Source organism: Clostridium sp. MF28 (assembly GCF_002969175.1).
GTDB lineage: Bacteria > Bacillota > Clostridia > Clostridiales > Clostridiaceae > Clostridium > Clostridium beijerinckii.
In genome coordinates this window covers 3,545,724-3,603,394 of record NZ_CP014331.1, presented here as the reverse complement: position 1 = coordinate 3,603,394, position 57,671 = coordinate 3,545,724, and the positions used below count along the sequence as shown (strand labels likewise).

The window sequence follows — 57,671 nt, the reverse complement described above, 5'->3', positions numbered from 1 at the left end:
CTTTCCCTGCAAGATAGTCCTTTGTAAATTGAGCTGGATTATCTTGAGTTGCAAGTGGTATATTAAATGTGTGATTACCAGTAACCCAGAATTCTTTTGTTGTATAAGAAACAACATTATCAAGTCCTAATTCCGCTTTTTTACTATCTAATGTCTCAAACGCTGCTTTTAATTTATCAAAGGAATCTAGAGATTTGGGATCGATACCAGCCTTGTCCAAAATATCTTTATTATATAACAAGCCATACCCTTCTGTTGCTGCTGGCATTCCATATACTTTTCCGTCGATAGTTACTGTATCTAGTGTTCCTTTAACAGCATTTTTAACCCAGCCTTGATCGCTTAAATCATCAATTTTATGTTTCCAAGTTTCATAATCCCCAGCTCCTTGAATCATAAATATATCTGGTTCCGTACCCTTTTGAAATTCTGCCTTTAACGATGCGCCATAATCAGCTCCACCGCCCACTGAAGTAACTTCGACTTTTACGCCTTTTTCCTTTTCATATTTTTTAGCAAGTTCTTGAAGTGCATCATTAATTTCAACCTTTAATTGATATACTTTAATTGTTTTTCCACTTCCACCATCGCTTGAACTTTGCGAACTTGCTCCTGATGAGCTTCCGCATCCAACCATAGTACCAGCCAATAATGTAGAAGCTAAAATTGTTGATAATATTTGTTTTGTTTTCATTTAAATACCCCTCCATTAAAATTTTGTTTAACATTCTAAATGATTTTCAAGAATACCAAACATATATTTATATAACACATACCAAAAAATTTATTTAAGCATGTATGTTAATCACTTCACTTCGCAAACGATTGCGAAAGTTTTAAAAAAATGCAGTCTTTTTAGCATATCAAGCTATCCAGACCCTATTTGTTAACCTTTTCTCAAGTAAATCTACTTCCTAATGATATAAGTATATCAATCAAAGAAAACTTTTACAAATTATATTATCCTTTGTTTTTGATTAAATTTGATGGCTTTTCTATGTTTTATTACCATTTACTCAATTATAGGCCGCTTTATAAAAACGGTTGCATAGATTCTTCTCATTTATTCATACCTATTTTCGGCTTTATACGTACTTATTAATATTAACTTATCTTTTCTTGTTAACTTTTTTATTTCATATTCTCTTTTCATTGCATCTTTTCTATTTTCAAACACTTCATGATATACTAATTTAACTGGCCCTCTTCCCCTTGTATACTTTGCTCCACATCCATCCGAATGCATTTGGATTCTTTTTCTTAAGTTATTTGTCCATCCTGTATAAAGTGTTCTATCTGAACATTCTACAATATACACATAATTCATTTCGCTCTCCAATTCCAAAAAACTTATATTAATCTATATATATTTTATACTGCAAATAATCATAAGACAATTTATATTTTCATTGTCCTATGATTATTAACAATTTAATAGTTTCACACAATATAGTATTATTTAAAATCGGTTTATACTTAAAACATATGTTAAATTTCTTTTATCTCATTTATCTTAGATTTATAATCTTCTATTTTTTTAACTGTCTCCAAAAAATACATTGCTAAAGTTATCTAAGTTCAAATCTTCATATTTTCTTAAAAATGGCATTAATCTTTCTAATATTTTATTAATGGAGTTTTCAGAATCTGATTCTATATTTAATGGCAGCACAGGCTCATGCAGCGATAATCTTAACAATAACCAGCCATCTCCATTTTCTCTATCGCAATTTATCTTTATTCCTTCATAATTTTTAGGTTCAATAGTCCATACATTCACATGATCTACATATTTCTTCAAGCCTTCTATTATCATTTCTCCATATGATTTAAAATCTTCCCTCTTTATGTTTATTCTCATATCCATACTTTCCTTAGGATATTTCAAATTTTCTATAAGGCTTGATATTTCTTTTCCTTCATCTTTTAACTTAGCCATCTTAATTAGTATTTTGGCTATTAAATATGCCCCATCATCTAAAAAGTAATTTTCTTTTAAAGCTGCGTGTCCTGATGTTTCTATTGCTAAGCAGCTTAACTTTCCTTCTTTATTTAACCTTTTAGATTCATTTATTACATTCTTATATCCTCTTTTAAATCTATGATGGATACCACCTAAACTAGTTATAAAATCTGAAAGTCCAGTAGAGGTTACTGAATCTGTAACGATAATTGAATTTGGATTTTCCTCTAGCACTATTGAAGATATCAATGCTATAAGTGCATTTTTATTTATTTCTTTTCCATCACTACTAACTATAGCCGCTCTGTCTACATCTGTATCAAAAATTATTCCTAAATCAGCTTTATTATTAAGTACTGCTTCTTTTATAGAATTCATAGCTTCTTCATTTTCTGGATTAGGAATATGGTTAGGAAAATTTCCATCCGGTTCTGTAAATTGACTTCCCTCAACACTCGCACCTAATTTCTCTAGAACTTTATATGCAAAAAAACCACCTGCTCCGTTTCCTGCATCTACAATTATTTTGGTTCCCTCTAAAGGTCTCTCATAATTTGTTTTTGAATTTACATTCTTTCGTATCTTATCAACTAATATATTTGAATAAACATCTATGAAATAGATTGTTTCAACTAGCCCTTTAGTAGTACATTTCTTTTCTACTAAGTTAGAACATTCAATTATGTTTTCAATATCTTCTTTTTCGCATCCACCTTCTTTAGTAAAAAACTTCAATCCATTATAGTAATACGGAAGATGACTTGCTGTTATCATTACAGCTCCATCGCATGAATAATTCTCTAATATAGTTGTCATAAACATTGCAGGAGTCGTACATATTCCACAATCATAAACATTGCAACCAGAATCAACTAAAGCTTCTATTAATGATTTTTTCAATTCTGGTCCAGATAACCTTGAATCCATGCCAACTGCTATTTTTATATTTTTATTACTGAGTCCTTTAGTTTTTTTAAGCCACTCTACAAAACCAAATCCCACATTATTCACTAAATTAGGTGTAAGATTTTTAGCTCCTTCATATTCTATAGCTATTCCCCTTATGTCAGTTCCACTTTGCAGTTTTTTAAGTTCTTGTAGCATAATAATAACTCCCCTCTAAAACAAAAATTCATGATAAGACACCTACTGCAATAAATTTAATATATTTAATAAACACTAATAAATACTTTTTCACTATTGAATGTTACTTACTTATTTTCAATTTCTTCCACTAAAGCAAGCCTTTCTGAATGACGTCCACCTTGAAACTTTGAATTTATCCAAGTGTCTACAATTGTAAGTGCTAATCCTTCTCCTGTTACTCTTTCACCTAAACATAAAACATTTGTATTATTATGCTCTCTTGTCATTTTAGCTGAGAAGCAATCTCCAACGACAGCGGCTCTTATTCCTTTATGTTTATTAGCTGCAATTGACATTCCAATTCCTGTCCCACAACATAATATTCCCAAATCGCATTCTTTAGATATCACTGCTTTAGAAACCTTAATTGCATATTCAGGATAATTTACACTTTCACTGCTATTAGTTCCAAAATCCTCAACCTCTATATTTTTAGATATAAGATGCTTTTTTATAGCTCCTTTTAAATTAATGCCACCATGATCGCAACCTAATGCAATTTTCATTCGCTTCATCTTCTTTCTATATTTATTAATTGAAACTTATGCTGACTAGTAGTATAATTGATGTTAAATTAACAGGAGAATACTCGCAATATTCTCCTGATATTTTAATTATTCTTAATGAGTTAAGGGGTATTGTTGATGCCTATTATTTTTTGATTAAATGAATCAATATTGTCTGATAAGTTTTCTCTAAATAATGATGAACCTATAACAATATCTCTAGCTCCTGACTTAATCACATCTTCTATATTATCTAAATTTATTCCTCCATCTACCTGAATAGTAAATCCATAATTGTTCTCGCTTTTAATATCATTAAGTTTCCTTATCTTCTCCAAACTAAACGGAATGAACGTTTGTCCCCCAAATCCTGGTTCTACAGACATTACTAAAACTCTATCTAGAAGAGAATAAACGTGTTCTAAACAACTTATTGGTGTTGCTGGATTTAAAGCTACTCCCGCTTTTATCCCAAAACTTTTTAGATAATGTATACTTTTATACAAGTGAGTTGCAACTTCTGAATGTATAGTAATACTATTCGCGCCTGCTTCCACTAAAGCTTCAACAAATTCATCTGGATTTGTGACCATTAAATGAACATCAAACTCAGCATCGGTTAACTTTCTTAAAGAAGCCACTTGATCTAATCCTATGGATATATTAGGAACATAATGCCCATCCATAATGTCAATATGGATGACTTGAATATTTTTTTCGTTGAATACTTTAAAATCATCTGAATAATTACATACATTTGCTGATAATAGTGATGGTGAAATTATTGTTTCCATCTACAATCCCCCATTCTTACTTCATTTATTACTTTATTTTGACTTATAATAATGACTTAACTGTTTCAACTATATGTGCTGCTGTTAAATTATATTTTTCTAATAAAACTTCAGCATTTCCTGATCTTCCAAATTCGTCATTTATTCCAATTCTTTTAATCTTTACTGGATGTTCTTCAATCAATAACTCTGCGACTGTTGAACCCAATCCACCTATTATGCTATGTTCTTCTACAGTTACAATCTTTCCTATTCTTTTTGCAATATCAACAATTAATTCATTATCAAAAGGTTTTATAGTTGATATATTTACAACTGTTGCGTTTATTCCTTGCTCACTCAACTTTTTAGCTGCTTCTAATGCCTTTGCTACCATCAATCCTGTTGCAACTACAGCTATATCTTCACCGTTTAATAAGACTTCTCCTTTTCCAATTTTGAACTCATAGTCTTCACTGTGTATATCTGGAGTTGCTGATCTTCCTAATCTTATATATACTGGTCCATAGTATTCCTTCGCAGCAAATATTGCTTTTTCTGCCTCAATAGCATCTGCTGGATTCAATACAACCATATTAGGTATACTTCTCATTAAAGAAATATCTTCAATAGCTTGATGACTTCCTCCATCTTCACCAACTGTTATTCCTGCATGAGTTGCTACTATCTTAACATTTAAATTTGGATATGCCACTGAGTTTCTTATTTGCTCAAATGCCCTTCCTGCTGCAAACATAGCAAATGTACTTGCAAATGGTATTTTTCCACATGTAGCAAGGCCTGCTGCAGTTCCAATCATATCCCCTTCAGCTATTCCCATATCGAAATATCTTTCTGGTGCATGTTTTTTAAATTCTATACTTTTAGTTGCCTTTCCTAAATCAGCTTCTAATACTACAACATTTCTGTCTTCTGATAATTTCTTTAGAGCCTTTCCATAAGCTTCTCTTGTTGCCATTCCCATTATCTTATGCCTCCTTCTAATTCAGCTAACGCTTTCATAGTTTGTTCTTCGTTTGGCGCTGATCCGTGCCATGCAACGTTATTTTCCATAAATGAAACGCCTTTTCCTTTTACCGTATTACAAACTATCATTGTTGGCTTACCTTTTGTAGCTGCTGCTTCATCTATTGCCTTAACTATTTCTTCAAAACAATGCCCATTTATAGTTAAAACATTCCACCCAAATGATTTGAACTTTTCGTCAACAAGACCTATACTCATTACTTCATCATTAGAACCATCTATCTGCAATCCATTAAGATCAAGAAAAGCAGTTAAATTATCAAGCTTATAGTGAGCTGAACTCATTGCCGCTTCCCATATTTGTCCTTCTTGTACTTCCCCATCTCCAAGTATTGCATAAACTCTGTAAGAACTTTTATCTAACTTTCCTGCTAAAGCCATTCCATTTGCTGCTGAAAGCCCTTGTCCTAGTGAACCTGTAGACATATCAACACCTATTATTTTTTTCATGTCTGGATGTCCTTGTAATTTAGATTCGTACTTTCTTAATCCTAAAAGTTCTTCCTTAGAAAAATATCCTCTTTCTGCTAAAGTAGCATATAGCGCTGGTGCTGAATGTCCCTTTGATAATACAAATCTATCTCTATTTGGATTCTTAGGATTTTGAGGATCTATATTCATCTTTTCAAAATATAATACAGTAAGAATATCTGTAATTGATAAGGAACCGCCTGGATGCCCCGATTTTGCTGCTGATACACTTTTAATAATGCTTATTCTTATATTGTTCGCTATCTTTTTTAAATTTTCGTTCACAAATAACACTTCCTTCTAAGTAATTAAGATCTTATTACTACTTTTAATTCTGTACCTTCCATAGCTGCCTCTATTCCAGATCTCCAATCCTTAAGATCTACAATTTTTGTTATTAATGCTTCTGGGTCAACTTTTTTTGCTTCCATTAACTCTAGTGATTTTATCCAAGAACTTGGTTTTTGTGATCTAGATCCAACGTATTTAATCTCTCTTTGAATAATAGCTTCTTGGTCTAATGGATTTTTAATATTTGCAAATAATCCTACTTGAACAAATTCACCTTTTTTCTTTATAAGTCTTAATCCCTGATTTACAGCTGGAACTGCTCCAGAGCAATCAAACGCTCTATTAACACCATATCCATTAGTCTTTTCCATTACTATTTTTTCTAAATCTTCTTGTAATGAATCAACAATCACATCAACACCTAATTTTTTACCAAACTCTAATCTTTCTTTGTCCTTTGTAACTCCACTTAAAATTACTTTAGCACCTTGTGACTTAACTACTTGAGCTAGAAGTAATCCTATTGGTCCTGGTCCTAATATTAAAACTACATCATCTTTATCTATAGTCGTTTTCTCTAAAGCAGCATGTACACAACATGCAAGTGGTTCAGTTAATGAGGCTGCCAAAAAACTAACATTATCAGGTAATACATGTACACTTTCTTCTCGTGATAGCACATATTCTGCAAAACTACCATTTACTTGAGTTCCAATACCCTTTCTTGAAGGACATAAATTATAATCTTTACTCTTACAGTAATCACATGTTCCACAAGTTTCAAATGTAGTCTCACTTGTTACTCTATCTCCTATTTTAATTTCCTTAACTTCTTCCCCTACTTCAACTACTGTTCCCGAAAACTCATGTCCCAAAACTACAGGTGTCTTTATATTTCCATATTCACCTTTAAATGAATGTAAATCTGATCCACATATTCCACTATACTCTACTTTTATTTTCACAAAGTTTTTAGTAGCTTTTGGCTCCTGCATATCTAATAGTTCCATTTGATCATATCCTGGATTTGTTTTTGTTAATGCTTTCATTATTGCTAACCTCCTGCTTTAAATAAATCTACAATTATTTATTCTATTAAATTTTTTATTACTTCGTTGTTATCCAAATAAAGGTTGAACTAATTGTGATAATTTTAGTACTAACCAGTTAAGCAAATTACCACCTGTATCTATGTTAGATACTAATGCCACACCTTCTGGCATCTTAAATTGAGCTGAAGCCAACATTTGTGTAAATACTGGTGCAAAATCTGTAGCCATATATAATGAAATGGCCATTACTATTGTTCCTGTTATAACTGAGTGCACGATATTTCCTTTTCTTGATCCTACTATAAATGCTACACAGAAAGGAATTGTTGCTAAATCAGCAAATGGTAATACTTTATTTCCTGGCAATATTACAGCTAAAAAGATTGTAATTGGTACTAAAATTAGTGCTGTTGATATAACTGCTGGATGCCCAACTGCAACTGCAGCATCTAATCCAATATAAAGTTCTCTATCTCCGTATTTCTTTTGTAAAAACTCTCTTGCTGCTTCCGAAACTGGTATTAGACCTTCCATTATTATCTTAACCATTCTTGGCATTAGAAGCATAACTGCTCCCATTGTTATTCCCATATTAAATGTCTTACCAATGTCATATCCTGCTAAAATTCCTAGTACCCAACCTATAACTATTCCCATCATCATAGGTTCACCAAATATACCAAATTTCTTTTGAATAGTGTCAGGATCAGCTTTTATTTTGTTTAATCCCGGAATTTTTTCAACTAAGTAACCCACTAAAAATCCTAAAGGTGCGAAAGATGCTGTTGAGGCTGTAGGTAGTGATACACCTTCTAAGTCATAAAAATTTCCTATCATTGGGGCAGTTTTATCTGCTATAAATAAAGTTACTACTTCTAAGAGAACTGCACAGAAGATTGCGAAAAACCAATTGTTAGTTAATATATACCCTGTTGCTCCAGCTGCTATAAAGTGCCAATAATTCCAAATGTCTATATTCAAAGTCTTTGTTGTTTTAGTTAATATCATTAATATATTAACGCCCATGATTATAGGTATTAAAATTGCTGCTACTGGAGAAGCCCAAGCCCCTGCAGCTGCAGACGGCCATCCCGTATCTAGTACTGTTAATTTTAATCCAAATCTTTCAACCATTTGTTGTGCTGCTGGCCCTAGACTTCCAGTAAGTAAATTAATTACTAAATTTATGCCAACAAACCCAATTCCAATTGTAAAACCAGCTTTTAATGCTTTCTTCAATCCTATACCAAAAACTAATCCTATTATCAGAATAGCAATTGGTAAAATTACAGTTGGTCCAAGACCTAGGACATATTGTATAACTCCCATTAAATTATTCATGACATTTTTCCTCCCTTTATTTTATTTATTTAAATTACCTTCTTAACATCATTAAAAAGGTAATTTATAGCTTTGTTATCTTAAATAGCTCAATATTTTTTCATCTAACTTATCAGTACCTATTCCACTAATATAAGCTGTAGCCTTTATAGCTGGAATTTTAAATTCTCTTGGCAAAATAGTTGTTGAAATTATTAAATCCGCATGATCTTCTAATGACCCAACTTCTGCTATTTTGCATTGAGTTACAGTTGCATCAATATTATTTTCCTTTACTAATCTTTCCACTCTGTCACAAACCACTGTTGATGTTGCTATTCCAGCCCCACATGCCACTAAAATACGTTTTTTCATAATTAATTCCTCCCTTTATACACTTTGTAATTTATTCAAAATATTTTCAATGTCTTCTTGACTAGTTGCTCTTATAATTTGTTTTACTAGATCCTCTCTTTGTATAAGATCCATTAGCTCTCTTAACACTTCTAATTGACTATGAGGTTTGTTCAGTCCTAACATAAATACTAAATTTACTTTTTCCTCCTGTTTCTCATCTTCCATTAGTTTAAATTGTATTGGATTTTCTGGTACAACTATTGCAATAAATTCCTTTTTGACATGAACTGCATCAGTATGAGGTATTGCAACACTATAATTATTTAGTTTTATTCCTGTTGGAAAAATGCTTTCCCTTGATATTAAGCCATCTAAAAAACTTGATTCTACATATCCATATTTAAAGGCTTCATCATGCATCATCTTGAACAATTCATTTCTGTCTTTGCATGGTAAATTTACTTTTATTAATTTTTCATTAATAAACTTAACTAGTTCCATTATTACTTCTCCTTTCACTACACTATTTTTTACTTAACCTTTATGGCTATTTATATCGCAAGACTCATGCCAAACTTTTGGAATATTTTGATTTTATGAAAACAATTTCTTTACCTCTTTTTCAGATTGAGCTATACGCACGTTGTTTACTAAGTTTTTTTCTCTAACCATATAAAACAATTTTTTTATCTCTTCTCTATTGTCTTCTTTAAGTGCCAACATAAAAACTATATCTACCGCTGTTTCGTTATCCCATTGGATTGGTTTATTTAGTTTTGCTATAACTATAGCTGGTCTAATTATATTTTCAGGAAGTCCATGGGGAATAGCTACCTCTTTATTAAACACACTATTTCCCATTGCTTCTCTTTTATATAGATTTAACATAAACTTATTATTTACAAATCCCTTTTCTTCAAGTAACTCTGCCATTTTATCTATGACTTCTTCTTTAAATACACAGTCTAAGTTTAATAAAATAAATTCTTCATATATTAGCTTGTTTAGCCTCTCATAAACTAACATTTCCTTATTATCAAACTGTATCTCCATAAGCTTGATTAATCTATTAATTCCACTTCCATTTAATATACTGTCATAATCTATAAATGGTATGTTTGCAATATTTACTTTTATTGTTCCGCATACTGCCACAATATCGTATTCACTTGACATCTTAGTAATTTCAGCCTCCACATCTTTTTCACGAATAAGCCCCATTGCAAAAATTTCTATACTATGGTTAGCTGTTTTCAGATGACTTTCAAGGTATTTCTTTATACTTAGCGAGTTTCCTTCCCCAGTCAAACAAACAGTTATTATTGCTTTTTTCTTATTCTTTTTACCTGCTATTTCTGACTTAAACGTACCATTATATTCTTTAACTTCCTTTAGCATTTCAACTATATCTTCCAAGCTTGCTCCCTCTATAGAGGCTTTTCTAACGGCTTCTAATGCCAATAACGTGTCAACTCTAGCTAGACTCATAGTTTTGATTCCAGTCCTCTCTTCCACTATTGTTGAGAACATTCCCAATGACCCCATATCTACAAGTAGTAAACATCCCCGTCCTTCGTCTATTTCCTGAACTAACTCAATAGTTCTTTCTATACCGCTTTCTGGAGATTCATCTAAAGCTATTTCTATACCAACTGTATCTTCCACCCCCAACAATTGATTAACAATGTCTGCAATTCCACAGGCTACATGTCCATGAGTTATTATGATTACTCTAACCTTTGGTTTTACATTAAACACATCTGAACAGAATTTCTTTATATAAATTGCTATATACGTTGTTTCTTCCTTTGGAATTTTTAACTTTGTGGATTTTTCTATCATTATTCTGATTTTCTCTGCAATTTTCATTTCTTGTACCATGGTTGCCTTTTCCATATGAATATTTGATTTTGTTATAACTTTTCCATTCATTACTCTTTCAATTGTAAAATTAATATGGATTGCTAAGGCAATAAAAAAACTATTATTTATAAATTTGTATTTTTCCCTCACTAATTCAAGAATTCCTTCTGTTATGTTTATAACTTCTGGTCTTACTATTGTTTTTAGCTCATTAATATTTAAAAGTTTAGTTATCTTTTTATTATCAATAATTTTACCTAACTTATTCTCAACTTTTTCTAAAAGAATTTCATCCATCTCTTCATTTTTTATTCCTTCTAATTCAAGCTTCTTAAATTGTTCCTCTATATAGTGATATATCTCGTTTTCGTTTACATATTTGTATATTTCATCTTTATTTTTTTGTTCATTCTTTATATCTATATATAAGTCATCTATTCCAAGATTTTTAACTTGCTTCTTCTCTTTCTGGCCTTCTGAAAGTGCACTCTTGATTGAAAGACTCAAATCTTCTATATCTATAACAACTTCATCTGTATTCTTAAACATATATTTTACATAACTCTTCGCACATATAACTTGAATATCGCTCTTTAATTGACCTATATTAGCTTTACAGTTATACATCATCAAGCACGTTAATACATCCTTTTTAACCAAGAGATTTCTATTAATTCTTCTGGCCTCTCTTGTTAAAAACATTACTATGACCTCTAATCTTTCAGATAACGGTCTTTCCGTTAATTTAGGTAATTCAATAAGTACAGGTATCCTTCTTCTAAAAGTCAATAGTAGATTAGATTCTGGGTTTTCTGTAGTCGCCGCCAGTATAAGAACGTTTACTTTTCGTTCAACATTAGTTTCACCTAACCTTCTATACTTTCCTTTATCTATAAGATAAAACAATATCTCTTGCCCTTCCGATGGAAGTCTATGAATTTCATCTAAAAATAAAATTCCCCCATTTGCTTTTTCAACTAATCCTTCTTTATCTGAATTAGCCCCAGTATATGCGCCTTTAATTACTCCAAACAACTGGGCTATGAGCAAATTTGGATTTTCTGCATAGTCTGCGCAATTAAATACTATGAAAGGGGCATCTTTAGACTTTACTCCACTTAATACAGAAAACTCATACATACATTCCGCCAACTCACTTTTCCCAACTCCAGAGCCCCCATAAATTAAGGTGTGAAGTCCATTCGGTGGATATAATATAGCCGCTTTTGCTAGGTCTATCTTATTTCTAAGACTCCCTCTATATCCTATAAGTTTTTGAAAGCTTTCCTCATTTTTATTATTATCTTTTTCTTTAATCACTAGAGTTTCATTTGGAAGTGTAGACTCATTTCCCCCTTTGATCTCTTGAATAACGTCTTTAATATTTTTACTTATAATACTACGTGAAATATTATAGCCTCTCTCCATCATTAGTTCTGTTACTTTTCGTTCCGATAAATTTATATTTTTTTTCAATATTTCTCTTAGATCTGCTAATAGCAGTTCTTTTCTTCTATCCCTAGAATCTGGAATATTTAGTTCATTTCTTTTTTGTATTACTTTTAGCCTTGGTATAGATAAGAATTCTGCAAGTTCTTGATCGGTATAAGGATTCTTTTTATCCTCACTATTAATAAGTTCTATTAATCTTTGCATGTAATCCCTCCACGATATACTATAATTATTTTGCACCTTAGTAATTATGATGTGTTTATTTTCATACTTTTTATTCCATAATATCTTATAGTAGCAATATCTATGCCACGGTACAATTTGTGCCAAATAGAAATGTCATTTTTTCTATTCTCCCCCTTTATAATTCAATTTCCTAAAAATACAAAAAATCGCGTAACCGAAAACATTGTAGACTACGCGATTTTTTATACTGATATGGTACACTATTTTACTTTTCTTGTATATCATTTTTACTTCATTTTTGGATGTAATATATTCTCATTTTTATTAATTCTATAGCATATAAGTTTATTGTATATACTTTTTAAACATTTAGTTGATCATAATACCACTTAAATTACTTTTCTCATATAAAATATTTCTGAATTAATAACATGTTCTAATTCGTGGCCCCTGCATTTCTATTACTTTCAATAGTTATGCACAGATTCTGCTAAACTATAAATTCATAAAAAAAGAAAGTAGCAGATTCAAAATCTGCTACCCTAATACATATAATTAAATATTAGTCTACTTTAGCTGTATCAATCCAGCTCATCATTCCTCTTAATTCCTTACCAACTTTTTCAATTGGATGTTCTGCTTCCATTCTTCTTCTTGCATTAAATCCTGGTCTATTAGTTTGGTTTTCTAACAACCAATTCTTAGCAAATGTACCATCTTGAATTTCAGTAAGAACTTTCTTCATTTCTTTCTTAGTTTCATCTGTGATGATTCTTCTACCAATTTGGTAATCTCCATATTCAGCAGTATCTGAAATTGAATATCTCATCATGCTTAATCCACCTTGATATAATAAATCAACAATTAATTTCATTTCATGCATACATTCAAAGTAAGCATTTTCTGGAGCATAGCCTGCTTCTACTAAAGTTTCAAAGCCAGCTTTGATAAGTTCTGAAACTCCGCCACAAAGAACTGCTTGTTCTCCGAATAAATCTGTTTCTGTTTCATCTTTAAATGTAGTTTCAAGAACTCCTGCTCTTGCTCCTCCAATTCCATTAGCATATGCTAATGCATATTGTTTAGCTTTTCCTGTTGCATCCTGATGTACAGCTATTAAACAAGGTACTCCAGCACCTTCAGTATATGTTCTTCTTACTAAATGCCCTGGACCTTTAGGCGCAACCATAAATACATCAACGTATGAAGGTGGAACCACTTGACCGAAGTGTATATTAAATCCATGTGCAAAGACTAATGCATTTCCTTCTTCTAAGTTTGGAGCAATTTCTTCATTATATATTTTTGCTTGCTTTTCATCTGGTAATAAAATCATGATTAAATCTGCTGCTTTTGCCGCATCTGCAACAGTTGCAACTTGCAACCCTGCTGCTTCTGCTTTAGCCCAAGATTTACTTCCGTTATACAATCCAACAACAACATCTACTCCACTTTCATGAAGATTTAATGCATGTGCATGCCCTTGGCTACCATATCCTATTATAGCAACTTTCTTTCCTCTTAATAAATTTAAATCTGTGTCTTTTTCGTAATACATTTTTGGCATTTTAATGACCTCCTAGTTAATATTAATATCTTCTTCACTTATTATTTGGTTAATTGGCGCACCAGGTGCAACCATAGGAAAAACTTTTTTATCACTGTTTATTAGATAATCTATAAGAACTGGACCTTCTGAATCCAGAGCTTTTCTAAGTATATCGTCTATTTCATCTACTTGAGTTATTCTAAATGCTTTAGCTCCAAAAGCTTCAGCAAGCTTAACATAATCTGTAGGTCTATCTAAAGTTGTCTCAGAATATCTTCCTTCGTAGAAGAAATCTTGCCATTGCCTTACCATTCCTAAACAATTGTTATTCATAATAACTTGAATTAATGGAAGATTGTTTTTAACAGCAGTAACTAATTCATTGCAGTTCATTCCAAAACTTCCATCTCCTGCAATATTAAATACTCTTTTATCAAATCTGCCTATCTGAGCTCCAATTGCTGCTCCAAGACCATATCCCATAGTTCCAAGTCCACCTGATGTTATAAATGTTCTTTCACTTTTAAAATTGAAATATTGAGCAGTCCACATTTGATGTTGCCCAACTTCAGTAGAAATTATAAAACTTCCGTCATTTAATTTATTCAACCTATCAAAGAACAATTCCGGAGTCAAGTCACAGTATGGCACTAATTTATTATTCTCTTTTAAATTATTTATATTATCCAACCATTCGTCATTTTTCTTTTCATCAATTATTGGTATTAATTGATTCAGTGCCACCTTTAAATCTCCTACTATACATGTATCGACTTTTATATTTTTATTTATTTCTGCTGGATCAACATCTATTTGTAATATCTTTGCATTTTTTATATGATTTTGATTACTTATAACTCTATCACTAAATCTAGCTCCCAGAGTTATTAATAAATCACATTTAGTTGCAGCAATATTTGATGCTTTTGTTCCATGCATTCCTATCATACCAGTATATAATTCATGATCATTTGGAAACTCAGACATACACATAAGCGATGTTGATACAGGACAATTTATCTTTTCCGCAAATTTTATTAATTCAGATGTTGCTCCAGATATACCTATACCTCCGCCTGCATATATAAGAGGTCTCTTGCTTTGATTTATTAACTCAACAGCTTCCTGTAATGATTTTTCTGTAATATGCTCTGATTTTCTAATTACCTCTTTAGGAATTATTTTATTATATTGAGTTTTTTCAGCAGTAATATCTTTTGGAATATCTATTAATACCGGACCCGGTCTACCTTCCTGAGCTATATAAAAGGCTTCCCTTATTACGTCCTGAAGTTCATTAATATCCCTTACAATATAATTATGTTTTGTTATAGGCATTGTGATTCCAGTTATATCAACCTCTTGAAAACTATCCTTTCCAAGTAATGGCTTTGCCACATTTCCCGTAATAGCAACCATTGGAATTGAATCCATATATGCAGTAGCAATACCTGTTACTAAGTTGGTAGCTCCAGGTCCTGAAGTTGCAAGACAAACTCCAACTTTTCCAGTGGCCCTTGCATATCCATCAGCCGCATGTGATGCTCCCTGCTCATGACAAGTAAGAACATGACGAATTTTATCCTTATATTTGTATAACTCATCATATATATTTAATACCGCCCCACCTGGATATCCAAATATAGTCTCTACCCCTTCATCAAGCAATGACTTTATTAATATTTCAGCCCCCGTCAATAACATTTTATTCACTCCTTTGCTTATAAAATGATCTCTGTTTGATAACTAGCAATGTATAAATTGATTTAGATTCTATTTTGTTGCCTCTAATTTCTCGCGAACTAGATTTCCCATTTCAATTGTTCCAACTTTCTTCTTACCTTCAGTCATTATATCTCCAGTTCTATATCCATCTTCAAGAACTGCTAAAACTGCATTTTCAATAGATTTTGCTTCTTCCTCTAATGAAAAACTATACCTAAGCATCATTGCTGCCGAAAGAATAGTTGCTAACGGATTAGCAATTCCTTGTCCTGCGATATCAGGAGCACTTCCATGAATTGGTTCATACATTCCAAGAGTTCCTTCCCCAAGCGATGCTGAAGGTAACATACCTATTGAACCTGTAACCATACTTGCTTCATCTGATAATATATCTCCAAATATATTTGAAGTTACAATTACATCAAATTGATTTGGATCTTTTACTAACTGCATAGCAGTATTATCAACATACAAATGATTTACTTCAACTTCTGGGTAATCCTTAGCCATCTCGTTAACTACACTTCTCCAAAGTCTAGAACTTTCTAATATGTTAGCTTTATCTACACTTGTAAGTTTCTTATTTCTTTTCATTGCTGTTTCAAATCCTATTTTAGCAATTCTAGTTATTTCATTTACATTATATCTTTCAGTGTCATAAGCACTCTTTACTCCATCTACTTCTTCCAATCCTCTTTCTCCAAAGTAAATTCCACCTGTTAATTCTCTAACTATGCAGATATCTATCCCATCTTTAACAATGCTATCTTTAAGTGGTGATTCATTTTTTAGTGGAGCATATAGTACTGCTGGTCTTAAATTACAATAAAGATTTAATGCACCCCTTAATCCTAGTAGTGCTTGCTCTGGTCTTATTTTAGCAGTAGGATCATCCCACTTAGGGCCTCCAACAGCTCCGAGTAGAACTGCATCACTTTTTTTACATGCTTCTAAAGTTGCTTCTGGAAGCGGAGTTCCTTCTTTATCAATAGCGCATCCACCTGCTAATACATATTCATATTCAAATCTATGCCCAAATTTATCTCCAATAACTTTTAAAACCTTTATTGTTTCATCTATCACTTCTGGGCCAATTCCATCCCCTGGTATTACAGCTATATTACATTTCATTATGATAATCCCCCTCTTAATAATTACCTATTTCTTATTGCTTTTTAATCAAAATTTAATTTTTAATTCTAGTTATTAGTATCTTTATCTTAAGAAAATATATTAGTTTAATTTAATTCTTCTTTTAATAATCAATTTTTCTATCTATTTCTTATATATCCAATCAATCCATCATTATCGATGATCTTTTGCATAAATTCAGGGAATGCTTCCCCTTGATACTCTTGGCTCTTAGTTAAATTTTTAATAAGACCTGTTGAGAAATCAACTTCTAATTCATCTCCTGCATCAATATTTTTTACAGCTTCATCACATTCTAAAATTGGTAACCCAATATTGATTGCATTTCTATAAAATATTCTTGCGAAAGTTGATGCAATAACGCAGCTAACCCCTGCTGTTTTAATTGCTAAAGGTGCATGTTCTCTTGAAGAACCACATCCAAAATTCTTATTTGCAACAATTATATCTCCACTCTTTACATTTTTAACGAAATCCACATCTATATCTTCCATACAATGTGCAGCAAGTTCTTTAGCATCCGAAGTGTTTAAATATCTTGCTGGAATTATTACGTCTGTATCTACATTATCACCATATTTGAATACTTTACCTTTTACGCTCATTACTAAATACCTCCTACACTAATTCAGGATCAGTTATTTTTCCGGTTAAAGCAGACGCTGCTGCCACTGCTGGACTTGCTAGATATACTTCTGACTCAACATGCCCCATTCTTCCTACAAAATTTCTATTTGTTGTCGATACACATCTTTCACCTTTAGCTAAGATTCCCATATGTCCACCTAAACATGGTCCACAAGTCGGTGTTGAAAATGCAGCTCCAGCCTCTACCAAGTCAGTAACTATTCCTTCTTTTATTGCTTGTAAATAAATTTTTTGAGTTCCAGGGATAACTATACATCTGATACCCTTTTTAACTTTCTTTCCTTTTAAGATATCTCTAGCTATTCTTAAATCTGAAATCCTACCATTTGTGCATGATCCAATTACAACCTGATCAATAACTACATCTCCAGTATTATCAATTGTTCTTGTATTGTCTGGTAAATGAGGAAATGAAACTGTTGGTCTTAATTCACTTAAATCAATTTCAAATACTTTATCATATTCTGCATCTTCGTCAGCTTCATAAACCTTCCATTCTCTAGAAGCATGATCTTTTAAATATTCTTCTGTTTTATCATCAACTGGGAAAATTCCATTCTTTCCACCAGCCTCTATTGCCATATTTGCCATTGTAAATCTATCATCCATTGAAAGATATTGTAAGCCATCACCTACAAATTCCATTGATTTATATAGAGCACCGTCAACACCAATCATTCCGATTATGTGTAAGATTATATCCTTACCACTTATCCATTTTGCTGGTTTATTCTTAAGTACGAATTTTAAAGCAGATGGAACCTTAAACCAACACTTTCCTGTAGCCATACCAGCTGCCATATCAGTTGATCCTATTCCTGTTGAAAAAGCCCCAAGTGCTCCATAAGTACATGTATGTGAATCAGCTCCTATAACAACATCTCCAGCAACTACTAGACCTTTTTCAGGAAGTAAGCAATGTTCAATTCCCATTTCTCCTACTTCAAAGAAATTTTCTATCTCCATATTTTGAGCAAATTCTCTAATATATTTAACTTGTTCTGCTGCCTTTATGTCTTTGTTAGGAGTAAAGTGATCTGGTACTATAGCAATTTGGCTTTTACTAAATACTTTATCTGTTCCAAACTTCTTAAATTCATTTACAGCAACTGGCGTTGTAATATCATTTCCTAATACTAAATCAAGATTTGCTTCAATTAATTGTCCAGCTTTTACAGCTTCCAATCCCGCATGAGCTGCTAAGATTTTTTGAGTCATTGTCATTCCCATGTTTTAATCCCCCTTAAAAATATGCTTTTACTTTTCTTTCAATATCTTTTATTAATTTATATTCTATTGAATCTACTAGAGCTATCCAACTAGCTTGAATTACATCCCGAGATACCCCAACAGTACTCCAACTTTCAATCCCATCTGTTGATTCAATTAATACTCTTACCTTTGCCTCAGTTGCACTTTCTGAATCCAAAACTCTAACTTTATAATCCACTAATCTTGCCTGTTTTAATTCTGGATAAAAAACTTCTAGTGCTTTCCTAATAGCCTTATCTAAAGCATTCACTGGTCCTTCGCCTTCTGCTGCTGTCATCTCATTTTGTCCATCAACTGTAATGTTTATTACTGCTGTTGATGAGAACTCCTCTGATCCATAGGGTTGTTCACCAATGATCTTAAAATGATTCAATTTAAAGAACGGTTTGTACTTTCCAATAATTTTTCTTATAACTAATTCAACTGTTCCTTCTGCTCCTTCAAACTGATACCCATCATATTCTAGTTCTTTCAATCTATCTGTAATCTTTTGAACTGATTTATCATCCTTAGATATATTAGGAAATATCTTTTGTATTTCCTGTAAAATTGTACTTTTGCCACTTACCTCAGATACTAAAAAGCGCCTCTTATTCCCTACCAATTCTGGCTCTATATGTTCATATGACTTTGGTGATTTAGTTACTGCATCTATATGCATTCCGCCTTTATGAGCAAACGCTGAATTTCCTACAAATGGATCTTCATCTGATAAAGTGATATTACAAATTTCAGCAATATACCTAGATGTTTTTGTTAGATTTACTAGCTCGTTATCATTTAAAACTTTATATCCAAGCTTTAGTTTTAATGTAGGTATTATTGTGCTTAAATTAGCATTCCCGCATCTTTCTCCTATTCCAATAAAAGTTCCTTGAATCTGACTCGCTCCTGCCTCCACTGCCATGATCGAATTTGCAACTGCCATCCCCATATCGTCATGACTATGAATTCCAAGCTCAACCTTCACTGTTTCTTTTATGGTTTTAGTTATACTATATATCTCTTGAGGTAAAGCCCCTCCGTTAGTGTCACATAGTACAACTACTTTTGCCCCTGCTTCTTCTGCTGCCTTTAAAGTTGCCATCGCATACTCTTTGTTGGCTTTATATCCATCATAAAAATGTTCTGCATCAAATATTACTTCTTTCCCCTTAAAACACAAATACTCAATTGTGTCTTTTATCATATTTACATTCTCACTTAAAGAAGTTTTTATAATATCTGTTACTTGAAAGTCCCATGACTTCCCAAATACGACAATTGTGTCTGCCCCTGATGACAGTAAGTCTTTTAGATTTTTGTCATCTTCTACGTTAATTTTAGGTCTTCGTGTAGATCCAAATGCTACGACCTTTGCATTCTTAAGTTCCACATCCTTAAGCCTTTTAAAGAATTCCATATCTTTTGGATTTGATCCTGGATTACCAGCTTCAATGTAATCAACTTTCATCTCATCCAAAACTTTTACTATTTTAATTTTATCTTCTAATGAAAATGAAATTCCTTGACCTTGGGCTCCATCTCTTAGAGTCGAATCAAATATTTTCACCTGATTCTGAGCCATATATGATTATCCCCCTTTTCATTTTATTGCCTTATTGCTTTTAGATTATCTTTATTTAATGTACATTAATAAGATTCAATGGAATTTCTTATAGTTTTTTCCCCTCTTTGTAGTGCTGTCACACCTGTTCTAACCAATTCTTCTATTCCATACTCCTCCATCAGGTTTATTAATGCTGATATTTTATTTTCATCCCCAGTTAATTCTATCGTTAAAGTGTCTGTAGACAGGTCAATTATCTTGCTTCTAAAAATATTTACAGTTTCATTTATTGCGGCTCTGTTTTCTGCACTTGCCTTTACCTTAATTAGCACCAATTCCCTATAAACAGAGTCATCAGCTTTAAAGTTTATAACCCTTATAACATCTTCTAATTTATTTAGCTGCTTCTTAACCTGTTCTAATACATTCTCGTCTCCCATAAGTGTAATTGTCATTCTCGAAATTGAAGGATCTTCAGTTCTACCAACAGTTAAACTATCGATATTGTATCCTCTTCTTGAAAACAATCCACTGACTCTACTCAAAACACCAGATGAATTCTTTACTAAGACAGATAATACATGCTTCTCCATTGCCTTCCCCCCTTAAAAATGGTTAAAAAAATCCACCCTTAATGATATAAATCATAAGAAGTGGGATAATATTCCGCCTTACATAATATCACTAGGTTCTAACAAACCCTTGCATATAACGGATGCACACCGGATATCTTTTACTCAAGGAACGTTATTCCTCTTTCTGGATTCTGCTCAGGAGTGATAATTATAGAGCTAAAGTATCGATTCTCACCAGCCATCGACTCTCTGCAACTTATCTACTAAATAATTTTCTCCATCTTAGCATTTTATAGCTTAAGGACCTATTTGATTTTCCTGTTAGACTAAATTGTACTCTCGGTTTTTATTGTTGTCAACATTTTAATTATATATTTTTCATTATCATTTTTTTATATATTTACAATATATGAAAATTAACTATTTATCATTTTTTTATATGTTTTTTTAACTATTTGCCAATACACAAAGGCTTAATTTAATTGTATTAATTTTTATAGTAGCTTAAATTAACAATTTAAATAAGGTCACTTTTATTGTTTTTTTAATTTAGAGTACTACATCCTGCTAATCTTTGTTCCATAATCATCCATATATTCAACTTCTTGAATGTTTGCTAAAACTGCATCTAAACTATAATCATATATGTTAAAATTTATTTTTGCTTCACATAACTTTGAAATTATCTCTTCCTTCTCATCTTCAAAAACTAACTCTTTATTAATTTCTTCAATGAATGACACTGTTTTATATATTTCGCATTTTGCTCCCTCTTCGGCACCTAACTGCGTAAATACGTTGTACCTATATTCATCTCCACCTATTTCAGTAGCATCATTATAACCATCCTTATGAAAAACATCATCAAGACGCAATTCATAATACATATTAATATATGCTTTTACTCCTTCTATATCATTAAATCCCTTGCAATTACCGGTTGGCATCACTACTAGATATTCATTATAAGGTTCTTTGTCCATATAAATGCCTCCTTTATCAACGTATTATTATTTTATGTATTAATCTATTTATCCCCTTATTGTTCATTTGTTATTCATAAAAAATTATATGTAAAAAGACAAATTTTCAAGCAACTTTATAAACTTATAGTAATTTAAAATTAGTTTTATTTATTTTGGGTAAATAAATAAAAAGGAACTCATTTAATAGAGTTCCTCTTAACAAAATTATATATACTTTATTTAATTAATTATATTTCTTCTCGATTAAGTTTGCTAAATTATGAGCCATTTCATCTATCTCAGCTTGATTTTCTCCTTCAAGCATTACTCTTACTAGCGGTTCAGTTCCAGAGGGTCTTATAAGTACTCTTCCAACACCATTTAAAGCTGCTTCTATTTTTCTTATTTCGTTTTGTATTTCATCATCTGTCAAATATAAATCTTTTTTATCGTTTGGTATTGTTGCATTAGCTAAAACTTGTGGTAATTCCTTCATTATTGAACATAATTCAGATAATGCTTTTTCCTTTTTCTTAACTATCCCTGCAATTTGAAGCGCTGTTACTAATCCATCTCCAGTCGAATTATAATCTAAGAATATAACATGACCTGATTGTTCTCCACCTAAGACATATTTGTTTTTAACCATTTCTTCTAAAACATATCTATCTCCAACAGCAGTCTTAACAATGTTTATTTTTTCATTTTTGCATGCAATATCTAATCCAAGATTACTCATTACAGTTACAACTAATGTATCATCTTTTAACTTACCAAGTTCTTTTAAATATTTTGCACATAACATTAATATAAAATCACCATTTATTAAATTACCTTTTTCATCAACAGCTAAACATCTATCTGCATCTCCATCAAAAGCAAAACCTAAATCGCATTTCTTTTTAATTACATATTCCATTAATTCTTCTGGATGTGTAGATCCACAATTTTCATTTATGTTTGTTCCGTCTGGATTGTCATTAATTACAAATACATCAGCGCCTAGTTCTCTAAACGCTTTTACTGATGATTTATATGCAGCTCCATTGGCACAATCTAATGCTATCTTTAATCCCTTCAAGCTATAAGGTATAGTGTTTTTAGCAAATTCTATATAATCATCTAATGCTGACACTTCAATTGTCTCTCTACCCAAATCTGTGCCTATTGGACTTGGAACTCCTTCAAAATCACTTTCAATGACTCTTTGAATCTCATCTTCCAATTCATCCGAAAGCTTGTATCCTTTATCGTTAAAGAACTTAATCCCATTATATTCTACTGGATTATGTGATGCAGAAATCATAACACCCGCATCTGCTCCATATTTCCTTGTTAAGTATGCAACAGCTGGTGTAGGTACTACTCCAAGCACTATTGCTTCAGCTCCAACTGATAATATTCCTGCTATTAATGCTGATTCTAACATATCTCCTGATATTCTTGTATCTTTTGCCACTAATATTTTAGGCTTATGAGCTCCTTCTGTTAATACATATGCTCCTGCTCTTCCAAGATCATACGCAATTCTTGCTGTTAATTCTGTATTTGCAACTCCTCTAACTCCATCAGTTCCAAACATTCTACCCATAATTTTACCTCACTTTTTTATTCTGTTATAGTCACTCAATTACTATAATATACTTAATCACTTACAATGGATAATATTATTTGTAATTTCTTCAGTGCCTACCTTAAATAGTATAATATTTTTAACACGTATTTACAATCTTCTCTTTCTGTTATAATATTACTATTTTACAATCAATTACACATAAGAATAATATTTTTAGAATCAGCGTCTATTTAGTCTATATTTTCATCTTTTAATCTTTCTAAAACTAAATTATATCCATCACTGCCATAGTTCAAACATCTATTAACTCTACTAATCGTTGCAGTGCTCGCTCCAGTTATTTCAGCTATTTCTGAGTAAGTCTTTTTACATTTAAGCAGCTTTGCTACATGTAATCTTTGTGCTAATGATTTAACTTCATTTATTGTCGCTACATCTTCAAAGAATTTATAGCATTCATCTATATTTTTAAGTTCTAAAATTGATTTAAAAAATAAATCTAATTCTTTACTTTTTAGCTTTGACTCTAAAGAACTCACTTTATCACCTCTTGTAATACTTATTTTCTCTTTAATTATAACCATCTAAAGCTTACTTTACAACTTTAATATATCAAAGCATATATTAATATGGATTATATAAAATCCGTAAAACAAAAAAAGAAGCTTATTACAAAATAAAATTTATAATACACTTCTTCTTTAATTAAATTTATAATAATATATTGATATATTCTAATTATAGATCTTCAACATTACTTTCTGCGTTTATACCACTTATCGCGTCCAATCCTTTAATATTTAAATCCTTGTATATGCTTTTTGTAGGTACTAGCCAAACTTCTCCGGTGCCTCTATATACATTAACCATACCTTCTCCACTAACTGCAGTTCCTATAATTGATTTAGATGATTTCTCCACTGAGAATTCAATGTTTCCCGTCCTTAATATAGCAAAGTTTCCATCCACCTTTAAAGTATCGTTAATTAATATACATTTAAATATTTCACTTTCTGGAACTGGGACCTTAAGAACAACTATTCCGCTACCTTCTATCCTAGTTTGATACAGCCCCTCATTCCCTAGAAAAGCTGATGATACATTTTTTTGTATTGTTGCATCAATTTCTATACCTTCTTCACATGCATAAAACATATTATCTCCCACAACTATTTCATCATCCTCTAATTCTATTAATGCAAAATGACCAAAAGAAGGCTCTAAAAATATTTCCCCAGTCCCACTATAAGTAGGCCTAAATATACTTTCCCCTATTAGTTTACTTGATATTATCTTTTTGCCAAGTCCCAACAACCCACCTGATTTATTTGTTATTTGAATCTTCCCTTTCATATAGCTCAAAGAACCTGGCTCAAGTGTTACCGAACTATCTTCTAGCAATATTCTCACTTGTTTTAATTTTATCCCACTCTTTTTCATTATGTTAAGTCCCAAAGCAGTTTGAACATCAGTCGCTCCATCTAAATTCTCGTATTCTAGGATTTGGAACCTTGATTCACATTCCATTTCAGATAACATATTTAATTTGTTAGTAAACTTTAGTGAACTTCTCATAAAATTACCCCTACCTTATAATAAGCTGTTTAATGTTTTTAATTTCCCCTTTTCTCTAACTCCTCTAAAAGAGTGAATACTCTCTTATTGAGCACAGGATGCATAAGATATGGTGCTATTTCACTTAATGGTTTTAATACAAACTCTCTCTCATGCATTCTTGGGTGTGGGAGAATCACCTTTTCATTTGAAGAAACCACTGAATCATATATAATAATATCCAGATCAATAGTTCTAGGTCCCCATTTTATAGTCCTCTTTCTATCTAGATCTGTTTCAATGCAAAGTAATACATCCATAAGTTCCTCTGCTTCTAATATAGTTTCTATTTCAACAACACCATTTAAAAAATCTTCCTGTTCTAAGTATCCCCATGGTTTTGTTTTAATAAACGATGACTTTCTTATTATTTCAATATTTTTTTCTGCAGATATTTTATTTATTGCGTCCTCTAAATACTGTTCTTTATTCCCAATATTAGATCCTAAACTTATATATGCTTTGTGCCTTCTTCTTTCAATCATTATTTCTACAGTATCTAAATGTTTTTTTATAGGTGCCCAAGGCTTTTTTAAAAACACCTTAACACCTTCTATTATCTTATATTCGTTAAGAATAAAGTCAGCTAAATTTAAAGTTGCTGTTTCTATAAGCTCATAGTTCTTTCTTTTAAATTCATCTTCAATTTTTTCACACAATTCACCATAATGAACTGTTTTAGTTAAATCTCCAGTTTTTCCTGCTAATTTCAAATCTATGTCTAGCTCAAAAGATAAAATGAACTTTTGACCTAATCTTTTTTCCTCTTCGAAAACTCCATGAAATCCAAATAACTCTAGCTCTCTTATATACATCTTATCCAAAACTCATCCATCCTATCTTCTTACGATTGCATCAGTCATCTTTGCTGCTCTTGAATTTTCAAGCACATCATGAACTCTTACAAAATCGCAAGCATCTTTCATTATTCCAATAACTGTTGTTGCAACTGTCCCCTCTATTCTTTCCTCTACAGGTAAATTAAGAGCTAACCCTATCATAGACTTTCTGGAAGTGCCAAGTAATATCGGATATCCCAAGTCCTTGATTCTTTCTAAGTTATTCATAGTTTCTAAATTTTGTTCATAGGTCTTTCCGAAACCTATACCTGGATCTAATATTATATTTTCATCTTTTACTCCAGCATCCTTAGCAATATTAATACATTCTTTCAGATCATTTAATATATCTTCCACTAAATTTTTATAATCTGTATTATCTCTATTATGCATTAGACAACAAGGTACATTATATTTTGCCGCAACTTTTGCCATATCTTTATCTTTTTTAAATCCCCATATATCATTAATAAGGTCAGCACCAGCTTGTATTGCCTGCTCTGCAACTTTAGCTTTATATGTATCTATTGATACTGATATATCAAAATTTTCTTTTATAGCTTTTATTATAGGTACAACTCTTGAAATTTCTTCTTCTTCACTTACTATCTTATATCCCGGCCTTGTAGATTCCCCTCCTACATCTATTATGTCAGCTCCATCATCTATCATTTCTTTCACATGTTTTACAGCAACATCGATGTCATTAAATTTTCCTCCATCTGAGAAAGAATCTGGAGTAAAATTTAATATTCCCATAATATATGTTTTTTCCCCTATATTAAATTCCTTACTTCCTATTTTCATTAACTTATAGCTCCTTCTAATAATATATTTTAAAATTTTTCTTTTCATCTCCCCAATTACATTCATCAATAGACTTACAGCTAATACATAGCCGTGAGAGTTTATCTGCTCTATACATGAGCTGTGCAAAGTTTTCACTTTTTTTATCTCTATGGCCTAGTATTCCTTGTCTTATAATTTCAATTTCTTCCTCATTATATCTGTAATTATGTAAAATTTCTTTTGAAATCTCCCATGATGCTATTTCATGAGGTGTTCCATTTTCATACTGAAGCGACTTTCCTATATCATGGAGAATTGCAGTCGTATATATGATTTCTTTGTTAAATCCTAAACTTTCTTCAATATTTATTAATTGTGCTATTCGTGCTACATCTAAAAAGTGCTTTAAATTATGCTTGCAGAACTTTCTATCTTTTTCAAACTTTTTATTTCTTTTTAGATAATATATATATTCTGTGTCATTCAAAATACAATTAAATCTATCCATATCATACCCCAATTAAACTTATTCTTTACTAAATATCATTACGATTATTTTATTATATCATTTGGTCACAGTTTAGCGATATACATATGCGAATTTTATGTAAAAAAATACACCTAGAAAATATCTCTAGGTGCATCTTTACGTCTAGTAAACCTTAGCTTGTTCTTCTCCATCAAGTACTCTTATAGCACCTTGAGCTAGAGCAAGTAATTCATCTTCTCCAGGATAAACTGTAACTGGGGCTATCCATTCAACTTTTGCTTTAAGGTCTGGAACAAGTGTTGGTGAGTATGCAATTCCTCCGGTAAAAATAATTTGATCAACTTTACCTTCTAATACAACTGACATTTCTCCGATTGCTTTTGAAATTTGATAAACAAATGCTTTGTATATTGATTCACATTCTTTATCTCCTTCTTCCATCTTATCAATAACACCTTTTACATCATTTGTGTTTAGATAACCAACAAATCCACCTTTTCCTACAACCTTGCCATATACTTCTGCTTCACTATATTTTCCACTAAAACACATTTTAACTAAATCACCAATTGGAACTGATCCAGCTCTTTCTGGTGAGAATGGGCCATCTCCATCTAATGCATTATTTACATCGACAACTTTCCCATGATTGTGAGCACCAACCGAAACGCCTCCACCCATATGTACAACTACAAGATTTAGGTTTTCATATCCTTGTCCACTTTCTTTTCCATATCTTTTAGCTACTGCTTTTTGATTTAAAGCATGGAATTTACTTTTTCTTGGTAATTCTGGTACTCCAGATAGTCTTGCTACATCCGCTAACTCATCTGTAACAACTGGATCTACTATAAATGATGGAATATTTAATTCATCTCCAATTGACTTAGCAATTATTCCGCCAAGGTTAGAAGCGTGAGGTCCTTGAACTCCAACTTTTAAATCTTCAACCATTGCATCATTTACTGCATATGTTCCCCCTTCAACTGGTCTAAGCATTCCACCTCTACCAACAATAGCACTTAAAGTCTTTATATCAAAATTCTTTTCTTTAAGAACATTTAATATAACTTCTTTTCTAAATTCGAATTGATCATATATTGTATCATATCTCTTTATTTCTTCATTTGTGTGTCTTAAAGTTTCTTCAAATAGTTCCTTTTCTCCTTCGTAAACACCAATCTTTGTTGATGTTGAACCTGGATTGATTATTAATAGCTTATATGACATTCTGAATCCCCCTTAAATTTAATGCATTCTATACAGTCATAATGCATAATTTTCGGAAGAAATTATTATAGAATCTAAAAGTGCATTGCAAATTCCATATAAATCTCTCCATTAATTATGCATTAATTATTATGGATTGATTTATTACTTATTTCTTGCTGCAACTAATGCTGCAAGAGCAATTGAATTAACTTTAGTTTCGAACGAATCTGCTCTTGAAGTTAAAATTACTGGTGCTGATGTACCTACTAAAAGTCCACCATTTCTTGATTTCGAGAAATATGTTAATGTCTTATACATTACATTTGCTGCTTCTATATTTGGTAATAATAATATATCAGCTTTACCTGCTACTGATCCTGTAACACCTTTATGATGAGCTGCTTCTTCTGATATTGCATTATCTAAGGCAAAAGGTCCATCAATTACGCATCCTTTAATTTGCCCCCTGTCACTCATTTTAGCTAACAATGCTGCATCAACTGTTGATTGCATACTTGTATTTACAACTTCAACTGGGCATATAGGTGCTACTCTTGGAACATCTATTCCACATGCATGAGCAACTACAACTGCATTATTTATCATTCCAACTTTATCCTTAAATTCTGGATATGTATTAAATGCTGCATCAGTTAAAAATAATAGTCTATCCCAACCTTCCACATCAAACACAGCTACATGGGACATTAATTTTCCTGTTCTAAGACCAACCTCTTTGTTTAATACGCTTCTTAGGAATGTTGCAGTATCAACTAGACCTTTCATTAACATATCTGCATGACCACTAGAAACTAATTTTACTGCTTCTAACGTTGCTTTCTTTGGATCTTTAATATCCATTATTTCATAATCAGATAAGTCCAAGTTTATTTTCTTTGCGATTTCATGGATTTGTTGTTTATCACCAACCAATATTGCTTGTGCGATGTTATTTTCTGTAGCTTCTTTTATAGCCTCTAATACTGGTTCATCTTGTGCTACGGCTACAGCCACTTTTTTTGTTGGAACTTCCTTTAATCTTGATAATAACTCATCAAAGTTTTTACTCATTTTTTGCACCTCTACTTTAATAATTTTTAACTTTTATATATAATTAATTTAGTTGTTTGTTAAATTTATATCAATCAATGCCATGAATATTTCTTTATACCTTATTGTAACAAAAAAATATTGGAAATGTTGAATTTTCAGAATATTATTTTTATTATATTATTAATTTTATATATTCATTTTTATAAGATTTCACAACATGAACGTAATATAATATATCTTCCTCATCTTCTGAAAAGATTATACTAATTCCATTCATGTTACTTATAATCTTATTTTGGTAAATCGAATTTTTCAATTATATGTTCGGCAACCCTTATCCCATCGACAGCCGCTGATATTATACCACCTGCAAATCCTGCTCCTTCTCCAGTTGGATAAAGTCCGCATACATTTATACTTTCAAGTGAAGCATTTCTATTCAATCTAACTGGTGCTGATGTTCTTGTCTCTATTCCAGTTAAAATTGCATCTTCTCTTGCATACCCTTTTATCTTTTTATCAAAATTTATGATTCCTTCTTTAAGAGCCTCTACAACATAATCAGGTAGACATTCTTTTAATTTCCTAAATTCATACCCTGCAGTATAACTCGGGATGACCGCACCCAACTTAGTTGACACTCTATCTTTCATGAAATCTCCTACTAATTGAACAGGTGCTTTATACTTTCCACCACCTAGCTTAAATGCTAAACTTTCATAATGCCTTTGGAATTCCATTCCTTTAAGAGGTGAACTTCCTTCAAAGTCTTCTGGAGAGACAGTCACCACTAGTGCTGAATTCGCATTATCTAAATCCCTTGCGTGATAACTCATACCATTAGACACAAGTCTTCCTTCTTCTGATGCTGCCGCAACCACTACTCCACCAGGGCACATGCAAAATGAATATACACCTCTTTTTAGCTTTTCACTTTGATATGTAAGTCTATAATCTGCCGCATGTAATTTAGGATGATTATGATTGTTGCCATATTGGTTAACATTTATTAATTCTTGTGGATGTTCAATCCTTACCCCTATTGCAAATGCCTTTGCATCCATTGATACATTTTCTCTATATAACATTTCATATGTATCTCTTGAACTATGTCCTATAGCTAGCACTAAAGCCTCACATGTAATATTCTTTCCATTGACAACTATGTTCTCTAACTTTCCATCTTTATATGTTATTTTCTCTAACTTAGAATTAAAGTTAACCTCTCCTCCAAGTCTCTTTATTTCTTCTCTGATATTCTTAACCACACCTTTTAAAAGATCTGTTCCAACATGAGCTTTGCTCTCATATTTAATTTCTGTCGGTGCTCCTGCCTTTATTAGTTCATCAAGAACGAATGAGCATCTGTGATCTTTAATTCTTGTAGTTAATTTTCCATCAGAAAATGCACCTGCTCCTCCTTCTCCAAATTGAACATTTGATTCTAAATTAAGACGTCCATCCTTCCAAAACTTTTCCACAGTTTCAGTTCTTTTATCTACATCTTCCCCACGTTCATACACAATTGGTTTATATCCATACCTTGCTAATGTTAATGCTGCAAAAATTCCTGCTGGCCCAAATCCTACAACTACTGGTCTCGCTTTAATTTCTTCGGTACCACTTTTTATTGACTCAATTTCTCTAATTTCTTCAAAACTTATATCCTTATCATGTATTCTTGATAGTAACATTTTCTCTTTTTTACAAAATAAATTAACGCTAAAGCTTACCTTTATATCATTCTTTTTTCTTGCATCTATACTTCTCTTGATTATATCTAACCTACTAATATCTTCTTTTGATATATTAAGCTTTTTACATATTTTTTTCTCTAAAACATTTAAATCATCGTCTAAACTCAGATTTATATTATTTATTCTTATAGCCACAGACTTATCACCATATCCTTTCAACAAGCAATCTATAATTATATATCTATTCAATCAAACTTCATATTTTATTTATTATTTCCCATCCTACCTTACTCCAAACTAATTCAAAGAAATTATATCATAAAAAATCACAGTATTAACAAATTAATTAATACTGTGATTTTATTATTATCCCTTTTTCTTTATTGTTACACTAACATTTCCAACATCTGATACTGTTACATTATTAGCATTAACAAGTGTTGCCTGAGGTGTGTAATCAAAAGTCCCTTCTTCTTTTACATTAGCTAAATCTAGTATGACACTTAGATTTTGTGAACTTATCTTATCTAATGCTTCTTGTGTACCTGATAATTTTACATTTGATACTAAACTTTGATTTGTAACCAAAAATGTATCACTTAAATTCTTGTACTGAACATTACATTCTATATTTTTAGTTGTATTCTCTTCCTTCTTTAATTTAAATTTAGCCTTAATTGATCCATCTCCATCACCTATCGAAATACCTTCTGGTAAGTTAAGTTTGACATCGACTTCACTATCAGGCTGCAATGACGACATGTCCACGGCCTCTGTATCTATTGATTCCAACTTATTTAAAACCTGACTATCACCTAATACAGTTACATTATTTTTACTTAATTCATACCCATCTAAAACAAATCCTTGAGGTACATTTCCTTTAGTCTTTAAATTAACTGGTACGGTCTTTCCATTCGTAACCGTAATTGATAGCTTTGCGGTTTTTATATTAGATTCAATATTGCTAACTGCATTTCCAAATGAGTCTATAAATTGTATATTATAATCACCTTGCTTATTTTTATCTACATCCTTTTCTTCGCCAGTCAAAATAGCTTCAGTAACCTTATCTACGGAACTTTTACCCCCTGTTATTGTTACGGTCTTTGGATTTATATTTTGCTCTTTTTCATAAATGTTTTCTTTATAAGTTACTTTTACTTTTGAACTTATAGTAAGTTCCTTTTGGGTCAATTCCTCTAAGTTAACTTTTATACCTAACATCCCATTATTCTTTATAGTTATATTTTCAGGATAACTCATTATTTGAACTGGTATAGTATTTTCCCCTACTTTAAGTGCATAAGCCGACATATCAGCTACAATCTTAAAATCTTCTTTCTTCACCTTTAATATTTCACTTGATGGCCCCTCTAATTTTAGATCCACCGTAAATGGCTGTTTATTTACAATTGCGAATTTTGAATCTACTAGGGAGTCCTCATTAGTTAATTCTACTGGTATTCCTTTTAATTCATATGTTCTGAGCGGGTTCTCAACATTCGAGATATATAGCCACAGAACCACTATAACAGTAAACAAATAATTTTAACAATTAACGTTCCGTTTTCACTTTTATCCATGACCTCACCTTCTCTCCCGCCGTTTTAACTCTTTTCTGGTTTCTATTTTCTACTACTTTAGTAAGTATAAGTTTTAATCTATCTTTATCATAACCTCGTGTAATTTTTCCATTGATCGCTAGCGATACTACACCAGTTTCTTCAGATACGATTATAACTAGCGCATCAGATACTTCTGATAAACCTATCGCTGCCCTATGCCTTGTTCCTAATTTCTTATTTATAGAATTATTACTAGTAAGCGGTAAAACGCATCCAGATGCTAAAATTCTATTATTTCTTATTATTGTTGCTCCATCATGTAGAGGAGTATTAACAACAAATATATTTTCCAAAAGATTCGAGGTGATTTTGGCATCTAATACTGTTCCTGCACCAATTAATTCATTCAACCCGGTACTTTGCTCCATTACGATTAAAGCTCCTGTTTTGCTCTCTGCTAAGTTTTGTACAGCAATTGTAATTTCATTAATCATAGTATTAAAATCTTCTCTATTATTAAGATAATGATCATCGAAAGCACTTCTTCCCAAATGTTCTAAAGCCCTTCTAATCTCTGGTTGAAAAATTATAACTACAGATAATACCCCGATGGTTAATGTCTTATTTAATATAAAATATAACATATCTAGCTTTAATAAATAACTGATTGGAATAAGTGCTATAATTAATACTATTCCCTTTAATAGCTGTTCTGCCCTGGTTTCCTTTATTAGCATATATCCTTTATAAAATATATAGGACACTACTAGTATATCTAATATGGACCATATCGATATATTAGAAAAGCTTTTTATTAACATTGTTAAAAGTTCTTGCAAATTTCTCACCTCTTTTTCTCTCACAATAAAATTATACAACAAATACTATGATATTAGATATAAAGAGAATTATTATTTTCTTACTTTTTAATTATTTTTATAGTAATTTTTTATTACTATTAATTAATTATAGTTTATATCGTTATAAAATCCTATAAATGATTATACGAATAAATAGTGTATATAATTACTTTCTTTGGCAATAATATTATTTGTTGCATTATACCGAAGGAGGTTTTTTATGAAAAAGACATATAGTATTTTTGTAACTGCGTTAATACTATATCTTTCCGTTATTAATATGAATCCAGCATTCGCGTCTAATTTGGCTGGATCTCATGGTGAAATTAAGACTACTTATGAAAATCCAAAAATGAAAGTAAACTACTTAAGTGCTAATATAAACAATTCTCAGTCTGATGAGAAAAACAACGAAGTTTTAGAAGTTTTCAAACATGATACTCAACAATTATATATAACGGGTGAAGATATAGATCTAATGGCAAAACTTGTATCTGCTGAAAGTGGTGGTGAACCATATGCTGGAAAGGTTGCTGTAGCTTCTGTAGTATTAAATCGTACTATTGATCCTCATTTTCCAAATACTATTAGAGAAGTTATATTCCAAAAAAATGCCTTTTCATGCGTTAAGAATGGTAAAATAACTGCTAATCCAGATCAAGATTGCTATAATGCAGTATACGATGCGATTAGGGGCGCTGATCCAACAAATGATGCCTTATTTTTCTATAATCCGGCTACCGCAACATGTCATTGGATGAAAGAAACACAAAAAGTGAACGAAAAAATTATAGGGCATCACACTTTTTTCAAAGTAAAAGTGTAGCCTCTATATATTGATTTAAAAATAATGGGTTATATCAAATAAAAATGATATAACCCATCTCTTATTACAATTACTTTTCAAAAAATCCTTTTACAATCACTTCTCCATTCTCCATCATTTTCTTTCCATTTGCAAAAACCATTTCTATATCTAAAGATTTTTCATCCACTATCACTAAATCTGCATCTTTTCCTAACCCAATTGCTCCTTTATTAGCTAATTTCATGATTGAAGCAACGTTCGATGTTACTACTTTAATAGCGTCTTCAATTGGCACATTTTGTTCAGTAATTGCATATTTAATTTCCCTGTATAATGTTGAAACTGAGCAAATTTCATATCCTTCTAACTTTCCGTCCTTATCAAATTTCTCCATGCTTCCATTTCCATCTGAAGTGAAAGTTATATGATCTATAGGTAATTTTTCATCTAAGTATTTTTTTAATCCTTCACCAGCTCTAAGTTCACCTTCTCCTAAATTCTCTAGGTCACAGCTGGTTGTTAAATCAATGAAACCACCTCTTTTAACATACTCTAAACCTTCCTTAAATAGCTTACCGTTTCTATTGATATGAGTCGGCAATAACTGAGTCTCAGGAATTTCTGTCTTATCTAGTAATTCAAATAAATAATTTAATTTCCTGTTTCCTTCACCTAAATGTATGTTAACAATTCCACACTTATTTGATAGAAGACCTCCAACTCTACTTTCTGCTACTGCATTTGCAAATACTTCAAAGGTTTGCTGAGAACTTCTATGATCTGAAATAGCTATTTCCCCTATTCCGATTATTTCTTCAATCAACATTAAATCGCTTTTAATTGAGTCTGTTACAGTCTTAACAGGCAACTCATATGAACCAGTAAAACAGTATGCAGACATGCCATCTTGTTTTAGTGCTTTCGCCTTTGCTATCAATGATTTCATACTTCTGCATGTTCCATCTGTTCCTATACATCCTACAACCGTGGTTATTCCTGCCTTAACCAAGCTAGATAATGGCATTTCAGGAGTTCTTGTGTTATATCCACCTTCGCCTCCAGCACCTATAATGTGAACATGACCGTCTATAAACCCTGGGAAAAGTAATTTATTTCTTCCATCAATAACCTCAACATCTATCGGAGCAATTTTAATATTAAGATTTTCATATATACCTTCTATTTTGCCCCCGGCTATCACAACATCTTTTATTCCAAGGTGTTTAGGTGCATACACGTTACATCCTTTAATTATTGAAATCATATTCTCACCTATCCTTTATTTAAATAAATACTCTAAATCATCACATCTAATAATAAAATGCCGATTATGTGATTATCTTTTCCTAATAGATATATTAATATGACAGTAATTTACTTTTAAATTAAGAAGAATAAGTAATTTCTAATTTGAAACTTATTTCTTATTCCTTAAGTATATTTTTTATATTATTATTAGCATACATTGAATCTGGATAATTATTTATTAGTATACTTGCATATTGCTTACTCTTATCCATATTTATAGAACTGTTTAGTAATGCAAGATCATAGAGTGATTCCTCTACATATACACCATTAGGATACTGACTATAATATTCCTCATATTGTTTTATAGCTGCAGAGTTGTCAGATAACTTTGAAGAGCTGCTTGCTCTATAAAATAATATATGTTCTTTTAAACTATTCCCTTCACAGTATGTATATGCTTTATCTAAAAAAGCTTTAGCATCTGAATATTTATTTTCATTAAAACTCTTTAATCCATTTTCATAAAATCTTGAAACCCCTTGATTTTTTATTAAATCAACAGCTTGCTTATATACTTCTTGATCATCACTAGTTATAGACTCCTGTTTAATATCCTTTATTTGTTCATATATACCATCTAAATCATTGGTATTTATTAATGCTATCATCTTATCTTTATTAAAGTTAATATTATTATTATTATGTTCATCTTTTACTTCTTCTTTTAATATCTCCGGAGCGGATTCTGTATTATCCTTTACCTCATATGTATCAGCTTCTTTATTAATATCACTTTCATCTTTCGTTGTTTCTTCAACGGTATTATTTAAACTCTTATATTTTGATACAGCTGCATATCCACCCACTACAATAGCGACCACTATAACCATAATTATTATTCCAAATAACCCCTTTGAGGAGTTTCTTTCCTCTATAAATGTTCCACTGTCTTTCAATTCTTTCTCGATTTTTTTTGCTGTAATTGCATTCTTATCGATATTTAGTACTTTCTCTGCATATTCTCTTGCTCTGTAGAAATCACCTTTCCTTTGATAGCACATAGCAATTCCAGTATTCACCTTAATAGCATTAAAGTCACTTTCTGCACATCTCATAAATATATTTAATGCTTTATCAACCTTTAACTGCTTTAATGCTTGTTCTCCCTGCCTAAATAACTCTAATCTCTTTCTATCTAAAATAGAATCATTTATGTAACTTTTTGCAATATCATCATTATTTAAATCACTATTCATCTTCCATACTGTAACTGCTTGGTCTAAATTACCCTTTTGATATAATAAGAGCCCTTTAAAGTTCAATACATTTGGGTTATCTAAACCTTCTAGTAATATATCTTCACATATTTCTAAAGCTTTATCTATTTGTCCCATCTCATAGTGACTCATAGCTTTATCATGAGCCCTTTTAACCTTTTTATTCATAAAATTCCCCTTTGTAATTCTTAATGCAATATGTTCTATCAGTTCATAATATATATTATATCGCACTCAATTATAATAATTAAGTATAAAAATTAAAGCTACCTCAATTAATTTTGAGATAGCCTTAATTATATAAACGATATATTATTCTTGTTCTAACATTATCTTTTTAGCATTTAAGATTGATGTAGCACTCATTGAGAATTCATCTAATCCATATTCAACTAATGTTGGGATAGCTGCTTCATCTCCAGCCATTTCTCCACACATTCCAACCCATTTACCGTGTTTATGAGCTCCATCAATAGTCATCTTTATTAATCTTAATACTGCTGGATGCATTGGATTATAAAGATATGAAACTTTTTCGCTCATTCTATCAGCTGCTAATGTGTATTGAATTAAGTCATTAGTTCCTATTGAGAAGAAATCAACATGTTTAGCTAATTCATCTGCATAAACTGCTGCTGCTGGAATTTCAACCATTATACCCCATTGGATCTTTTCTGAATATTCTTTTCCTTCAGCTTTTAATTCTGCTTTACATTCTTCAACAACTTCTTTTGCTTGCTCAAATTCTTCTAATCCAGAAATCATTGGGAACATAACTGCAAGATTTCCATATATAGAAGCTCTAAGCAATGCTCTTAACTGAACTTTAAATATATCTTTTCTATCTAAACAAAGTCTTATTGCTCTATATCCTAAGAATGGATTCATTTCTTCTGGTAATGGTAAATATGGAAGCGTTTTATCTCCTCCGATATCTAAAGTTCTTATAACAACTTGCTTACCTTCCATTTTTTCAAGAACAAATTTATATGATTCATATTGTTCGTCTTCTGTTGGAGCACTATCTCTATCCATGTATAAGAACTCTGTTCTGAATAATCCAACACCGTCTCCACCATTTGCTAAAACACCTAGTACATCTTCTGGTTTACCAATGTTTCCGCAAACTTCTATTCTTCTACCTGATTTAGTAGTTGTTTTAACATCTATTAATTTCTTTAATTCTTCTTGTTCTGCTTGGAATTTTGCTTTTTTCTCTCTATATTCTGCTAAAACTTCTTCTGATGGATTTATAATAACATCTCCTGTTATTCCATCAACTATAACTGCATCTCCTGTTTTAACAGCTGTAGTTATATCACCTAATCCAAGTACTGCTGGAATTTCTAAAGTTCTAGCCATTATAGCTGCATGTGAAGTTCTTCCACCTATATTAGTTATAAATCCAACAACCTTAGTTCTATCTAATCCTGCTGTATCAGATGGAGTTAAATCATGGGCTACAACTACTGTATTTTCTTCAGTAATTGCAAAAGAATCTCCGCCCTTACCTGCAAAATTTGATAATATTCTCTTAGATACATCTTTAATATCAGCAGCTCTTTCTCTCATATATTCATTATCCATAGATTCAAATATAGCAACAAAAGTATTTGCAACACTCTCAATAGCCTTTAATCCATTTATACTATTATTTTCAATTTCCATCATCATTGCTCCAGTAAATTCTGGGTCATCTAATAATGTAATGTGTGCTTCAAATACAGCTGCCTTCTCTGCACCCATTTCTTTTTCTGCCTTATCTTTAATAGCTTCTAATTGTACTTTAGAATCATCTAATGCTTTTTGCATTTTTGCTTTTTCTGCATCTATATCTGCAATTTTACTGTCATTTATAATGATTTCCTCATGCTCTTGTAAAAATACTTTTCCTATTGCATATCCTTTAGAAGCAGCAATACCTTTTTTCATAATATGGAACTCCTCCTTGATTGTAAATTTCATTTATTAAGTAAGTATTTCTTACATTAATTCGTGTATTTGCAAGTTTTATTTTAAGTATAAACCTTTTCTATTATAACATAATTCACAAAAAAATTAACTTAAATTTAATCGTTTTTTATGATTTTTACTAAAAAAAGTATCTCTTCGTTTATCTATTACCATCTATTCCCTATTATTTTTATATTTTATAAATCTATTTATAAATCATCAATCAAAGTTGTCACTTTTGCATACGCTGTAGATCTTGCTTCGAAGAAATCAGTTTTAACAGAATTTGCATTTGATAGAGTATCTACCCATGAAGCTGGGTTCTTATCTTGTTCTTTGAATAATGGAGATAAATTTATTTCTTTCAATCTTTTATTTCCTAAATATTTTATATAATTTTCAATTAATTGCTTATTTATCCCTTGTATCTTATCTCCTATAACATAATGTCCCCATAAAATTTCTTGTTCTACACCAATCTTCATCATATTTCTTAATTCATTTTTTACTTCTTCAGTAAATAGCTCCGGATTTTCATTTTGTAGCTCTTTTATAATATTTCTAAAAAGCCACAGATGAGTATTTTCATCCCTATTTATATACCTAATTTCTTGTGCTGATCCTGGCATCTTACCATTTCTCTCCAGGTTATAGAAGAACATAAATCCAGAATAAAAATATATACCTTCTAATATGTAATTAGCCATAAGTGTTCTTAATAAATTGTATTCCGTTGGATTCTCTATAAATTCATTGTATAAGTCTCCTATGAATTTATTTCTTTTCAAGAGTATCTCATCATCTTTCCATTGATATAATATTTCATTCCTTTTTTCAGGAGAACATATGCTATCAAGCATGTAGCTATAGCTTTGCGAATGTACTGCTTCTTGAAAACTTTGAATTGTTAAACACAGATTTATCTCACTTGCTGTAATATAATTATTTATATTACTTAAGTTTGCTGTTTGTATAGAATCTAGAAATATTAAGAATGATAATATCTTATCATATGCAATTCTTTCTTCTTCTAATAGGTTTTGATAATCCTTTAAATCTTGTGAAAGATTTACTTCCTCCGGTATCCAGAAATTATTCATTCCTTGCCTATACCAGTCTGAAACCCAGCTATATTTCATATTATTAAAATCATTTAAATTTGTAGTATTACCGTTTATAATTCTCTTTTTACTGATTTCTCTATCTCCCAACTCATTAAAAAGAGGTTTTTTATTTATAGTCATATCTGCACTCCTATTCTCTAAGCATTATATAGCTAACATGTGTTAGTTATATAGCAATTAATTCTAAAAATTTTATATCTAAATATATCATAATTATTCATATATTTTATTTTTCATAAGTTCAAATAACCAAGTAGTATCAAAGAACTAAATTAACTTGAGAACTCAAATATAAAATTTGAGTTCTCGTTTATCAATCTCACTATGTATAACCCCTAATACTAAGTATTGATACATAGATTATAAAGTACACTTACGCTGAACAAGTTTCACATTCTGTCACTTCTAATGATTTTGATCTGACATAATATATAGATTTAACACCACATTTACATGCCTCTATATATAAGTTCATTATTTGCCTCATTGTATAGCTACTCGTTATATAAAGATTAAAGGATTGACCTTGATCTATATGCCTTTGACGTATTCCATTCATTTTAACACACCACATTTGTTCTATATTATAAGCCGAATTATAATACCAATAATTATCTTCTGAAAGATTTGGTGCAGTCTTAGGAATTATACTCCCCTTTTTTTCTTCTAAATAGAATCTCGCCATAATAGGATCAATTCCTTCTGTTGTTCCTGCAATTGTTGCCGTCGAACCATTTGGTGCTACTGCAATTAAATATCCATTTCTAGTTCCAAATTCATGAACTAGCTCCTTTAGTTCATTCCATTTAGAGCTATTGTAGTTTCTTAATCTGAAATACTCTCCAGTATCCCAATCAGATCCCTTAAACAATTCATAGCATCCTTTTTCTTTTGATATGTTCATACTGGCTTTTATAGCATAGTAGTTTATCTTCTCATAAATTTTATCCACAAAACCTTTATGTTCTTCTTCCGTCCAATGTATCTTATTGTTAACAAGCATATGATGATATCCACTAGTTCCAAGACCTATTGCCCTATACCTTTTGTTCGTAATCTCAGCAAATGGAACTGAATAATAGTTTAAGTCAATTACATTATCCATTGCTCTAATCTGAGTTTCAACAACATATTCTACCTCTTCATCATTACATACATCTATATTTCCAAGTACTACTGATGAAAGATTACATACAACAAAATCTCCTGGTATTATTTTCTCAACCACAGCATATTCATCTTTATCACTAAGAATTTGACTTTTTTGTATCTTCATCGGACTCATATTCTGCATGATTTCAGTACATAAATTTGATGAATATATCATTCCGTTATGCTTATTAGGATTCATTTTATTGGTTATATCTCTATAAAATGCGAATGGTGCTCCTGTTTCGACTGCACTCTTTATGATTAATCTCACTAAATCTTTTACTGACATTACTCTTTTCTCTATTCGCTCATCGCTTACACATTCATAATACTTTTCTTCCCATTGCTCTCCATAAAAGTCTTCTAATGCATATCCTTTAATGTTCTTAATCTCATGTGGACACATCATATACCAATTAGCATCTATATCATTTTCAGCAAGCCTCCAAAATAGGTCTGGATAACATATACCAGGAAATACGTCATGTGCCTTTTTCCTATCATCCCCATTATTAGTCCTTATTTGAAGAAACTCAGGAATATCCTTATGCCATGCATCTAACCATATTGCTACCGAGCCATTTCTCACACCTAACTGATCTACAGCTATTGCTGTATCATTAAATAATTTAACCCACGGTATTACCCCTCCAGATGCTCCCTTAAATCCTCTTATTGGTGAACCTAATGCTCTAATTTTCCCCATATATATACCCATTCCACCGCCAAATTTAGATACTTTAGCGAAATTATCAAGCGATTTATAGATTCCCTCTAAACTATCTTCCACTGAATCTATAAAGCATGAACTTAATTGATAAAATGGCTTTCGTGCATTAGACATTGTCGGAGTTGCCATAGTGGCTTTTAACGAACTAAGTACATCATAAAATCTCTTTGCCCAATATACTCTATTTTCCTCTTTCTCTGGAATTGCAAGATGCATAGCTATTCCCATAAACATTTGCTGAGGAAGCTCTATAGGGCTTCTATTATAATCTTGAACTAAATATCTACTTGCTAAAAGATTGATTCCACTATAATTAAATAGAAAATCCCTTTCCGGCTTTATATCCTTCTCCAGTTCTAAAATATCTTCTCTTGAGTAATTCTTTAAAATATATTCTCCATAAAGACCTCTTTCAGTTAGAGATTCAATAAATTCGTAATAATCCTGGTATAAATTCTTATCATCCTCTAAATTTCTAGAACTTCTAACTCTATCATAAAGTTCATATGTATACGCCCTAGCTGCTACATATTGCCAATTAGGCTCCATATCTGTAGTTAATTCCAGCGCTACTTGTATCAATGAATTTCTTATTTCTCTTTTATTCATATCTTTTCTTACAATTGGATTTAAAGCATCTAATAATTTATCTTCTGTATAAAGTCCCTCATTATCTTTAATTGTATTAATAGCATCTTTGCATAATTCACTCAAAAGCGACATTCAATTATCTCTCCCTACTACATATTGTGTTTTTTGTATGTAATTTAATTCTTCTATACAACATATCGTATATTATAATTGTTAGCATCATAATTGTAAAACCTTAAAATTTATAGATATATATGAAAAAAGTAGCTAATCTTTAGTTTTCTATAGATTAACTACCTAATTGATAAAATTTATTTATTAATATTTTTTATCCCTTATTTATTGGAAGCATAAGATAAATTTTAAACATATCTCCTTCTTTTTTTATTTTAACTTCTCCACCATGAAGTTCAACTATACTCTTTGTGATTGCTAGACCTAGTCCAGAACCCTCTACTTTAGAATTTCTAGACTTATCCCCTCTTGCAAATCTTTCAAACATTTCGTATTCATTAAAATCCATTTCGTAATTAGCAATATTTTTCACGCCGACATTAACATAATCACCATCTATTTTTACATTAATATAAACCCTAGTATTGCTCATTGAATACTTTAGTGCATTAATTATTATATTTTCTAAGGCTCTTGACATCATCTTTCCATCAAGTTCCATATATACAGCATCTTCTTCACTTGTTACTTTAAAGGAAATATTTTTTTCCTCATATAAAGTACTGTATTCACCTATACCTTGATGTATTAATGATAGTATGTCTATTAACTCTCTATTTAACTTAATTTTCCCACTATTGATTTTTGACATTTCAAATAAATCTTCAATTAATACTTTTAATTTTAGCGACTTTCTCTCTAATATTAACAAGTATTCTTCTCTTTCTTCCTCCGTTATATCACTATTCTTTAGTATGTTAACATAATTTATAATTGATGTTAAAGGCGTCTTTAAGTCATGCGATACATTCGATATTAATTCTGTTTTCAGTTTCTCATTGTGGACACCATCTTCTAATATTTCCTTATATCCCGCTTTTATTAAGTTAATATTTTTTGCAAGCTCTTTTATCGCAGGCGATCCATCCAATTTAATATCATCTTGCAAATTTCCTTCACTAACTCTTCTGAGTGCATCATTTACGACTATTATGTCTAGAGTCTTCTTTAATGCATACATCATAGTGAAAAATAATATTATAATAACAAATACACTTCCTTTAAACGGATACGTTTGAAAAAACTTCACAAATATATTATTTTCATATCCTCCAGTAGCAAGAAAATATAAATATGCAATTAACAATATCAATGCTAATGCAATGGATATTATTAATTTGCTCCTTGTTTCTTTATAATGAAATCCATTTTTAATTACAAAAATCACATTATTAACAAAATCAGATTGTATTCTAGGTGAATTTTGATTCTTTTTCAATATGAAAATAATCTTTGTAATAAACGCCACATATATGACAGCTAAGAAAATTAGTCCTCTTAAATCACTTTTAATTCTATTAACTGCTAAACTGTGTTGCGACCTATTGATCTGTATATAATCACCCAATGCTGAAAGTAAAAATAATGTTATCAATGCTACAATTATTATATCTACTAAATAGATGCTACTAAAATATAGCCTAATCTTCCTTTTCAATCTTGTATCCAATCCCCCACACCACCTTGATATATTCAGGCTCTTTTGTGTTTATCTCAATTTTTTCTCTTATTCTCCTAATATGTACGGTTACTGTATTTTCACTTTTGTAAAATATCTCTTCCCATACGTGTTCGTATATCTCTTTAATAGAAAATACTTTTCCTAAGTTTGATGCTAGCAAATATAATATTTTGTATTCTGTAGCTGTTACCTTAACATCTTCTCCTCGCAAAGTAATCTTTTTTGCAACAGTATCTATTACTAAATCTTTAACTTTAATTATATCCTTCCCCTCTTCTACATTTAGAGGTTTCTCATACCTTCTTAATTGAGATTTAACTCTTGCTACCAATTCTAAGTGGTTAAATGGTTTAGTTATATAATCATCCGCCCCTACATTTAATCCTAATATTTTATCTGAATCTTCGCCTTTTGCAGATAACATTATTATAGGTAAGTTTTGACTTTCTCTTATCTTTAAACAAGTACGTATCCCATCAAATCTAGGCATCATTATATCTAGTATAATTAAATGTATTTTTTCTTTTTCAAGAATATCTAAAGCTTCCAATCCATCCTCAGCCTTAAATACTTTTAAATTTTCGCCTCTTAAATATATTTCAATTGCATCTCGTATTTCCTTTTCGTCATCAACTACTAATACATTGAACATACAAATTCCTCCTAAAGTCCACGTCTCACATAATATTGTTTTACAATGAACTTATCTTCTAAATATTAATTATACACTGCTTTTTTAAATTCTTCTGAATCTTTAACTGGATCAAAATCATGTTCTTCTTTTGCTATCTCCTTTATTGATGCATCTATTTGTATTGCTTTATTCAAATACAGCATTGTATTTTTTATGTCTCCTCTTCTTCCATAAATAGATGCTATACCATAATAACTCCATTCATAAGCTTCAACATCTAAAGCCTTATTATACCATTCAAGTGCATCATCCATTCTTCCATATAATTCATATGTAAGTGCTTTATTAAACCTTGCATATCCATAATTGTTATCAATACTTAATGCCTTATCTATATCATCTATACCACTATTAAAATCTCCATTATAAGACTTCGCAATTCCTCTTATATTATATCCCATTGCATTACTTGGAAATTCATTTATAAGCAAATCTGCTTTGCTAATTGACTCAATGTACTTATGTGAAAAAAATAAATTATATGCTTCGTCGTATAATTCATTTTCCCTTTCCGAATAACTAGACTTTTCATTTGTTTTATCATTAACAGCCTTTTTAGAATCATCCTTCATATCTATACTTTCTAGTTCTTTATTGGCTACATTATTATCTGATTGTTGCGTTCCCTCAGGCATTATTATTTCTTCTTCTTTATATTTCTTATCCTTGCTATTTCTATTTTCTATAAATTCATGAGATATTATTCCCAATGCTATTAGTACTAACACAAATAATAGTATTCTTTTATTTTTCTCTTTTCCTGGTAACTTAATTCTGCTCATATATTTCTCCTTTTAATACGGCTTAATATATAACTTCATTTTATTTTACCGAATCTAAATATTCTCTTTGACCAATTTCATACAAGTTATTTCCTTGAGCATCTATAATAACAACTAGAGGCATATCCTTAACCTCCATTTTTCTTATAGCTTCAGCACCTAAATCTTCATAAGCGATTATTTCAGACTTAATAATACTTTTTCCTATTAATGCGGCTGCCCCTCCAATTGCTCCAAAGTATACTGCCTCATTGCTTTTGATTGAACTAATTACTTCACCGTTTCTTGCACCTTTACCTATCATTCCTTTTAGTCCAATGTCCATTAATTTAGGTGCATAAGCATCCATTCTGTAGCTAGTTGTTGGACCAGCAGATCCTATAACAGTACCTGGCTTAGCTGGTGATGGTCCAACATAGTATATAACCTGATCTTTTATATTAAAAGGCAGTTCCTTCCCTTCATCAAGCAATTCTATCAATCTTTTATGTGCGGCATCTCTAGCAGAGTATATTATCCCACTTAACAAAATACTATCTCCTGCTTTTAATTGTCTTATCTTTTCTTCATTAAGAGGTGTCTCTAATTTAATTTCCATACCTTTTCTCCAATCATACATATAATTTCAATTTTTATTTCTAATGCATTCTTACCAATTAGACTTTTAATAAAATATATGACTCTAAAAAATTTAATCCATCAAAGCTTCATCTTAAGCAGTCAAATAATCAAAGTTAGATAGTTCATAAAGAATTAGCTATGTTATTTAGAACTTATATATATCTTATTTAAATCATAGTTTTTATAGTATTACCTCTTTATGTCTAGTAGCATGACAATTTATATTTACCGCAACAGGTAACCCCGCAATATGCGTTGAATAAGTCTCTATATTTAACCCTAATGCAGTTGTTTTACCTCCGAAGCCTTGTGGTCCAATTCCCAATTTATTTACTTCTTGTAATAGTTCCAATTCTAATTCCTTATAAAATTCATCTTCATTCCTTATATTGATGGGTCTTAATAATGCTTTCTTAGCTAAGTATGCTGCCTTATCAAAAGTCCCTCCAATTCCAACACCTATTACCATAGGAGGACATGGGTTAGGTCCTGCCGCTTTAACTGTATCTATTATGAACTTCTTCACTCCATCCAGTCCATCTGATGGCTTTAACATACCTATTTTACTCATATTTTCAGAACCAAATCCCTTTGGCGCTAATATGATCTTAACCTTATCACCATCCACTATGTCATAATATATTATAGCTGGAGTGTTGTCCTTTGTATTAACTCTTCTTATCGGATCTTTTACTACCGATTTTCTTAGAAATCCTTCCTCATATCCCCTACGTACGCCTTCATTAATAGCATCTTCAATCCTTCCACCAACTAAATGAACATCTTGTCCTATTTCAATAAATACACATGCCATTCCCGTATCTTGGCACATAGGCATTTTTTCATTTCTTGCAATTTCTGAATTTATTAATATCTTATCTAAAACATCGGATGCTAATTTCCATGGTTCTTCTTTCTTAGCATTTAATAATGCATCATTAATATCTGATCCTAAGAAATAATTAGCTTCAATTGATAAATTTTTAATAGCTTCTGTTATAAGTTCAACATTTATTTCTCTCATTCTTACAGCTCCTTTATTATCGCTTATAAACTATACATTTATACTTATTACTACATATAAGTTTAAAAGTATTTCTTACTATTTACAACCCCAAATAAATTTTATTTAATCCAATAATTCTCAGACCTCCATACAAGCAATTGCGGTATATACTGTACATCATAATCATAAACGGAGCATTCCCTATGATGATTTTTAGTATTTTCCTGCTTAATATTACTAAATACTTTCTCTATTTTTAAATTTATCGCTCATAATTATAGTTCATTACTACTATAATTATATATATGTTGCAATAACTGGCTTACATTTAGAATACTTGTAAGCCAAGTATTGAATTTTAAAAATGCAAGAATTCAATTGCAACATATATAATTATTTTATATATTTGAGAGGTTAATTTATGAACCCTAAAAATTTAGATAAATTCCTTACTATACTAATTTACTTTTTAATTGTTCTTTTAACCTGTTTGTTATTGTATAATCTTTTTTTATTAGTAGACAAATTATACCACTCTTATGACTATCCAAAAAACAGCATAAAAGTTGGTCCCATTTTTATGAAATTAAATAACTAGCTATCTTTACTTTCAAAATATTTATTGATACCAGCTGTTATTCCTTTTGCTATTTTGTCCTGATGTTCATCACTTTTTAGTTTTTGCTCTTCCTCATAATTAGATAAAAAGCCACATTCTACGAGAACACATGCACCCTCATATCCATCTCTAAGTATTCTATATTGTTCCTTTGCTGCCTTGGGAACTCTCTTATTATTATCATTTATTGTTTCTTTGAGTGATGCTTGAATATTTTCTGCTAAAGACTTGCTGATCTCATTCGATGAATACCAAACTTGAGACCCAAAGCAACTGGACTGTGGAAACATATTCTGATGTATAGATATAAATGTATCACATTTAACATCTTTCTTCATTTGACATCTGGCATTGAGATCTTTAACTTTCTTCGCATCCAATTGAGAATCTCCTTCTCTTGTCATATACACAGCATATCCAGCATCCTCCAGCTCCTGTTTTAACTTTAAGGATATAGATAAATTTATATCCTTCTCTATAGTTCCACTCTTTGATTTTGCCCCGCCATCAATTCCTCCATGACCAGGATCTATCAATATTATCCTTTTATCTTTATTTTCTTCGGAATTTGTTCTTACTGGAATTCCAGACATTAAGCAAAATATGCAGAACAATGCTATCCATTTTTTCATTCTCATAAAACTATTCCTCCAAATCATTTAGACTTACATAGTGTATTGTTTGCTATACAATCTTAATTATTCAAATTCATTTATATTAATAAACTTTTATTTTTTATTAAGCATATTTTATAGAACACCCAATAGATGTATCACCACAATTTTTAATATAATATCTAAAATATTTAATCAATTGAAATCCATCTGTAATTACCATATATAGAAATGTTAATAATTTTATAAAGAATGAATTATACCATTTAGAACTTATATATACATGAATATATATTGTATATAATAGAGCTATATTTAGACTTGTAATAGCTAAAGAATTCATTTAAGGCAAAATATATAGGCTTAGCTTGAGCATATATATAATAGAAGAGTTTATAACTATATTAGGAAGTGGCACCAGAACCGCATTACTAGAAATGTAATAACTATTATTTATATTTGTTCTTTAAAATCACATATTTTTATATAAAATAAAAATCCCACAAACACCGCGTTTGTGGGATTTTTGATCTCCAAATATTATCTCTTTGAGAATTGTGGAGCTCTTCTTGCTGCTTTAAGACCGTATTTCTTTCTTTCTTTCATTCTTGGGTCTCTTGTTAAGAATCCAGCCTTCTTTAATTCTGGCTTTAAAGCTTCATCAGATTTAACTAATGCTCTAGCTATACCATGTCTAATAGCTCCTGCTTGACCTGTAAATCCACCACCGTGAACATTTACTAAAACGTCAAATCTATCCTTAGTTCCAGTTAAAACTAATGGTTGGTTTACGATAACTCTTAATGTTTCTAAACCAAAAAAGTTTTCTATTTCTCTTTTATTTACAAGAACCTTACCACTTCCTGGTACAAGTCTTACTCTTGCAACTGATTTCTTTCTTCTTCCAGTTCCCATGTATTGAACTTTTGCCATTTCTTTTTCCTCCTCCCGAGATCGTATTAGTATCTTAATTCTAGTACTTCTGGTTTTTGAGCCGCATGATTATGTTCTGCACCTCTATATACATTTAATTTCTTTAACATTTGTCTTCCTAAAACACCGTTTGGAAGCATTCTTCTTACTGCTTCTTCAAAAGCAAATTCAGGCTTTTTATCTAATACTACTCTATAAGGAGTTTCTTTTAATCCGCCTGGGTAAAGACTATGCTTTCTCATTAATTTTTGATCTAATTTCTTACCAGTTAAAACTACCTTTTCTGCATTAATTACAATAACAAAATCTCCGCAGTCAACATTAGGTGTAAATGTTGGTTTATTTTTACCTCTTAAAATTGAAGCAACTTGGCTAGCAACTCTACCTAGTGGCTTACCAGCAGCATCAACTACATACCATTTTCTTTCAATTTCACTTGCTTTAGCAATGTATGATTTCATCTGTTTCCCTCCCTGAACTTACATTAATTCTTTACTTATTATTTTAAGTAAGATTTTTTATGTCAAGACCCGGGGCTAGTGGATCTTATATACATAAATGTTTTAACAAACAAACCTATTATAATACACGCACACGGGCGTGTCAACACATTTTTATCATTTAATAGAAAACTTTTTCTAATATTAATCCGTTTGGCGGTACGCACATTCCTGCTTTTTTTCTATTTCCTTCTTCTATTATATCTTTTATATTTTCCGCTTCCAGCTTTCCATTTCCAATCTTTATTAATGTGCCTACTATTATTCTCACCATATTATACAAAAATCCATCAGCCGTAATAAATATTTTTATTTCATTTCCATTTTGCTCTATATAGAGATCCTGAATAGTTCTTGTTGTAGTTTTTATTGAGCTTCCTGGAGACATAAACGCCCTAAAGTCATGTCTCCCTATAAAATATTCACATGCTCTTCTCATCTCATTTATATCCAATTTATACTTATAATGATACAGATATTGATGACCTAAAGATAACCTTTCATATCTATTTACGATTGTATAAGAGTATGTCTTTCCCTTTGATGAATATCTTGCATGAAAATCTTCACTTACCTCTTCTGATTTAATTATAGATACATCTTCTGGCAATCTTGTATTAATAGCTTCTCTGAACTTATCTCCAGGTATTGAAGAATTAGTCAAAAAATTTGCAACCATTTCCCTTGCGTGAACACCAGCATCAGTCCTGGAACTTCCATTAATCATAATTTCCTCTCCAGTAGCCTTAAATATTGCTGTCTCTATTACTTTTTGAACAGTTCTTCCTTTAGGTTGCCTTTGCCATCCGCAAAAGTTACTTCCATCAAACTCAATAATTAATTTTATATTTCTCATTTAAGTTATCTTACTCCTATAGCATAATGAATCTTACAGCTATGCACCATAAAACTAAAATACAAAATACAATAAAAGCAACCAGGTCCCTATACGAAAATTCAAGTATTTTCATTCTAGTTCGCCCAGCACCACCTCTATAGCCTCTTGCTTCCATTGCCATTGCTAATTCATCTGCTCTTCTAAATGAACTGATAAATAGAGGCACTAATAATGGTACTAAACTCTTAGCCTTTTTTATTATTCCGCCTGACTCAAAATCAGCTCCTCTAGCCTTCTGAGCTTTCATTATTTTATCCGTTTCATCTATTAAAGTAGGTATAAATCGTAAGGCTATTGTCATCATCATAGCAAGTTCATGAGCCATTTCTTTTCCAATTGGCCTTAATAATTTTTCGATTCCATCAGTTAACTCAATTGGAGATGTTGTTAATGTTAACAGTGATGTTCCTACTATTAATAGAATTAATCTTATTGCCATAAATGCTGCAATACTTAACCCCTCTGGATATGCCTTTAAAAATCCAATACTAAAAACTTCTGTCCCTTCAGCTCCCCTAACCATAAATATATTTAGAGCAGCTGTTAAGACTATCAATAGAAAAATTGGCTTCAATCCATTAAAAATAAATCTAAATGGCACCTTTGCGATCAATATTATAGCTAGTAAAAAAACAACGACAAAAGTATAACCTATAAATTTATTTATGATAAATAAACATGCAATAAAAAGTATTGATATAAGTATTTTTGTTCTAGGATCTAACTTATGAACAAATGACTCTCCAGGTAAATATTGTCCTATTGTAATATTCTTCAACATAATTTTGTCTATTCCCCTTTCACTTTATTTATCCTCAAAGTAGACAAAAGTTGCTTTTTTGCTTCCTCTATCGTAAATATATTATCTGGAATGTCAAATCCTTTTTTTCTTAGTTCTCTTATTAGATATGTTACCTGAGGAACGCCAAGTCCTATCTTCTCTAGCACATCAACTTCTTTAAATACTTCTGCTGGAGTTCCTTGTAGTGCTACTTTTCCGCCATTCATCACAATAATTCTTTCTGCAATCTTTGCAACATCCTCCATACTATGACTAACTATAATTATAGTCATATTATAATCCTCATGTAGCTTTCTTATCTGATCTAATATATCATCTCTACCCTTTGGATCTAACCCTGCCGTAGGCTCATCCAATATTAGTGTTGTAGGTTGCATTGCTATAACTCCTGCAATTGCAACTCTTCTCTTCTGACCGCCGCTTAAATCAAATGGCGATCTATCTTTATAAGTCTCATAGTCTAGACCAACCATTTCCATCGCCCTAATTACTCTATCATTAATTTCGCTATCGGAAAGTCCTAAATTTCTAGGCCCAAATTCAATATCCTTAGCTATAGTTTCCTCAAAGATTTGATATTCTGGATACTGAAATACCAAGCCAACTTTTTTTCTTATATCCGTAAGCTTTGCTTTTTTATCAGTAATATTTGTTCCATCAACAATTATTTCTCCACTAGTTGCTTCTAGTAAACCATTAAAATGTTGTATTAAAGTAGATTTACCAGAGCCAGTATGCCCAATTAGTGCTACAAATTCTCCGTCTTTTATTTCTAAAGACACATTGTCCAATGCAATCTTTTCAAATGGACTCTTAGGCATATATATGTGTGTTAAATTTTCTACTTTAATTGACATAATTCATTCACCATCTCATCCACATTTAATATTTTTTCATTTATATCTATTCCTGCCTTTTTTAGCTCATAAGCTAATTCAGTAACCTGTGGAACATCTAAACCTATTTTTTTCATTCGCTCTACCTGAGGAAAAATTTCTCTAGGAGTCCCCTCCATTTTTACACTTCCACCATCCATTACTACAATTCTATCAGCTTGAGCTGCCTCATCCATATAATGTGTTATTAATACTATAGTAATACCATGAACTTTATTTAATTCATTTATGGTTTTTAGAACTTCTCTTCTTCCTGATGGATCCAACATTGCTGTAGGTTCATCAAAAATTATGCATTCAGGTTGTATTGCAAGTATTCCTGCTATAGCAATTCTTTGCTTTTGCCCACCAGATAAAAGATGTGGTGCATGCCTTTTATATTTGCTCATTCCAACTTTCTCTAGACTCTCATCGACTCTTTTTCTTATCTCTAATGGTTCTATTCCTAAATTCTCAGGTCCAAAAGCTACATCTTCTTCTACTATGGTGGCAACTAATTGGTTATCAGGATTTTGAAACACCATTCCTGCTCTAGATCTAATCTCCCAAACATTCTCCATTTTACTAGTATCCAAGCCATCTACAATCACTGTTCCCTCTGATGGTACGACCAATGCATTCATATGCTTAGCTATCGTTGATTTACCTGATCCATTATGCCCTAAAACTACTAAAAACTCCCCCTTTTTCACCTCTAAATCTACATCTTTTATCGCATATTTTTCTTGCTTAACTCCTTCTGTATCCTTTACATATTTAAAAGATACTTTTGCACACTTTATCATCGCATCACTCATAGTGTACCTCCCCATGATGTTTTATAGTTTTAATATATTATACAAATGTTTTTCAAAGACAACATTGTTATCTTTGATATTAAATTATTATTTTCATTATATCTCAAAATCCAGCATATTCAACAAAAAAATATATATCTTGAGTAAGAAAACATCTCTATAATAAATTAAGTTCCAATTTTATTTTCTATGTCAAAATGGGGATTAAGTTTAAACTTAATCCCCCATTAGTATTATACTAATTCAAGTATTACTATCTCAGCTCCGTCCCCTCTTCTAGGACCTTTTTTAATTATTCTTGTATATCCGCCATTTCTTTCAGTATACTTTGGAGCTACATTATCAAATAAATTCTTAACAACTAATTCTTCTTGAACATAAGATAATACTTGTCTTCTAGCATGAAGATCTCCTCTTTTTCCAAGAGTAATCATTTTTTCTGCTATTGATCTAGTTTCTTTAGCTCTTGTTTCAGTTGTCTCGATTTTACCATGTTTTAATAGACTAGTAACAAGATTTCTTAGCATAGCTCTTCTTTGGTCTGTAGGAAGACCTAATTTACGATGACCTGCCATGGATTTACCTCCTTACTCCTCGGTTAGTTTTAGGGCTAAACCTAATTCTTTAAGCTTTCTTTCAACTTCTTCTAAAGATTTCTTTCCTAGATTCCTTACTTTCATCATATCATCCATAGATTTTGTAGCAAGTTCTTGGACTGTATTAATTCCGGCTCTCTTTAAACAGTTATATGATCTAACTGATAAATCAAGTTCTTCTACAGTCATTTCTAGGACTTTTTCTTTCTTATCGTCTTCTTTTTCTATCATTATTTCAACGTCATTAGTATTATCTGTTAATGACATGAATAATTTAAAGTGTTCAATAAGTATTTTTGCTGATAAACTAATAGCTTCATCTATTTTTATAGTACCATTAGTCCAAATTTCTAAAGTTAATTTATCATAATCAGTAATTTGACCAACTCTTGTATTATCAACAGTAAAATTAACTCTTTTTACTGGTGTATAAATAGAATCAACTGCTATAGCAGAAATTGGTAATTCATCACTCTTATTTTTATTCTGAGTAACATATCCTCTTCCTTTATTAACTGTCAATTCCATATAAAGTCTTCCATCGTTATCTAAAGTTGCAATATGTAAATTCTTATTAACAACTTCAACATCACCATCAGTCTTTATATCTGCTCCAGTAACTTCTCCTGGTCCTTTAGCATCAATATAAATAACTTTTGGACCTTCACCATTCATCCTTAGAGCTAATGATTTGATATTAAGAATTAATTCAGTAACATCTTCTTTAACTCCTTGAACAGTAGAAAACTCATGAAGCACACCGTCAATTTTGACAGAGGTTGTTGCAACTCCTGGAAGGGATGATAATAGTATTCTTCTTAGGGCATTTCCTAATGTAATACCGTATCCTCTTTCAAGTGGTTCAACAACGTACTTACCATAAGTACCATCTTCATTAGCTTCTATACATTCTATTATTGGCTTTTCGATTTCTAACATTGACAAACCCTCCTTATTTTAAAAATGGCAACCTTATTATGAGGGCAACTGATTCTATATTTGCATATATTGTGATAAATTTCTCTAACAAATATAAATATATTATTTACTGTATAACTCAACAATAAGTGTTTCGTTAACAGGCACATCTATATCTTCTCTTGATGGCTCTGCAACTACTTTTCCTTCATAGTTATCAACATTAGCTTCTAACCATTTTGGTAAAGTTTTTGGATTTTCAACAAAAGTTTTGAACTTTTCACTTGATCTGCTCTTTTCGCATACAGTAATTACATCATTAACTGAAACATGATATGAACAAATGTCAACCTTTTTACCATTTACTAAGAAATGTCCGTGAGTCACTAACTGTCTTGCCTCATTTCTTGATGAACCATAACCTAATCTATAAACTATGTTATCAAGTCTCATTTCTAGTAATTTAAGTAAGTTTTCACCTGTTATACCTTTAATATGCTCAGCTTTTTCATAATATGTTCTAAATTGGCCTTCTAATATGCCATAAATTCTTCTTGCTTTTTGCTTTTCTCTTAATTGAACACCATAGTTTGATACTTTCTTTTTGTTAGCTCCATGTTGTCCTGGTGCATAGCTTCTTCTAACGAAAGCACACTTATCTGTAAAACATCTATCACCTTTAAGGAAAAGTTTCATACCTTCTCTTCTACATAATCTACATGTAGCGCCAGTATATCTTGCCATTAAATTACACCTCCTATTACTACATTTATATTAGACTCTTCTTCTCTTTGGTGGTCTACAACCATTATGTGGTATTGGAGTAACATCTTTGATCAAAGTTACTTCTAGTCCTGCTGCTTGTAAGGATCTTATAGCTGCTTCTCTTCCTGAACCAGGTCCTTTAACATAAACCTCTATACTTTTTAAGCCGTGTTCCATTGCTACTTTAGCTGCAGTTTCTGCTGCCATTTGAGCTGCAAATGGTGTGCTCTTTCTTGATCCTCTGAAACCTAGTGCTCCTGCACTTGACCATGATAAAGCATTTCCTACTGCATCTGTTAAAGTAACTATTGAATTATTAAAAGTTGACTTAATGTGTGCAGCACCATGCTCAACATTTTTTCTTTCTTTTCTTCTTCTAGTTTTCTTTACTGTTTTAGCTGCCATTATCTTCCCTCCTTACTATTTCTTCTTATTTGCTATTGTCTTCTTAGGACCTTTTCTAGTTCTTGCATTAGTCTTAGTTTTTTGTCCTCTTACTGGAAGACCTCTTCTATGTCTAATTCCTCTATATGATCCTATTTCTACTAATCTCTTGATATTTAAAGCGACATCTCTTCTTAAGTCACCTTCAACCATTAAATTCTTGTTGATATAAGTTCTGATTTCATTAACTTCTTCTTCTGATAAATCCTTAACTCTTGTATCTGGATTAATTCCTGTTACAGCTAAGATTTTTTGTGAAGTTGATAATCCTATTCCATATATATATGTTAAACCTATTTCAACTCTTTTTTCTCTTGGTAGATCAATACCTGATATTCTTGCCATTAAAATTTACACCTCCTGATAATTGAAATGTATAAAAGTTGATTTTATAATTTATAATTTATAATTTATAATAAAATTTTAGGTCAATAGACGATTCTATTGCCAGCCGCCCTAAAATTTATTTTTGATTAATTAAACGACTATATAATCATATTTGACTTTTGCTGAAATGTCAATATTATTTACATTTATTTTAATGTAAATAATATTGTAAACTTGATCATTAGCCTTGCTTTTGCTTGTGCTTAGGATTTTCACAGATTACCATTACTTTTCCTTTTCTTCTGATTACTTTGCACTTTTCACAAATAGGCTTAACTGATGGTCTTACTTTCATAGCTAACCCTCCTCATATTACTTTTGTAGTAGATCAATGTAAGTTATATCTACTTTATTTTGCTCTCCATGTAATTCTACCTCTGGTTAAATCATAAGGAGAAAGTTCTACTGTAACTTTATCTCCTGGTAAAATTCTTATGAAGTTCATTCTTAATTTACCTGATATGTGTGCTAGAATCTTATGGCCACTTTCAAGTTCAACTTGAAACATAGCGTTTGGTAAAGATTCTAATACCGTACCTTGCATTTCTATAACATCATCTTTTGACATAAGGTAATCAACCCTCCTTAACAATGCCTCTAAGCTTTAGGAATCTCTTAATCTTTAAATTAGTACTCTTATCGCATGAGTTTATTAATGATAATAATTCATCATCTACATCTTCTAAAATACTTAAGTGTTTAATTTTTTTCTTCTTAGGCATCTCAATTAATTTTGTATCTCCATTAGCTAGTAATACATAATCATCATCTATCTGCCTAACAACAACATATAAGTGATCTTTATCTCTTCCTGCTTTTGAAAGTACTACTTTTCCAATCAAGTCATTGTTTTGCAAATTTTTCACCTCTATGATTACCTTAGTATAAATTAACACTACCACAACGGTATTATGCAAATTTATAACTAAGCAACACTCTTTATTCTACTTAATCAGTGTTAATATTTCAGGTCCATCTGATAAAATTGCAACTGTATTTTCATAATGTGCCGATAAAGAAGAATCCGCTGTTACAACTGTCCATCCATCTTTTAATGTCTTAACCTTATAAGTACCAGCGTTAACCATAGGTTCTATTGCTAACACCATACCCTCCAGTAATTTCGGACCTCTACCAGACTTTCCGAAATTAGGTACATTAGGATCCTCGTGAACTTTTCGCCCAATCCCATGACCTACAAAATCTCTTACAACTGAGAAACCTGCTGCTTCTACGTAGCTTTGTATCTCATGTGAT

General features: G+C 31.2%; 57 protein-coding genes and 1 pseudogene (2 of these 58 cut by a window edge). 1 reads left to right on the top strand and 57 read right to left on the bottom strand.

What is annotated here, in order from left to right:
• The 31 genes and pseudogenes from AXY43_RS28490 to cdaA all read right to left on the bottom strand — a co-directional run.
• A pseudogene (locus AXY43_RS28490) lies at positions 1–694 on the bottom strand (ABC transporter substrate-binding protein) (it extends 619 nt beyond the left edge of the window).
• 369 nt (positions 695–1,063) lie between these two features.
• On the bottom strand, positions 1,064–1,327 hold the full coding sequence (locus AXY43_RS15700; RefSeq protein ID WP_017209788.1) for a GIY-YIG nuclease family protein: 264 nt from the start codon (positions 1,325–1,327) through the stop codon (positions 1,064–1,066).
• Positions 1,328–1,537: 210 nt separating this feature from the next.
• Positions 1,538–3,067: a phosphomannomutase/phosphoglucomutase gene (locus tag AXY43_RS15695; protein WP_105411756.1), complete on the bottom strand. Its 1,530-nt coding sequence runs from the start codon at positions 3,065–3,067 to the stop codon at positions 1,538–1,540.
• Positions 3,068–3,174: 107 nt separating this feature from the next.
• A complete protein-coding gene (gene rpiB / locus AXY43_RS15690; protein WP_038457044.1) occupies positions 3,175–3,615 on the bottom strand; it encodes a ribose 5-phosphate isomerase B in 441 nt (146 codons plus the stop codon).
• Positions 3,616–3,737: 122 nt separating this feature from the next.
• Positions 3,738–4,409 (bottom strand): ribulose-phosphate 3-epimerase, encoded by a 672-nt coding sequence (gene rpe, locus AXY43_RS15685; protein WP_017209662.1) that lies wholly within the window; start codon positions 4,407–4,409, stop codon positions 3,738–3,740.
• Positions 4,410–4,452: 43 nt separating this feature from the next.
• Complete coding sequence (locus tag AXY43_RS15680) at positions 4,453–5,373, bottom strand: transketolase family protein (RefSeq protein WP_077829724.1); 921 nt, start codon at positions 5,371–5,373, stop codon at positions 4,453–4,455.
• Positions 5,373–6,191, bottom strand: a complete 819-nt coding sequence (locus tag AXY43_RS15675) for a transketolase (RefSeq protein ID WP_105411755.1) — start codon at positions 6,189–6,191, stop codon at positions 5,373–5,375. Before AXY43_RS15675 ends, AXY43_RS15680 begins: the two co-directional genes overlap by 1 nt.
• Positions 6,192–6,214: 23 nt before the next feature.
• On the bottom strand, positions 6,215–7,246 hold the full coding sequence (locus AXY43_RS15670; protein ID WP_011967575.1) for a zinc-binding dehydrogenase: 1,032 nt from the start codon (positions 7,244–7,246) through the stop codon (positions 6,215–6,217).
• A gap of 69 nt (positions 7,247–7,315) precedes the next feature.
• Positions 7,316–8,590 (bottom strand): PTS galactitol transporter subunit IIC, encoded by a 1,275-nt coding sequence (locus AXY43_RS15665; protein WP_017209664.1) that lies wholly within the window; start codon positions 8,588–8,590, stop codon positions 7,316–7,318.
• Between the two features lie 75 nt (positions 8,591–8,665).
• Positions 8,666–8,944 carry a PTS sugar transporter subunit IIB gene (locus tag AXY43_RS15660; protein WP_011967573.1) on the bottom strand — a complete coding sequence of 93 codons (279 nt, stop codon included), beginning with the start codon at positions 8,942–8,944 and terminating at the stop codon, positions 8,666–8,668.
• A 15-nt stretch (positions 8,945–8,959) separates the two neighbouring features.
• Positions 8,960–9,427, bottom strand: coding sequence for a PTS sugar transporter subunit IIA (locus AXY43_RS15655; RefSeq protein ID WP_017209665.1), 468 nt, complete (start codon positions 9,425–9,427; stop codon positions 8,960–8,962).
• Positions 9,428–9,520: 93 nt separating this feature from the next.
• A complete protein-coding gene (locus AXY43_RS15650; protein WP_391510210.1) occupies positions 9,521–12,481 on the bottom strand; it encodes a sigma 54-interacting transcriptional regulator in 2,961 nt (986 codons plus the stop codon).
• A gap of 508 nt (positions 12,482–12,989) precedes the next feature.
• On the bottom strand, positions 12,990–13,994 hold the full coding sequence (ilvC, locus tag AXY43_RS15645; protein ID WP_011967570.1) for a ketol-acid reductoisomerase: 1,005 nt from the start codon (positions 13,992–13,994) through the stop codon (positions 12,990–12,992).
• A gap of 12 nt (positions 13,995–14,006) precedes the next feature.
• Entirely contained in the window at positions 14,007–15,680 is a 1,674-nt protein-coding gene (gene ilvB, locus AXY43_RS15640) for a biosynthetic-type acetolactate synthase large subunit (RefSeq protein ID WP_105411754.1), read from the bottom strand.
• Positions 15,681–15,749: 69 nt separating this feature from the next.
• Positions 15,750–16,832: a 3-isopropylmalate dehydrogenase gene (gene leuB / locus AXY43_RS15635; RefSeq protein ID WP_011967568.1), complete on the bottom strand. Its 1,083-nt coding sequence runs from the start codon at positions 16,830–16,832 to the stop codon at positions 15,750–15,752.
• Between the two features lie 140 nt (positions 16,833–16,972).
• Complete coding sequence (gene leuD / locus AXY43_RS15630) at positions 16,973–17,458, bottom strand: 3-isopropylmalate dehydratase small subunit (protein WP_017209668.1); 486 nt, start codon at positions 17,456–17,458, stop codon at positions 16,973–16,975.
• 13 nt (positions 17,459–17,471) lie between these two features.
• A complete protein-coding gene (gene leuC, locus AXY43_RS15625; RefSeq protein ID WP_077869249.1) occupies positions 17,472–18,731 on the bottom strand; it encodes a 3-isopropylmalate dehydratase large subunit in 1,260 nt (419 codons plus the stop codon).
• Between the two features lie 13 nt (positions 18,732–18,744).
• Positions 18,745–20,340 carry a citramalate synthase gene (gene cimA / locus AXY43_RS15620; RefSeq protein WP_105411753.1) on the bottom strand — a complete coding sequence of 532 codons (1,596 nt, stop codon included), beginning with the start codon at positions 20,338–20,340 and terminating at the stop codon, positions 18,745–18,747.
• A 65-nt stretch (positions 20,341–20,405) separates the two neighbouring features.
• A complete protein-coding gene (ilvN, locus tag AXY43_RS15615) occupies positions 20,406–20,915 on the bottom strand; it encodes an acetolactate synthase small subunit (RefSeq protein ID WP_011967564.1) in 510 nt (169 codons plus the stop codon).
• Between the two features lie 539 nt (positions 20,916–21,454).
• Positions 21,455–21,880, bottom strand: a complete 426-nt coding sequence (locus AXY43_RS15610; protein WP_039772693.1) for a hypothetical protein — start codon at positions 21,878–21,880, stop codon at positions 21,455–21,457.
• A 226-nt stretch (positions 21,881–22,106) separates the two neighbouring features.
• The gene (gene glmM, locus AXY43_RS15605; protein ID WP_105411752.1) at positions 22,107–23,453 is read right to left on the bottom strand and encodes a phosphoglucosamine mutase; all 1,347 of its coding nucleotides are present in this window, start codon (positions 23,451–23,453) and stop codon (positions 22,107–22,109) included.
• A 215-nt stretch (positions 23,454–23,668) separates the two neighbouring features.
• Complete coding sequence (locus AXY43_RS15600; RefSeq protein ID WP_039772824.1) at positions 23,669–23,977, bottom strand: YerC/YecD family TrpR-related protein; 309 nt, start codon at positions 23,975–23,977, stop codon at positions 23,669–23,671.
• Positions 23,978–24,176: 199 nt separating this feature from the next.
• Positions 24,177–25,013, bottom strand: coding sequence for an AIM24 family protein (locus AXY43_RS15595; RefSeq protein WP_039772695.1), 837 nt, complete (start codon positions 25,011–25,013; stop codon positions 24,177–24,179).
• Positions 25,014–25,051: 38 nt separating this feature from the next.
• Entirely contained in the window at positions 25,052–25,876 is an 825-nt protein-coding gene (gene folK / locus AXY43_RS15590; protein WP_105411751.1) for a 2-amino-4-hydroxy-6-hydroxymethyldihydropteridine diphosphokinase, read from the bottom strand.
• Positions 25,877–25,888: 12 nt separating this feature from the next.
• Positions 25,889–26,698: a dihydropteroate synthase gene (gene folP / locus AXY43_RS15585; protein ID WP_077310029.1), complete on the bottom strand. Its 810-nt coding sequence runs from the start codon at positions 26,696–26,698 to the stop codon at positions 25,889–25,891.
• Between the two features lie 16 nt (positions 26,699–26,714).
• Positions 26,715–27,188 carry an HD domain-containing protein gene (locus AXY43_RS15580; RefSeq protein ID WP_065417057.1) on the bottom strand — a complete coding sequence of 158 codons (474 nt, stop codon included), beginning with the start codon at positions 27,186–27,188 and terminating at the stop codon, positions 26,715–26,717.
• A gap of 144 nt (positions 27,189–27,332) precedes the next feature.
• The gene (buk, locus tag AXY43_RS15575; protein ID WP_039772701.1) at positions 27,333–28,400 is read right to left on the bottom strand and encodes a butyrate kinase; all 1,068 of its coding nucleotides are present in this window, start codon (positions 28,398–28,400) and stop codon (positions 27,333–27,335) included.
• A gap of 144 nt (positions 28,401–28,544) precedes the next feature.
• Positions 28,545–29,462: a phosphate butyryltransferase gene (gene ptb, locus AXY43_RS15570; protein ID WP_257788281.1), complete on the bottom strand. Its 918-nt coding sequence runs from the start codon at positions 29,460–29,462 to the stop codon at positions 28,545–28,547.
• Between the two features lie 263 nt (positions 29,463–29,725).
• Positions 29,726–31,327 (bottom strand): NAD(P)/FAD-dependent oxidoreductase, encoded by a 1,602-nt coding sequence (locus AXY43_RS15565; RefSeq protein ID WP_039772828.1) that lies wholly within the window; start codon positions 31,325–31,327, stop codon positions 29,726–29,728.
• Positions 31,328–31,498: 171 nt separating this feature from the next.
• Positions 31,499–32,677, bottom strand: a complete 1,179-nt coding sequence (locus AXY43_RS15560; RefSeq protein WP_243099095.1) for a CdaR family protein — start codon at positions 32,675–32,677, stop codon at positions 31,499–31,501.
• Positions 32,678–32,690: 13 nt separating this feature from the next.
• A complete protein-coding gene (cdaA, locus tag AXY43_RS15555; RefSeq protein ID WP_011967552.1) occupies positions 32,691–33,539 on the bottom strand; it encodes a diadenylate cyclase CdaA in 849 nt (282 codons plus the stop codon).
• A gap of 241 nt (positions 33,540–33,780) precedes the next feature.
• Between cdaA and AXY43_RS15550 the strand changes: the two genes are divergently transcribed.
• Positions 33,781–34,386, top strand: coding sequence for a cell wall hydrolase (locus AXY43_RS15550; RefSeq protein WP_011967551.1), 606 nt, complete (start codon positions 33,781–33,783; stop codon positions 34,384–34,386).
• 70 nt (positions 34,387–34,456) lie between these two features.
• Here the strand turns inward: AXY43_RS15550 and iadA are convergent, their stop codons facing one another.
• From iadA to map, 26 genes are all read right to left on the bottom strand, one after another.
• Positions 34,457–35,632, bottom strand: coding sequence for a beta-aspartyl-peptidase (iadA, locus tag AXY43_RS15545; RefSeq protein ID WP_039772707.1), 1,176 nt, complete (start codon positions 35,630–35,632; stop codon positions 34,457–34,459).
• A 160-nt stretch (positions 35,633–35,792) separates the two neighbouring features.
• Positions 35,793–37,064 carry a tetratricopeptide repeat protein gene (locus AXY43_RS15540; protein ID WP_087702594.1) on the bottom strand — a complete coding sequence of 424 codons (1,272 nt, stop codon included), beginning with the start codon at positions 37,062–37,064 and terminating at the stop codon, positions 35,793–35,795.
• Between the two features lie 144 nt (positions 37,065–37,208).
• Positions 37,209–38,828 (bottom strand): phosphoenolpyruvate--protein phosphotransferase, encoded by a 1,620-nt coding sequence (gene ptsP / locus AXY43_RS15535; protein WP_017209683.1) that lies wholly within the window; start codon positions 38,826–38,828, stop codon positions 37,209–37,211.
• A 230-nt stretch (positions 38,829–39,058) separates the two neighbouring features.
• Complete coding sequence (locus AXY43_RS15530; protein WP_039772711.1) at positions 39,059–40,093, bottom strand: ribonucleotide-diphosphate reductase subunit beta; 1,035 nt, start codon at positions 40,091–40,093, stop codon at positions 39,059–39,061.
• 253 nt (positions 40,094–40,346) lie between these two features.
• Entirely contained in the window at positions 40,347–42,578 is a 2,232-nt protein-coding gene (locus tag AXY43_RS15525; RefSeq protein ID WP_017209685.1) for a ribonucleoside-diphosphate reductase subunit alpha, read from the bottom strand.
• Between the two features lie 196 nt (positions 42,579–42,774).
• Positions 42,775–44,130, bottom strand: a complete 1,356-nt coding sequence (locus AXY43_RS15520) for a sensor histidine kinase (protein WP_017209686.1) — start codon at positions 44,128–44,130, stop codon at positions 42,775–42,777.
• The gene (locus AXY43_RS15515) at positions 44,102–44,794 is read right to left on the bottom strand and encodes a response regulator transcription factor (protein WP_011967544.1); all 693 of its coding nucleotides are present in this window, start codon (positions 44,792–44,794) and stop codon (positions 44,102–44,104) included. The genes AXY43_RS15520 and AXY43_RS15515 overlap by 29 nt, the downstream gene beginning before the upstream one ends.
• Before the next feature lie 65 nt (positions 44,795–44,859).
• Entirely contained in the window at positions 44,860–45,618 is a 759-nt protein-coding gene (locus AXY43_RS15510) for a tetratricopeptide repeat protein (RefSeq protein WP_017209687.1), read from the bottom strand.
• Positions 45,619–45,658: 40 nt separating this feature from the next.
• Positions 45,659–46,216, bottom strand: coding sequence for a Fe-S-containing hydro-lyase (locus AXY43_RS15505; protein ID WP_017209688.1), 558 nt, complete (start codon positions 46,214–46,216; stop codon positions 45,659–45,661).
• 204 nt (positions 46,217–46,420) lie between these two features.
• Positions 46,421–47,263 (bottom strand): fumarate hydratase, encoded by an 843-nt coding sequence (locus tag AXY43_RS15500; protein WP_023974811.1) that lies wholly within the window; start codon positions 47,261–47,263, stop codon positions 46,421–46,423.
• Positions 47,264–47,839: 576 nt separating this feature from the next.
• On the bottom strand, positions 47,840–48,502 hold the full coding sequence (cwlD, locus tag AXY43_RS15495) for an N-acetylmuramoyl-L-alanine amidase CwlD (protein WP_017209690.1): 663 nt from the start codon (positions 48,500–48,502) through the stop codon (positions 47,840–47,842).
• Positions 48,503–49,018: 516 nt separating this feature from the next.
• On the bottom strand, positions 49,019–49,411 hold the full coding sequence (rpsI, locus tag AXY43_RS15490) for a 30S ribosomal protein S9 (RefSeq protein ID WP_008426638.1): 393 nt from the start codon (positions 49,409–49,411) through the stop codon (positions 49,019–49,021).
• 26 nt (positions 49,412–49,437) lie between these two features.
• Entirely contained in the window at positions 49,438–49,872 is a 435-nt protein-coding gene (gene rplM / locus AXY43_RS15485) for a 50S ribosomal protein L13 (RefSeq protein WP_011967539.1), read from the bottom strand.
• 160 nt (positions 49,873–50,032) lie between these two features.
• Positions 50,033–50,767, bottom strand: coding sequence for a tRNA pseudouridine(38-40) synthase TruA (truA, locus tag AXY43_RS15480; protein ID WP_023974813.1), 735 nt, complete (start codon positions 50,765–50,767; stop codon positions 50,033–50,035).
• A gap of 16 nt (positions 50,768–50,783) precedes the next feature.
• Positions 50,784–51,590 (bottom strand): energy-coupling factor transporter transmembrane component T family protein, encoded by an 807-nt coding sequence (locus tag AXY43_RS15475; protein ID WP_017209692.1) that lies wholly within the window; start codon positions 51,588–51,590, stop codon positions 50,784–50,786.
• An 8-nt stretch (positions 51,591–51,598) separates the two neighbouring features.
• Positions 51,599–52,468, bottom strand: coding sequence for an energy-coupling factor transporter ATPase (locus tag AXY43_RS15470; protein WP_023974814.1), 870 nt, complete (start codon positions 52,466–52,468; stop codon positions 51,599–51,601).
• Positions 52,453–53,304 (bottom strand): energy-coupling factor transporter ATPase, encoded by an 852-nt coding sequence (locus AXY43_RS15465; protein WP_023974815.1) that lies wholly within the window; start codon positions 53,302–53,304, stop codon positions 52,453–52,455. Before AXY43_RS15465 ends, AXY43_RS15470 begins: the two co-directional genes overlap by 16 nt.
• A 233-nt stretch (positions 53,305–53,537) precedes the next feature.
• The gene (rplQ, locus tag AXY43_RS15460; protein ID WP_011967534.1) at positions 53,538–53,879 is read right to left on the bottom strand and encodes a 50S ribosomal protein L17; all 342 of its coding nucleotides are present in this window, start codon (positions 53,877–53,879) and stop codon (positions 53,538–53,540) included.
• Between the two features lie 12 nt (positions 53,880–53,891).
• Positions 53,892–54,839 carry a DNA-directed RNA polymerase subunit alpha gene (locus AXY43_RS15455; protein ID WP_011967533.1) on the bottom strand — a complete coding sequence of 316 codons (948 nt, stop codon included), beginning with the start codon at positions 54,837–54,839 and terminating at the stop codon, positions 53,892–53,894.
• Positions 54,840–54,941: 102 nt separating this feature from the next.
• Positions 54,942–55,562: a 30S ribosomal protein S4 gene (rpsD, locus tag AXY43_RS15450; RefSeq protein WP_011967532.1), complete on the bottom strand. Its 621-nt coding sequence runs from the start codon at positions 55,560–55,562 to the stop codon at positions 54,942–54,944.
• Between the two features lie 30 nt (positions 55,563–55,592).
• On the bottom strand, positions 55,593–55,988 hold the full coding sequence (gene rpsK, locus AXY43_RS15445; protein ID WP_011967531.1) for a 30S ribosomal protein S11: 396 nt from the start codon (positions 55,986–55,988) through the stop codon (positions 55,593–55,595).
• Between the two features lie 15 nt (positions 55,989–56,003).
• Positions 56,004–56,372: a 30S ribosomal protein S13 gene (rpsM, locus tag AXY43_RS15440; protein ID WP_011967530.1), complete on the bottom strand. Its 369-nt coding sequence runs from the start codon at positions 56,370–56,372 to the stop codon at positions 56,004–56,006.
• A gap of 223 nt (positions 56,373–56,595) precedes the next feature.
• Complete coding sequence (rpmJ, locus tag AXY43_RS15435; RefSeq protein WP_003156543.1) at positions 56,596–56,709, bottom strand: 50S ribosomal protein L36; 114 nt, start codon at positions 56,707–56,709, stop codon at positions 56,596–56,598.
• 54 nt (positions 56,710–56,763) lie between these two features.
• The gene (gene infA / locus AXY43_RS15430; protein WP_002582630.1) at positions 56,764–56,982 is read right to left on the bottom strand and encodes a translation initiation factor IF-1; all 219 of its coding nucleotides are present in this window, start codon (positions 56,980–56,982) and stop codon (positions 56,764–56,766) included.
• 7 nt (positions 56,983–56,989) lie between these two features.
• Positions 56,990–57,271, bottom strand: a complete 282-nt coding sequence (locus tag AXY43_RS15425; RefSeq protein ID WP_011967529.1) for a KOW domain-containing RNA-binding protein — start codon at positions 57,269–57,271, stop codon at positions 56,990–56,992.
• Positions 57,272–57,358: 87 nt separating this feature from the next.
• Positions 57,359–57,671 carry the end of a type I methionyl aminopeptidase gene (gene map, locus AXY43_RS15420; RefSeq protein ID WP_023974816.1) on the bottom strand. It continues 437 nt past the right edge of the window, so only the last 313 of its 750 coding nucleotides appear in the window; its start codon lies off the right edge, out of view; the stop codon is at positions 57,359–57,361.

What these genes read in the sequence shown, in the direction of transcription:
- AXY43_RS15700 (WP_017209788.1), bottom strand. Translation starts at nt 1,327, where the DNA reads ATGAATTATGTGTATATTGTAGAATGTTCAGATAGAACACTTTATACA.
- AXY43_RS15695 (WP_105411756.1), bottom strand. Translation starts at nt 3,067, where the DNA reads ATGCTACAAGAACTTAAAAAACTGCAAAGTGGAACTGACATAAGGGGA.
- rpiB (WP_038457044.1), bottom strand. Translation starts at nt 3,615, where the DNA reads ATGAAAATTGCATTAGGTTGCGATCATGGTGGCATTAATTTAAAAGGA.
- rpe (WP_017209662.1), bottom strand. Translation starts at nt 4,409, where the DNA reads ATGGAAACAATAATTTCACCATCACTATTATCAGCAAATGTATGTAAT.
- AXY43_RS15680 (WP_077829724.1), bottom strand. Translation starts at nt 5,373, where the DNA reads ATGGGAATGGCAACAAGAGAAGCTTATGGAAAGGCTCTAAAGAAATTA.
- AXY43_RS15670 (WP_011967575.1), bottom strand. Translation starts at nt 7,246, where the DNA reads ATGAAAGCATTAACAAAAACAAATCCAGGATATGATCAAATGGAACTA.
- AXY43_RS15665 (WP_017209664.1), bottom strand. Translation starts at nt 8,590, where the DNA reads ATGAATAATTTAATGGGAGTTATACAATATGTCCTAGGTCTTGGACCA.
- AXY43_RS15660 (WP_011967573.1), bottom strand. Translation starts at nt 8,944, where the DNA reads ATGAAAAAACGTATTTTAGTGGCATGTGGGGCTGGAATAGCAACATCA.
- AXY43_RS15655 (WP_017209665.1), bottom strand. Translation starts at nt 9,427, where the DNA reads ATGGAACTAGTTAAGTTTATTAATGAAAAATTAATAAAAGTAAATTTA.
- ilvC (WP_011967570.1), bottom strand. Translation starts at nt 13,994, where the DNA reads ATGCCAAAAATGTATTACGAAAAAGACACAGATTTAAATTTATTAAGA.
- ilvB (WP_105411754.1), bottom strand. Translation starts at nt 15,680, where the DNA reads ATGTTATTGACGGGGGCTGAAATATTAATAAAGTCATTGCTTGATGAA.
- leuB (WP_011967568.1), bottom strand. Translation starts at nt 16,832, where the DNA reads ATGAAATGTAATATAGCTGTAATACCAGGGGATGGAATTGGCCCAGAA.
- leuD (WP_017209668.1), bottom strand. Translation starts at nt 17,458, where the DNA reads ATGAGCGTAAAAGGTAAAGTATTCAAATATGGTGATAATGTAGATACA.
- leuC (WP_077869249.1), bottom strand. Translation starts at nt 18,731, where the DNA reads ATGGGAATGACAATGACTCAAAAAATCTTAGCAGCTCATGCGGGATTG.
- cimA (WP_105411753.1), bottom strand. Translation starts at nt 20,340, where the DNA reads ATGGCTCAGAATCAGGTGAAAATATTTGATTCGACTCTAAGAGATGGA.
- ilvN (WP_011967564.1), bottom strand. Translation starts at nt 20,915, where the DNA reads ATGGAGAAGCATGTATTATCTGTCTTAGTAAAGAATTCATCTGGTGTT.
- AXY43_RS15610 (WP_039772693.1), bottom strand. Translation starts at nt 21,880, where the DNA reads ATGGACAAAGAACCTTATAATGAATATCTAGTAGTGATGCCAACCGGT.
- glmM (WP_105411752.1), bottom strand. Translation starts at nt 23,453, where the DNA reads ATGGGTAGAATGTTTGGAACTGATGGAGTTAGAGGAGTTGCAAATACA.
- AXY43_RS15595 (WP_039772695.1), bottom strand. Translation starts at nt 25,013, where the DNA reads ATGAGAAGTTCACTAAAGTTTACTAACAAATTAAATATGTTATCTGAA.
- folP (WP_077310029.1), bottom strand. Translation starts at nt 26,698, where the DNA reads ATGAAAATAGGAAGTAAGGAATTTAATATAGGGGAAAAAACATATATT.
- AXY43_RS15580 (WP_065417057.1), bottom strand. Translation starts at nt 27,188, where the DNA reads ATGGATAGATTTAATTGTATTTTGAATGACACAGAATATATATATTAT.
- buk (WP_039772701.1), bottom strand. Translation starts at nt 28,400, where the DNA reads ATGTCATATAAGCTATTAATAATCAATCCAGGTTCAACATCAACAAAG.
- AXY43_RS15550 (WP_011967551.1), top strand. Translation starts at nt 33,781, where the DNA reads ATGAAAAAGACATATAGTATTTTTGTAACTGCGTTAATACTATATCTT.
- iadA (WP_039772707.1), bottom strand. Translation starts at nt 35,632, where the DNA reads ATGATTTCAATAATTAAAGGATGTAACGTGTATGCACCTAAACACCTT.
- AXY43_RS15540 (WP_087702594.1), bottom strand. Translation starts at nt 37,064, where the DNA reads ATGAATAAAAAGGTTAAAAGGGCTCATGATAAAGCTATGAGTCACTAT.
- ptsP (WP_017209683.1), bottom strand. Translation starts at nt 38,828, where the DNA reads ATGAAAAAAGGTATTGCTGCTTCTAAAGGATATGCAATAGGAAAAGTA.
- AXY43_RS15530 (WP_039772711.1), bottom strand. Translation starts at nt 40,093, where the DNA reads ATGACTATAAATAAAAAACCTCTTTTTAATGAGTTGGGAGATAGAGAA.
- AXY43_RS15525 (WP_017209685.1), bottom strand. Translation starts at nt 42,578, where the DNA reads ATGTCGCTTTTGAGTGAATTATGCAAAGATGCTATTAATACAATTAAA.
- AXY43_RS15515 (WP_011967544.1), bottom strand. Translation starts at nt 44,794, where the DNA reads ATGTTCAATGTATTAGTAGTTGATGACGAAAAGGAAATACGAGATGCA.
- AXY43_RS15510 (WP_017209687.1), bottom strand. Translation starts at nt 45,618, where the DNA reads ATGAGCAGAATTAAGTTACCAGGAAAAGAGAAAAATAAAAGAATACTA.
- AXY43_RS15505 (WP_017209688.1), bottom strand. Translation starts at nt 46,216, where the DNA reads ATGGAAATTAAATTAGAGACACCTCTTAATGAAGAAAAGATAAGACAA.
- AXY43_RS15500 (WP_023974811.1), bottom strand. Translation starts at nt 47,263, where the DNA reads ATGAGAGAAATAAATGTTGAACTTATAACAGAAGCTATTAAAAATTTA.
- cwlD (WP_017209690.1), bottom strand. Translation starts at nt 48,502, where the DNA reads ATGAGAATGAAAAAATGGATAGCATTGTTCTGCATATTTTGCTTAATG.
- rpsI (WP_008426638.1), bottom strand. Translation starts at nt 49,411, where the DNA reads ATGGCAAAAGTTCAATACATGGGAACTGGAAGAAGAAAGAAATCAGTT.
- rplM (WP_011967539.1), bottom strand. Translation starts at nt 49,872, where the DNA reads ATGAAATCATACATTGCTAAAGCAAGTGAAATTGAAAGAAAATGGTAT.
- truA (WP_023974813.1), bottom strand. Translation starts at nt 50,767, where the DNA reads ATGAGAAATATAAAATTAATTATTGAGTTTGATGGAAGTAACTTTTGC.
- AXY43_RS15475 (WP_017209692.1), bottom strand. Translation starts at nt 51,590, where the DNA reads ATGTTGAAGAATATTACAATAGGACAATATTTACCTGGAGAGTCATTT.
- AXY43_RS15470 (WP_023974814.1), bottom strand. Translation starts at nt 52,468, where the DNA reads ATGTCAATTAAAGTAGAAAATTTAACACACATATATATGCCTAAGAGT.
- AXY43_RS15465 (WP_023974815.1), bottom strand. Translation starts at nt 53,304, where the DNA reads ATGAGTGATGCGATGATAAAGTGTGCAAAAGTATCTTTTAAATATGTA.
- rplQ (WP_011967534.1), bottom strand. Translation starts at nt 53,879, where the DNA reads ATGGCAGGTCATCGTAAATTAGGTCTTCCTACAGACCAAAGAAGAGCT.
- AXY43_RS15455 (WP_011967533.1), bottom strand. Translation starts at nt 54,839, where the DNA reads ATGTTAGAAATCGAAAAGCCAATAATAGAATGTATAGAAGCTAATGAA.
- rpsD (WP_011967532.1), bottom strand. Translation starts at nt 55,562, where the DNA reads ATGGCAAGATATACTGGCGCTACATGTAGATTATGTAGAAGAGAAGGT.
- rpsK (WP_011967531.1), bottom strand. Translation starts at nt 55,988, where the DNA reads ATGGCAGCTAAAACAGTAAAGAAAACTAGAAGAAGAAAAGAAAGAAAA.
- rpsM (WP_011967530.1), bottom strand. Translation starts at nt 56,372, where the DNA reads ATGGCAAGAATATCAGGTATTGATCTACCAAGAGAAAAAAGAGTTGAA.
- rpmJ (WP_003156543.1), bottom strand. Translation starts at nt 56,709, where the DNA reads ATGAAAGTAAGACCATCAGTTAAGCCTATTTGTGAAAAGTGCAAAGTA.
- infA (WP_002582630.1), bottom strand. Translation starts at nt 56,982, where the DNA reads ATGTCAAAAGATGATGTTATAGAAATGCAAGGTACGGTATTAGAATCT.